Annotated in this window: 52 protein-coding genes, 2 tRNA genes and 1 riboswitch (2 of these 55 cut by a window edge); of the genes, 27 read left to right on the forward strand and 27 right to left on the reverse strand. The window is 71.6% G+C overall.

Annotated features, from left to right (window positions below; all coding sequences use genetic code 11):
- The 3 genes in view from DFH01_RS27200 to DFH01_RS27210 are tightly spaced (at most 37 nt apart) and all read right to left on the reverse strand, a layout consistent with a single transcriptional unit that may run on beyond the window.
- On the reverse strand, nt 1–865 hold the 5' portion of the coding sequence (locus tag DFH01_RS27200) for a vWA domain-containing protein (RefSeq protein ID WP_109873682.1). 362 nt of this gene lie to the left of the window's left edge; 865 of the gene's 1227 nt are visible here — the first part of the coding sequence; its start codon is at nt 863–865; its stop codon lies beyond the left edge, outside the window.
- A 37-nt stretch (nt 866–902) separates the two neighbouring features.
- A complete protein-coding gene (locus tag DFH01_RS27205) occupies nt 903–1796 on the reverse strand; it encodes an AAA family ATPase (protein ID WP_109873683.1) in 894 nt (297 codons plus the stop codon).
- Between the two features lie 5 nt (nt 1797–1801).
- Nucleotides 1802–2491, reverse strand: coding sequence for an SRPBCC family protein (locus DFH01_RS27210; protein WP_109873684.1), 690 nt, complete (start codon nt 2489–2491; stop codon nt 1802–1804).
- Nucleotides 2492–2633: 142 nt separating this feature from the next.
- Between DFH01_RS27210 and DFH01_RS27215 the strand changes: the two genes are divergently transcribed.
- Genes DFH01_RS27215 through DFH01_RS27225 form a run of 3 tightly spaced genes read left to right on the forward strand, consistent with a single transcriptional unit; the run spans nt 2634 to nt 5284 of the window.
- The gene (locus tag DFH01_RS27215; RefSeq protein ID WP_109873685.1) at nt 2634–4049 is read left to right on the forward strand and encodes a sodium:proton antiporter; all 1416 of its coding nucleotides are present in this window, start codon (nt 2634–2636) and stop codon (nt 4047–4049) included.
- 14 nt (nt 4050–4063) lie between these two features.
- Nucleotides 4064–4984, forward strand: coding sequence for a methylisocitrate lyase (gene prpB / locus DFH01_RS27220; protein WP_109873686.1), 921 nt, complete (start codon nt 4064–4066; stop codon nt 4982–4984).
- Between the two features lie 51 nt (nt 4985–5035).
- Entirely contained in the window at nt 5036–5284 is a 249-nt protein-coding gene (locus DFH01_RS27225; protein ID WP_109873687.1) for a CDGSH iron-sulfur domain-containing protein, read from the forward strand.
- A 32-nt stretch (nt 5285–5316) separates the two neighbouring features.
- On the opposite strand, the gene DFH01_RS27230 is transcribed toward DFH01_RS27225, so the two are convergent.
- The 7 genes from DFH01_RS27230 to DFH01_RS27260 all read right to left on the reverse strand — a co-directional run bounded on the left by DFH01_RS27230 (nt 5317) and on the right by DFH01_RS27260 (nt 10436).
- Nucleotides 5317–5667: a hypothetical protein gene (locus tag DFH01_RS27230; RefSeq protein ID WP_146217162.1), complete on the reverse strand. Its 351-nt coding sequence runs from the start codon at nt 5665–5667 to the stop codon at nt 5317–5319.
- 92 nt (nt 5668–5759) lie between these two features.
- Nucleotides 5760–6659, reverse strand: a complete 900-nt coding sequence (locus tag DFH01_RS27235) for an alpha/beta fold hydrolase (protein ID WP_109873689.1) — start codon at nt 6657–6659, stop codon at nt 5760–5762.
- Between the two features lie 24 nt (nt 6660–6683).
- Complete coding sequence (locus tag DFH01_RS27240; RefSeq protein ID WP_109873690.1) at nt 6684–7154, reverse strand: YaiI/YqxD family protein; 471 nt, start codon at nt 7152–7154, stop codon at nt 6684–6686.
- Complete coding sequence (locus DFH01_RS27245) at nt 7154–7930, reverse strand: class I SAM-dependent methyltransferase (protein ID WP_109873691.1); 777 nt, start codon at nt 7928–7930, stop codon at nt 7154–7156. The genes DFH01_RS27240 and DFH01_RS27245 overlap by 1 nt, the downstream gene beginning before the upstream one ends.
- 63 nt (nt 7931–7993) lie before the next feature.
- Nucleotides 7994–8950: an ABC transporter substrate-binding protein gene (locus tag DFH01_RS27250; RefSeq protein WP_109873692.1), complete on the reverse strand. Its 957-nt coding sequence runs from the start codon at nt 8948–8950 to the stop codon at nt 7994–7996.
- The gene (locus DFH01_RS27255) at nt 8947–9696 is read right to left on the reverse strand and encodes an ABC transporter permease (protein WP_109873693.1); all 750 of its coding nucleotides are present in this window, start codon (nt 9694–9696) and stop codon (nt 8947–8949) included. The genes DFH01_RS27250 and DFH01_RS27255 overlap by 4 nt, the downstream gene beginning before the upstream one ends.
- Nucleotides 9693–10436: an ABC transporter ATP-binding protein gene (locus tag DFH01_RS27260; RefSeq protein WP_408609221.1), complete on the reverse strand. Its 744-nt coding sequence runs from the start codon at nt 10434–10436 to the stop codon at nt 9693–9695. Before DFH01_RS27260 ends, DFH01_RS27255 begins: the two co-directional genes overlap by 4 nt.
- Nucleotides 10422–10525: riboswitch (TPP riboswitch) on the reverse strand. (Overlaps the previous gene by 15 nt.)
- A 61-nt stretch (nt 10526–10586) precedes the next feature.
- Here DFH01_RS27260 and DFH01_RS27265 point away from each other — a divergent pair.
- From DFH01_RS27265 to DFH01_RS27275, 3 genes are all read left to right on the forward strand, one after another.
- Nucleotides 10587–11729 carry an acetoin utilization protein AcuC gene (locus tag DFH01_RS27265; protein WP_408609222.1) on the forward strand — a complete coding sequence of 381 codons (1143 nt, stop codon included), beginning with the start codon at nt 10587–10589 and terminating at the stop codon, nt 11727–11729.
- A complete protein-coding gene (locus tag DFH01_RS27270) occupies nt 11726–12220 on the forward strand; it encodes a DUF192 domain-containing protein (RefSeq protein ID WP_109873695.1) in 495 nt (164 codons plus the stop codon). Before DFH01_RS27265 ends, DFH01_RS27270 begins: the two co-directional genes overlap by 4 nt.
- A gap of 43 nt (nt 12221–12263) precedes the next feature.
- Nucleotides 12264–12337: transfer RNA gene (locus DFH01_RS27275), tRNA-Pro, on the forward strand.
- A gap of 45 nt (nt 12338–12382) precedes the next feature.
- Here the strand turns inward: DFH01_RS27275 and DFH01_RS27280 are convergent.
- The 3 genes from DFH01_RS27280 to DFH01_RS27290 form a co-directional block, all read right to left on the reverse strand.
- Nucleotides 12383–14794 (reverse strand): zinc-dependent metalloprotease family protein, encoded by a 2412-nt coding sequence (locus DFH01_RS27280; protein WP_109873696.1) that lies wholly within the window; start codon nt 14792–14794, stop codon nt 12383–12385.
- A gap of 389 nt (nt 14795–15183) precedes the next feature.
- Nucleotides 15184–16893 (reverse strand): hypothetical protein, encoded by a 1710-nt coding sequence (locus tag DFH01_RS27965; RefSeq protein WP_146217163.1) that lies wholly within the window; start codon nt 16891–16893, stop codon nt 15184–15186.
- Between the two features lie 471 nt (nt 16894–17364).
- Nucleotides 17365–18708 (reverse strand): UDP-glucose dehydrogenase family protein, encoded by a 1344-nt coding sequence (locus tag DFH01_RS27290; protein WP_109873697.1) that lies wholly within the window; start codon nt 18706–18708, stop codon nt 17365–17367.
- Nucleotides 18709–19024: 316 nt separating this feature from the next.
- Here DFH01_RS27290 and DFH01_RS27295 point away from each other — a divergent pair, with 316 nt between their 5' ends.
- The 5 genes from DFH01_RS27295 to DFH01_RS27315 are packed head-to-tail and all read left to right on the forward strand — an operon-like array spanning nt 19025 to nt 22931.
- Nucleotides 19025–20005 carry an NAD-dependent epimerase/dehydratase family protein gene (locus tag DFH01_RS27295; RefSeq protein WP_109873698.1) on the forward strand — a complete coding sequence of 327 codons (981 nt, stop codon included), beginning with the start codon at nt 19025–19027 and terminating at the stop codon, nt 20003–20005.
- A 40-nt stretch (nt 20006–20045) separates the two neighbouring features.
- Nucleotides 20046–20876: a 3-deoxy-8-phosphooctulonate synthase gene (gene kdsA / locus DFH01_RS27300; RefSeq protein WP_109873699.1), complete on the forward strand. Its 831-nt coding sequence runs from the start codon at nt 20046–20048 to the stop codon at nt 20874–20876.
- 3 nt (nt 20877–20879) lie between these two features.
- Entirely contained in the window at nt 20880–21617 is a 738-nt protein-coding gene (locus tag DFH01_RS27305) for a 3-deoxy-manno-octulosonate cytidylyltransferase (protein ID WP_109873700.1), read from the forward strand.
- Nucleotides 21614–22588 carry a KpsF/GutQ family sugar-phosphate isomerase gene (locus DFH01_RS27310; RefSeq protein ID WP_109873701.1) on the forward strand — a complete coding sequence of 325 codons (975 nt, stop codon included), beginning with the start codon at nt 21614–21616 and terminating at the stop codon, nt 22586–22588. The genes DFH01_RS27305 and DFH01_RS27310 overlap by 4 nt, the downstream gene beginning before the upstream one ends.
- A 28-nt stretch (nt 22589–22616) precedes the next feature.
- Nucleotides 22617–22931, forward strand: coding sequence for an ETC complex I subunit (locus DFH01_RS27315; protein ID WP_109873702.1), 315 nt, complete (start codon nt 22617–22619; stop codon nt 22929–22931).
- Between the two features lie 6 nt (nt 22932–22937).
- On the opposite strand, the gene DFH01_RS27320 is transcribed toward DFH01_RS27315, so the two are convergent.
- Nucleotides 22938–24602, reverse strand: a complete 1665-nt coding sequence (locus DFH01_RS27320) for a ShlB/FhaC/HecB family hemolysin secretion/activation protein (protein WP_146217164.1) — start codon at nt 24600–24602, stop codon at nt 22938–22940.
- A 226-nt stretch (nt 24603–24828) separates the two neighbouring features.
- Here DFH01_RS27320 and DFH01_RS27325 point away from each other — a divergent pair.
- Nucleotides 24829–24905, forward strand: a tRNA-Arg gene (locus DFH01_RS27325).
- Between the two features lie 17 nt (nt 24906–24922).
- Here the strand turns inward: DFH01_RS27325 and DFH01_RS27330 are convergent.
- Nucleotides 24923–25276, reverse strand: a complete 354-nt coding sequence (locus tag DFH01_RS27330) for a helix-turn-helix domain-containing protein (RefSeq protein ID WP_158287935.1) — start codon at nt 25274–25276, stop codon at nt 24923–24925.
- A 164-nt stretch (nt 25277–25440) separates the two neighbouring features.
- A complete protein-coding gene (locus DFH01_RS27335) occupies nt 25441–26310 on the reverse strand; it encodes an FkbM family methyltransferase (protein ID WP_109873705.1) in 870 nt (289 codons plus the stop codon).
- 61 nt (nt 26311–26371) lie between these two features.
- On the opposite strand from DFH01_RS27335, the gene DFH01_RS27970 reads away from it, so the two are divergent.
- The 7 genes from DFH01_RS27970 (at nt 26372) to DFH01_RS27365 (ending at nt 33108) form a co-directional block, all read left to right on the forward strand.
- Nucleotides 26372–26557: a hypothetical protein gene (locus DFH01_RS27970; RefSeq protein WP_146217165.1), complete on the forward strand. Its 186-nt coding sequence runs from the start codon at nt 26372–26374 to the stop codon at nt 26555–26557.
- A gap of 78 nt (nt 26558–26635) precedes the next feature.
- Nucleotides 26636–27643 (forward strand): cysteine synthase A, encoded by a 1008-nt coding sequence (locus DFH01_RS27340; RefSeq protein ID WP_109873756.1) that lies wholly within the window; start codon nt 26636–26638, stop codon nt 27641–27643.
- Between the two features lie 8 nt (nt 27644–27651).
- Nucleotides 27652–28305, forward strand: a complete 654-nt coding sequence (gene cysE / locus DFH01_RS27345) for a serine O-acetyltransferase (RefSeq protein ID WP_109873706.1) — start codon at nt 27652–27654, stop codon at nt 28303–28305.
- Nucleotides 28306–28363: 58 nt separating this feature from the next.
- Complete coding sequence (locus DFH01_RS27350) at nt 28364–29371, forward strand: succinylglutamate desuccinylase/aspartoacylase family protein (protein ID WP_109873707.1); 1008 nt, start codon at nt 28364–28366, stop codon at nt 29369–29371.
- Nucleotides 29368–30165 (forward strand): enoyl-CoA hydratase/isomerase family protein, encoded by a 798-nt coding sequence (locus tag DFH01_RS27355; protein WP_158287936.1) that lies wholly within the window; start codon nt 29368–29370, stop codon nt 30163–30165. The genes DFH01_RS27350 and DFH01_RS27355 overlap by 4 nt, the downstream gene beginning before the upstream one ends.
- A gap of 40 nt (nt 30166–30205) precedes the next feature.
- Nucleotides 30206–31372, forward strand: coding sequence for an acetyl-CoA acetyltransferase (locus tag DFH01_RS27360; protein WP_109873709.1), 1167 nt, complete (start codon nt 30206–30208; stop codon nt 31370–31372).
- Nucleotides 31373–31899: 527 nt separating this feature from the next.
- Nucleotides 31900–33108, forward strand: coding sequence for a hypothetical protein (locus DFH01_RS27365; RefSeq protein WP_109873710.1), 1209 nt, complete (start codon nt 31900–31902; stop codon nt 33106–33108).
- A gap of 7 nt (nt 33109–33115) precedes the next feature.
- Here DFH01_RS27365 and DFH01_RS27370 read toward each other — a convergent pair whose 3' ends face one another.
- Genes DFH01_RS27370 through DFH01_RS27380 form a run of 3 tightly spaced genes read right to left on the reverse strand, consistent with a single transcriptional unit; the run spans nt 33116 to nt 37603 of the window.
- The gene (locus DFH01_RS27370) at nt 33116–34777 is read right to left on the reverse strand and encodes a DEAD/DEAH box helicase (protein ID WP_109873711.1); all 1662 of its coding nucleotides are present in this window, start codon (nt 34775–34777) and stop codon (nt 33116–33118) included.
- A 1-nt stretch (nt 34778) separates the two neighbouring features.
- Entirely contained in the window at nt 34779–36413 is a 1635-nt protein-coding gene (locus DFH01_RS27375) for an acyl-CoA dehydrogenase family protein (protein WP_109873712.1), read from the reverse strand.
- Complete coding sequence (locus tag DFH01_RS27380; RefSeq protein ID WP_109873757.1) at nt 36410–37603, reverse strand: CoA transferase; 1194 nt, start codon at nt 37601–37603, stop codon at nt 36410–36412. The genes DFH01_RS27375 and DFH01_RS27380 overlap by 4 nt, the downstream gene beginning before the upstream one ends.
- Before the next feature lie 165 nt (nt 37604–37768).
- Between DFH01_RS27380 and DFH01_RS27385 the strand changes: the two genes are divergently transcribed.
- A complete protein-coding gene (locus tag DFH01_RS27385) occupies nt 37769–39094 on the forward strand; it encodes an aspartate aminotransferase family protein (protein WP_109873713.1) in 1326 nt (441 codons plus the stop codon).
- A gap of 15 nt (nt 39095–39109) precedes the next feature.
- Here DFH01_RS27385 and DFH01_RS27390 read toward each other — a convergent pair whose 3' ends face one another.
- Nucleotides 39110–39496 (reverse strand): c-type cytochrome, encoded by a 387-nt coding sequence (locus tag DFH01_RS27390; RefSeq protein WP_109873714.1) that lies wholly within the window; start codon nt 39494–39496, stop codon nt 39110–39112.
- A gap of 117 nt (nt 39497–39613) precedes the next feature.
- Here DFH01_RS27390 and DFH01_RS27395 point away from each other — a divergent pair, with 117 nt between their 5' ends.
- Genes DFH01_RS27395 through DFH01_RS27420 form a run of 6 tightly spaced genes read left to right on the forward strand, consistent with a single transcriptional unit; the run spans nt 39614 to nt 44682 of the window.
- Nucleotides 39614–40387, forward strand: a complete 774-nt coding sequence (locus DFH01_RS27395; protein WP_109873715.1) for an ABC transporter ATP-binding protein — start codon at nt 39614–39616, stop codon at nt 40385–40387.
- Complete coding sequence (locus DFH01_RS27400; protein WP_109873716.1) at nt 40380–41102, forward strand: ABC transporter ATP-binding protein; 723 nt, start codon at nt 40380–40382, stop codon at nt 41100–41102. Before DFH01_RS27395 ends, DFH01_RS27400 begins: the two co-directional genes overlap by 8 nt.
- Before the next feature lie 35 nt (nt 41103–41137).
- Nucleotides 41138–42370: an ABC transporter substrate-binding protein gene (locus tag DFH01_RS27405; protein WP_109873717.1), complete on the forward strand. Its 1233-nt coding sequence runs from the start codon at nt 41138–41140 to the stop codon at nt 42368–42370.
- 34 nt (nt 42371–42404) lie between these two features.
- A complete protein-coding gene (locus DFH01_RS27410; RefSeq protein WP_109873718.1) occupies nt 42405–43277 on the forward strand; it encodes a branched-chain amino acid ABC transporter permease in 873 nt (290 codons plus the stop codon).
- Nucleotides 43277–44191, forward strand: coding sequence for a branched-chain amino acid ABC transporter permease (locus DFH01_RS27415; RefSeq protein ID WP_109873719.1), 915 nt, complete (start codon nt 43277–43279; stop codon nt 44189–44191). Before DFH01_RS27410 ends, DFH01_RS27415 begins: the two co-directional genes overlap by 1 nt.
- Nucleotides 44188–44682, forward strand: coding sequence for a GAF domain-containing protein (locus DFH01_RS27420; RefSeq protein ID WP_109873720.1), 495 nt, complete (start codon nt 44188–44190; stop codon nt 44680–44682). Before DFH01_RS27415 ends, DFH01_RS27420 begins: the two co-directional genes overlap by 4 nt.
- 148 nt (nt 44683–44830) lie before the next feature.
- On the opposite strand, the gene DFH01_RS27425 is transcribed toward DFH01_RS27420, so the two are convergent.
- The 6 genes from DFH01_RS27425 to DFH01_RS27450 are packed head-to-tail and all read right to left on the reverse strand — an operon-like array spanning nt 44831 to nt 50397.
- A complete protein-coding gene (locus tag DFH01_RS27425; protein WP_109873721.1) occupies nt 44831–45478 on the reverse strand; it encodes a glutathione S-transferase family protein in 648 nt (215 codons plus the stop codon).
- A 26-nt stretch (nt 45479–45504) separates the two neighbouring features.
- On the reverse strand, nt 45505–46161 hold the full coding sequence (locus DFH01_RS27430; protein WP_109873722.1) for a glutathione S-transferase family protein: 657 nt from the start codon (nt 46159–46161) through the stop codon (nt 45505–45507).
- Entirely contained in the window at nt 46158–47381 is a 1224-nt protein-coding gene (locus DFH01_RS27435; protein WP_109873723.1) for a M24 family metallopeptidase, read from the reverse strand. The genes DFH01_RS27430 and DFH01_RS27435 overlap by 4 nt, the downstream gene beginning before the upstream one ends.
- A 52-nt stretch (nt 47382–47433) precedes the next feature.
- On the reverse strand, nt 47434–48309 hold the full coding sequence (locus DFH01_RS27440; RefSeq protein ID WP_109873724.1) for a DMT family transporter: 876 nt from the start codon (nt 48307–48309) through the stop codon (nt 47434–47436).
- A 9-nt stretch (nt 48310–48318) separates the two neighbouring features.
- Nucleotides 48319–50133 carry an ABC-F family ATP-binding cassette domain-containing protein gene (locus tag DFH01_RS27445; protein WP_109873725.1) on the reverse strand — a complete coding sequence of 605 codons (1815 nt, stop codon included), beginning with the start codon at nt 50131–50133 and terminating at the stop codon, nt 48319–48321.
- A gap of 60 nt (nt 50134–50193) precedes the next feature.
- A complete protein-coding gene (locus DFH01_RS27450; protein WP_109873726.1) occupies nt 50194–50397 on the reverse strand; it encodes a hypothetical protein in 204 nt (67 codons plus the stop codon).
- Nucleotides 50398–50661: 264 nt separating this feature from the next.
- On the opposite strand from DFH01_RS27450, the gene DFH01_RS27455 reads away from it, so the two are divergent.
- Nucleotides 50662–52407, forward strand: a complete 1746-nt coding sequence (locus tag DFH01_RS27455; protein ID WP_109873727.1) for a metallophosphoesterase family protein — start codon at nt 50662–50664, stop codon at nt 52405–52407.
- Nucleotides 52408–52567: 160 nt separating this feature from the next.
- Here DFH01_RS27455 and DFH01_RS27460 read toward each other — a convergent pair whose 3' ends face one another.
- Nucleotides 52568–55305 carry the 3' portion of a translocation/assembly module TamB domain-containing protein gene (locus DFH01_RS27460; RefSeq protein ID WP_146217167.1) on the reverse strand. The gene runs 1087 nt beyond the window's last position, so only the last 2738 of its 3825 coding nucleotides appear in the window; the start codon falls outside the window, past its right edge; the stop codon is at nt 52568–52570.

Here is a 55305-nt window from a genome sequence, read left to right on the forward strand (position 1 = left end):
CATGCGAGACCATCTCGAAGGCTGCCTCGGGATCACGATGGCGCAGCTGGCGCGTGACATTCGTCAGCCGCGTGCCGAACAGGAAGCTGTGCACGCGGTCGCGGTCGTTCGTCACCGCATGGATGAAGTGCAGCAGGACCTGCGCATAGCGCGACATCGAGCCCGAGATGTCGCAGAGCACCACCAGCGGCGGCGTGCGCGTCACGCGCCGGCGCCGCGCGATGTCCAGGATCTCGCCGCCGGAGCGCAGGCTCTCGCGCACGGTCAGGCGCAGATCGGCATGGGTGCCGCTGCTGGAAGCGCGGAAGCGGCGCGTCGGGCGCGCATCCAGCGGCAGCACCAGCTTGCGGATTTCTTCCTTGGCCGCGGCGATCTCCTCGGCCGACATCGCCTCGAAATCCATCGCCTGCAGCCGCTCCCGGTCGCTGACGGTGAAGGTGACGTCGAGCTGCTCCTCGGGCTTCGGCTCCGGCGGGGGCGGCTGGTCCTTGCGGTCGCCGCGCATGGCTTCGGCCAGGCGGCGGGAGGCGGGCGAGGGCTTCGGCGGTTCCTTGAAGCCGTCGAGCATCGCCATCGCGGCGGCGTGCCTGCCGGCCTCCGGGTCGCGCCAGAACAGGCCGAAGGCGTGGTCGAACAGCAGGAAGTGCTCGTGCCGGTGGACCATGGTGGCGCGCAGCGCGGCCTGCACCTGCGCCTTCTCGCCAAGGTCCACGGCCTCCAGCGCCGCGGCGCCGGCGAGGATCTCGGTGGGGCCGACCGGCAGCCCGGCACGGCGCAGCAGGCGCCCGAAGGCGATCAGGTTCGCGGGCAGAGCGCCCGATGCGCTCGGCGCGGGGATGGTGAGGGCGGCCTTGGGCGGGATCATGGGGAGGGGTGCGCGGCCCTCACGGCGCCCTTCCCCTTCACGCCGCCGCCTGCTTCGCCTCGGCCACCAGCTTCGCCGCCTCGGCGCCGCGGATCTTCGCGATGTCGTCCTGGTATTTCAGCAGCGCGCCGAGCGTCTCGTCCACCAGCGCCGGCTCCAGCTCCCGTGCGTCGAGCGCGGCCAGCGCGCCGGCCCAGTCGATCGTCTCCGCCACGCCGGGCGGCTTGAAGGTGTCGCCCTGGCGCACCGCCTGCACGAAGGCCACCACCTGGGCCGACAGGCGCTCGCCGACGCCGGGCGCGCGCAGCTTCAGGATCGCCCGCTCCCGCGCCGCATCCGGGTAGTCCACCCAGTGATACAGGCAGCGGCGGCGGATCGCGTCATGCACCTCCCGCGTGCGGTTCGAGGTGATCACCACCACCGGCGGCACCGCGGCCCTCACCGTGCCGAACTCCGGTATCGAGATCTGAAAATCCGCCAAAATCTCCAGCAGGAAGGCCTCGAAGGGCTCGTCGGCGCGGTCGAGCTCGTCGATCAGCAGCACCGCCGGCTCGCCCTCCAGCGCATCCAGCAGCGGGCGGGACTGCAGGAAGCGCCGGTCGTAGATGCCGCGTTCCAGCGCCGCGCGATCGGTCGCCTCGCCACTGGCCTCGGCCAGGCGGATCGCCATGAGCTGGCGGGCGTGGTTCCACTCATAGGCGGCCGAGGCCAGGTCCATGCCGTCATAGCACTGCAGCCGGACCAGGCGCCGCGGCAGCTGCGCGGCCAGGACCTTCGCGATCTCGGTCTTGCCCGTGCCGGGCTCGCCCTCGAGGAACAGCGGGCGGCCCATGCGCAGCGCGAGATGCACGGTGGTCGCGAGCTGGCGGTCGGCGACATAGCCGCCGGCTGCCAGAAGCTTCTGGGTCTCCTCGACCGAGGCCGGGACCATGCCGGTCAGCCCGACGCGAAGATCAGCAGCAGCACCACCAGCATCGCGCCCAGGCCGAACCAGACCTGGAACGGCATGCCCAGCACGTTGGAGGTCAGCACGCGCATCGGCAGGCCCGTCTCCCAGGGATGCGGGTTCGGGCGCTGCGCCAGGCCGCCGGGGGACATGCCGTCGGCGCCGTGCTGGGTGATCGGTCCGGGCGCGCCGGGATGGCCGAGATACTCGGTGTCGGTGCCGGCCACCGCCGGAACAGGCGGGGCAACCTGGGCGGCGAAGCGGTCGAAGAACTGGTCGGCCATGGACTTGGCCGTGCTGTCGATCAGGCGGGCGCCGAGCTGGGCCATCTTGCCGCCGACCTGCGCCTTCACGTTGTAGCGCAGCACCGTCTCTTCCGGCCCGACCTCCTCGAGCGCGACATCGGCGCCGCCCTTGGCGAAGCCCATCGCGCCACCCTGGCCCTCGCCGGAGATCGTGTAGGACTCGGGCGGGTTGATGTTGCTGAGCGTCACCTTGCCGCCGAAGCGGGCGGACATCGGGCCGAGCTTCACCGCCACCTTGGCCTGGAACTGGTCGTCGCCGATGCGCTCCACGCTCTCGCAGCCCGGGATCGCGGCCTGCAGGACGGCGGGATCGTTCAGCGCCTCCCACACGCGCTCGCGGGGGGCAGCGATGCGCCGCTCGCCGGTCATCTCCATCGTGTTCGGTCCCTCGATCAGGTCGGCTGGCTAATTACGGGCTGCGGCGCCGCGGGGAAAGGGCAGGGCCCGCGCCATCGTGACCTTCCGGCCCGGACGGGCTAATCCCGAACCCCGACAGGGGTCGGTCGGAGCGGGTTGGATGCGGTTGCGGGGACTGGGCGCAGGGGGCGGGCTGCTGGCCGCCGGTGCGGCGATGCTGCCCGGCAGCGCCGCGGCGGCGGGCGGCATTTCCGGCGCGGAGCTGTCGCTGGCCTGGGCGATCCCCTTCGTTGGCATCCTGCTCTCCATCGCCCTGATGCCGCTCTTCGCCGCGCATCTCTGGCACCACCATTACGGCAAGATCGCCGCAGGATGGGCGGCGCTGCTGCTGGTGCCGCTGGCCTCGGTGCACGGCCTCGGCCCGGCCTGGTACGAGTTCGCCCATGTTATGGTGCTGGAATATGTGCCCTTCATCGCGCTGCTCCTGGCATTGTATACGGCTGGCGGCGGCGTCCTGCTGAAGGGCTCGCTGGTCGGCACGCCCACCACCAACACGGCGCTGCTGGCCGTGGGCACCGTCCTGGCGAGCCTGATGGGCACCACCGGCGCGGCGATGCTGCTGATCCGCCCGGTGCTGCGCGCCAATGCCTTCCGCCGGCAGAAGACGCACACCTTCGTGTTCTTCATCTTCCTGGTCGCCAATATCGGCGGCAGCCTGACGCCCGTGGGCGACCCGCCGCTCTATCTCGGATTCCTGCGCGGCGTGTCCTTCTTCTGGCCGACGACCCATCTGTTCGGCGAATTCCTGACCTGCGCCATCATCCTTCTGGCCGTCTACTGGCTGCTCGACAGCTGGGCGTGGAAACGGGAGCGGCCGGTGGTGCCCGACACCGGGCCGAAGGAGAAGCTCGGCATCGAGGGCTGGCTGAATGTCTGGCTGGTGGTGGCGATCGTCGCGGTGGTGATCGCGATGGGCTATGTCCGGCTCGGCCACGTGTATGTCCTCGGCCAGCGCATGGAAGTCGAGCGCGTCGCCGGCATCCTGCTGTTCCTGGCGATCACGGCCGTCTCGGTGCAGTTCACCTCCCAGGCGCTGCGGGAGGCGAACGGCTTCGCCTGGGGCGCCATCCTGGAAGTGGCCAAGCTCTTCGCGGCGATCTTCGTCTGCATGGCGCCGGTGCTGGCGATCCTGCGCGCGGGGATGGACGGCGCGGCGGCGCCGCTGGTCGCGCTGACCTCGGGCGCCGATGGGCAGCCCATCCCCTGGGTCTATTTCTGGCTGACCGGCGCGCTGAGCTCCTTCCTGGACAACGCGCCCACCTACATCGTCTTCTTCGAGCTGGCCGGCGGCGACCCCGCGAAGCTGATGGCGGAGGGCGCGCTGGTGCTGGCCGCGATCTCCTGCGGGGCGGTGTTCATGGGCGCCAACAGCTACATCGGCAACGCGCCGAACTTCATGGTGAAGGCCATCGTGGAGGAGAACGGCGTGCGGATGCCGAGCTTCTTCGGCTACTGCGCCTGGGCGGCGGTGTTCCTCATCCCGCTCTTCGTGCTGGTGACGTTCCTGTTCTTCTGAGGAAGGCGAACAACATGCCCTATGTGATCGGAGCCGACCTGCCGGATCAGCCCGCCGGCCAGCGCTTCCGCGCCCTGCTGGACCGGCCGCAGATCCTGGAGATGCCGGGCGCGCATCTCGGCATTGCGGCGCTGCTGGCGAAGCGCGCGGGCTTCCCGGCGCTCTACATGTCGGGGGCCGCGATGTCGGCCACGATGGGGCTTCCCGACCTCGGCATGATCACCGTGGACGATGTGTGCTGGTACATCCGCCAGGTCGTGCGCGCCGCGGGGCTGCCGGTGCTGGTGGATGGCGACACCGGCTATGGCGAGGCGCTGAACGTCATGCACATGGTCCGCGCCTTCGAGGAAGCGGGCGCCGGCGCGGTGCATCTGGAGGACCAGCTGCTGCCGAAGAAGTGCGGCCACCTGAACGACAAGAAGCTGGCCGATGCGCACGACATGGCGGCCAAGGTGGCGGCGGCGCGCAAGGCACGGCGGCACCTGTACATCATCGCCCGCACCGACGCGGCGGCGAGCGAGGGGATGGACGGCGCCGTGGCGCGCGCGAAGCTGTATCTCGAGGCCGGCGCCGACGCGATCTTCCCCGAGGCGCTGACCAGCCGCGAGATGTTCGCCGAATTCGCCAGGCGCATGCCGGGCGTGAAGCTGCTGGCCAACATGACCGAATTCGGCCGCACGCCCTTCCTCACCGCGAAGGAGTTCGAGGAACTCGGCTACGCCATGGTGATCTGGCCCGTCAGCCATCTGCGCGTCGCCAACCGCGCAATGGAGGAGCTGTATGCGACGATCCGTGAGACCGGCGGCACGATGGCCGCGCTCGATCGCATGCAGACCCGCGCGCAGCTCTACGAGACGATCGGCTACCACGAATACGAGGCGCTGGATGCGAGCCTTGTGAAGACAGTGGTGCCAGAGGGCATGCCGCAGGGCTGACGAATCCCGTCCGCGGGCGGACGGACGAAGAAGACAAAGAGGACCGGGACGATGTCGGAACAGCAACTCCCTGCCGTTGCGCAGAAGGCGCCCTTTGCCGTCGAGGTGACGGAGGGCAAGACCTATTGGTGGTGCGCCTGCGGCCTGTCGAAGAAGCAGCCCTTCTGCGACGGCAGCCACAAGGGCAGCGGCCTCTCCCCCGTCTCCTGGACGGCGGAGAAGGACGGCAAGGCCTGGTTCTGCGGCTGCAAGCAGACCGGCAAGTCGCCGCTGTGCGACGGGGCGCACAAGGGGCTGTAGCCCCCGCGCGCCCTGTCGCGCCGGCCCGGCCGTCAGCCCGGCGGCCGGTTCGGGCCAGGGCCCGGCCCCGGACCGCGGCCGCCACCCGGACCCATGCCGGGCCCGCGGCCGCGCCGGCGCTCATGCATTGTCAGCACCTCCCCGCGCTGCTGCGCCGTCATGGCGTTCCAGCGCGCCTGCACATCGGCTTCCGGCAGGTCGGGCGTGCCGGCGCGGAACGCCTCGGTCACGCGCTGCTGCGCGCCGGGCGGCAAGGCACTGAAATCGCGGGCCAGCACCTCGTCATGGAACTGCCGCCGCTGCGCCTCCGTCATGCGGGGCTGGGCGAGGGCGGCCATCGGAAGACCGGCGAAAGCAAGGCCGAGCAGGGCGCGTCGTTGCATGGCGAACTCCTCCGGCCACGCGGCCATCGCGCGGCCTGGGATCCGGGTAGCGCGGAGGCCAGCCATGCGCGTTGACGCATATCAAGGGCCGGTCAGCGCGCGAGGAAACCTTCCTCGGCGAGGAAGCCGCCGACCAGCCGCGCGAACTCGCCCGGCGCGTCCTGCGTGAGGCGGTGATTGGCGCCGGCCAGCGTCGCGAAGCGCGCCTGCGGGATGTTCCTGCGCGCGGTGCGCATCGCCTCGGCGTCGATCACGGTGCAATGCTCGCCGTGGAACAGCAGCGTCGGCAGGCGCACGCGGATGCGCGGCCAGAGATCCTCCGTCAGCGCGCGCTGCGTCGCGACGATGGAGGGCGTGTGGTAGCGCCAGCGCAGGCGGCCATCCGCGTCGCGGCGCAGCGCCGTGTCGAGCCACTGCGCCGCGACGGCGTCGGACCATTCGGCGCGGAACGGCGTCTCGGCCAGCGCGTCCTCGCGCGTGGCGAAGCCGCGTTCGTGGCGCTCCACCTGCTGCAGGAACAGGTCGAACACGTCGGCGCGCAGCGACACCGCGGCGTCGCCCGCGGCCAGCGCCACCACGCGGTCCGGCAGGCGCGTGGCGAGCATCAGCGCGAGCGTCGCGCCGGTCGCCTGGCCGATGACCGCAAACTCCTCCCAGCCCAGCGCGTCGCAGAGATCCTCGATGTCATCCAGATGGTCGTCGAGGTCTGCGGCGGCGGGCAGGTCGGCGCTTTCGCCGAGGCCGCGATAATCCGGCACGCAGACCGGGTTGGCGGGATCGAGCGCCGCCAGCACGAAGTCGAAGATTCTGCGCGTCGTGCGATTGGCGGTGAGGAACAGCAGCGGCATTCCCGTGCCGTTCCGCCAGGTGAAGGCGAGGTCGGCGCCGGTGGAGAGCCGGATGCGCCGCATCGCCCAGCTTGCATCGAGCGGGGCGCGGACCGGCAGGCCGTCGAAGGCGCGGCCGGGCAGGGCGTCGGTCTGGCTGTCCATGGCGCGGGCCTCCCGCGCGGCAGGCTACAGGGCGCCGCGCGCCTTGCGCAACGCGGCCTGCGCCATGGCATCGAGCGCATTGAGGAAGCGCGAGCGGTCGGCCTGCGCCATGGGCGGCGGCCCGCCGCCCATGCCCATCTCCCGCAGGTGGCGTGACAGCTCGCGCCCGGCCAGCGCCGAGCCGATGTTGTTCTCCGTCCAGGGGTGGCCCTTGTAGGAGAGGCAGAAGGCGCCCTTGGCGATGCAGCGCGCGGCGAGCGGGATGTCGTTCGTCAGGCAGATGTCGGTCGGCGTCGCCTGGTCGGCGATCCAGTCATCCGCCTTGTCCGCGCCCTCGCTCACCACGACGATGCGCGTGTTGCCGCCGGGCGGGCGCATCGGCCGTGCGCCGTTGGAGACGAAGATCGTCTCGAAGCCGAGGCGCCCGGCGACCCGCAGGATCTCGTCCCGTACGGGGCAGGCATCGGCATCCACGATGAGGCGCGGCGTCGGCATCAGCCCGGCACGCAGCCGCGGATGGCGTTCGCCTTGGCGGAGTGCACCACGGCGCCATCCGCCTCGATCCTGACCCGCGCCTCGACGCGCCGCTTCATGAGCGCGATCCGGTCAGCGGGCAGCGTCGCCATGGTCGGGCGCAGGCTCGTGTTGCAGGCGACGCTGTCCCAGAAATCCGCGACGTCGGCGAAGCGGCGCTGCACGGTGATCTCACATGTCACGAGATCGCATAGACCCGCGCCCGCCCAGATGTCGCGCAGCGCCTCGAGCCGCTCCACCCCGAGGCCCGGCGGCAGGAGCGGCGCGCCGCCGACCGCGCGTACCTCCTCCTGCACCACGCCCCAGGGAAAGCCACCGGTTGCAAAGTCCCAGACATAGGTCGAGACGATCCCGCCAGGGCGCACCACGCGTGCCATCTCCGCCACGGCGCCGGCGGCGTCGGGGACGAAGAAGATGACGAGCGCCATCGTTGCCGCGTCCCTGCTTCGATCTGCGAAGGGCAGCGCCATGGCGTCGCCCTGGTGGAAGCGCGCGCCCGCCGCGCCCGACCGGGCGCGTGCGAAGGCGAGCTGGCCTTCCGACGGATCGATGCCGTCCACCGCGGCCGGTGCGCAGCGCTGCATGATGAGCTCGGTGAACGCGCCGTTGCCGCAGCCGACATCCACCCAGGCGAGGCCCGGCGGCGGCGCGAGCCAGTCGAGGAACACCTCGCCCGCCGGTCGGCTCCAGAGCCCCATCGAGCGCTCATAGGCTGCGCCGTCGTCGAAGCGGATCATCCCGTCCTCCCTCGCCCGGCCAGTGCAGGCTAGAGGGCGACGCGTCCGCCGTCATCCGGCATGTCAGCGTGCCGAAGGCAATTCGACGGCATAACTCTCAACTGCCGGCACGCTGCGGATCAGGCGGCGGTCGGCGAGCAGACGCGCCATCCGCTCGTATCGGTTGCGGTCGAGTGCCGCGGGGTTCAGCGCGAAGCGGGGGAGGGTGCTGGTCCAGGCGCGACGGTTCAGCTCGTTGTCCAGTTCCCGCCGCGGGCCGGCGATGAACAGGCGCCAGCTTTCCTCGGCGTTGTTCACCAGGAAGGTCGTGGCGGCCTCGGTCGCGTCCATGAAGCGGCGCAGCACCGGGTCGCGCGCACGGTCGCGATGCGCGATGTAGATCAGCTCGTCATAGATCGGCAGGCCGTGCTGCTCGGGGAAGAAGGCACGGCCGGGGCGGCCCTCGATGTCGAGCTGGTGCAGCTCGAAGTTGCGGTAGCCCCCGACGATCGCATCCACCTGGCCGGACATGAGCGCGGAGGATAGCGCGAAGTTCACGTTGACCAGCCGCACATCGGAAAGCTTCAGCCCGACGGTCTCCAGCATCGTGCCCACCACCACCTCCTCGAAGCCGGCCACGGAAAAGCCGATGCGCTTGCCGCGCAGGTCGGCCAGCGTGCGGATCGGCCCGTCGCGCAGCACGGTCAGCGTGGTCAGCGGGGTCGCAACCAGCGTGCCGACGCGCATCAGCGGCAGTCCCTGGTCCACCGCAAGATGCAGGTTCATCTGGTAGAAGACGCCGATGTCGCCGCGCTTCGCCCCGATCAGCCGCGGCGGGTCGTTCGGATCGGCCGGCGCGACGATGCGGACATTGAGACCCGCACGCTCGAAGAAGCCGGCCTCCTGCGCGACGATGACCGGCGCGTGGTCGGGGTTCACGAACCAGTCGAGCAGCAGCGTGAGGTCCGTGCGCTGCTGGGCACGTGCGAGTGCGGGAAGCGCGAGCAGCGGCAGCGCGAAGGCGGCGCGGCGGGTGATCATCGTACAGGTTCCGTCAGTTGGTCCGGTTGCCAGGGAATGGCCCGGCGCAGCAGCCGGTCCATGCAGAACCACAGCGCCAGCGCCATCAGCGCCAGCACCAGAAGGGCGGCGAACATCACATCGGTCTGGCTGCGGCCATTGGCGTGCAGCATCATGTAGCCGAGGCCCGCACTCGCCCCGACCCATTCGCCGACGACTGCGCCGATCGGCGCGACGGCCGCGGCGACGCGCAGGCCGGAGGCGAGCGCCGGCAGCGCCGCCGGCACGCGCAGCCGCCACAGCACGGCGGCGGGCGTCGCATCCATCGTCGCGGCCAGGTCGAGCCAGCCTGGCTCGGTGCGGCGCAGCCCGTCATAGAAGGCGGTGGCGACGGGGAAGAAGATGATCAGCGTCGCCATCGCGACCTTGCTCGCCATGCCGAAGCCGAACCAGAGCGTCAGCAGCGGCGCGATGGCGAAGACCGGCACGGCCTGCGAGACCAGCAGCAGCGGCAGCAGCCAGCGCCGCCCGCCGCGCCAGGCGGCGAGCGTGAGCGCCGCGGCGCAGCCGAGCAGCGTGCCGAGGAGAAGCCCGAGCAGGATCTCGGCGCCGGTGACGAGGGCGTTCTGCAGCAGGCTGTCCCAGCGCGCGAGCAGCGCCTCCGCCACGCGCCAGGGCGATGGCAGCAGGAAGGGCGGCACCTGTGTGATCCACACGAAGCCCTGCCAGAGTGCGATCAGGCCGGCGGCGGCGATGATGCCTCTCATGCCGCCTCCGCCAGGCGTTCCAGCAGGGCCGCCTGCGCGTCCAGAAGCGCCGCATCGCGTGCGGGGCGGGGCGGTGCGCCTTCCGGCACCGGCACCTCCACCGGCACGGCCGGGCTGCCCGTCAGCACCAGGATGCGGTCGGCGAGGCGCAGCGCCTCCAGCGGGTCATGCGTGACGAGCAGCACGGTGCGCCCGGCCAGCAGCCGCGCCGCAAGCTCCTGCAGGCGGTGGCGCGTCGGCGCGTCCACGGCGCTGAAGGGCTCGTCCATCAGCACGACGGGCCGATCCTCCATCAGCGTGCGCGCCAGCGCCACGCGCTGGCGCATCCCGCCCGAGAGCTGCGCCGGCGTCTTGCGCGCGTCCGGCGCCGAGAGGCCGACCTGGTCCAGCAGCGCGCGCGCGCGGGCCTCGTCCGGCTTCTCGCCCCGCAGATGCGCGCCCAGCGTCACATTGCCGAGCGCGTCGCGCCACGGCACCAGCAGATCCTGCTGCGCCATCCAGGCGATGCGCCCGGCGAGCGGCGCGCCATCCTCCGCCACCACGGCGCCTTGCATCCTGAGCAGCCCGGCAACCAGGCGCAGCAGCGTGGACTTGCCCGAGCCCGAGGGGCCGAGCAGCGCGGTCACCCGCCCGCCCGGGACCTCCACCCGGCAGGCGCCGAGCACGGGCACGCCCCCGAGATCGAGCCCGGACGGCAGAACGACGGAAAAGCCCGAAGCGGGCGCACGCGAACTGGACACCGTTCCCTTCGCCGGCATGACCCGGATCAGGTTCGTGGGGTCGCGGTCGCCCGCCTCTCAGCCCCCGATGGGCTCCCCCCGATGTGTGAGGGTGTCATGCGGCAGGGCGGCCCGGCTTGCAAGACCGGACCGGCATGGCATGTCGGGGGCGTGACCCGCCCGATCCTCATCGGCTCCGAGATCTACCGGGGCTCCACCTATGGCCCGAAGCACCCGCTGGCGATTCCGCGCGTCTCCACCACGCTCGACCTGATCCGCGCCATGGGCTGGGTGGCCGAGGACCAGTATCGCGACAGCCCGCGGGCCACGCCGGACCAGCTCATGCGCTTCCACACGCCGGACTACGTCGCGGCGCTGATGCGCACCGAAGCCGCGCAGGCGGTGACGGAGGAAGACCGCGCGCGGCATCACATCGGCGCGCATGGCAACCCCGTTTATCGCGAGGTGTTCCGGCGCCCCGCCACCGGCGCCGGCGGCGCGATCCTGGCGGCCGAGCTCACGCGCGATGGCGGCGTGGTGCATGTGCCCGGCGCCGGCACGCATCACGGCATGTCCGACCGCGCCTCCGGCTTCTGCTACCTGAACGACGTGGTGCTGGGCCTGACCGCGTGGCTCGACCAGGGCCTGGAAAGCATCCTCTACCTCGACATCGATGCGCATCACGGCGACGGCGTGGAACTCGCCTTCCACGATGATCCGCGCGTCTTCACCCTCTCGATCCACGAGGCGAACCGCTGGCCGCATACCGGTCGCGCCGAGGACCGCGCCGGCGGCCATGCGCGCAACCTGCCGGTGCCGGACGGCTTCAACGACAGCGAGATGGACTGGCTGCTGCGCCACGCCGTGCTGCCGCTGATCCGCCACCTCCGCCCGCAGGCGATTTTTCTTCAGTGCGGCGCGGATGCGGTGGAGGAGGACCCGCTGTCGCGGCTTTCGCTCTCCAATGCTGCGCATCGCGCGGTGGTCGGGGCCGTGATGCCGCTGGCGCCGCGGCTCATCGTCAGCGGGGGCGGGGGCTACAATCCCTGGTCGGTGGCGCGCTGCTGGGCCGGCGTCTGGGCGACACTCAACCGCCTGCCGATCCCGCCGCGCCTGCCGGCCGCAGCCGAAGCCGTGCTGCGCGGCCTGTCCTGGTCGCGCGCCGCGGGGCGCAACCCGCCGGAGCCCTGGTTCACCACCATCGCCGACGCGCCGCGGCCGGGGCCCGTGCGGGAGGCGATCCGCGCCCTGGCCGCCGTTACCCTTCGTGACCTTCCTGAGCCGGCCGGCGCCGTGCCATCCTCCGCCGCATGACCTTCCGCCGCCCGCTCCTCGCCTCCGTTGCCGCCCTGGTCGCTGCCGCCAACGCTCCCGGGGCCTTCGCCCAGCCCGGCGTGGACCGCCCCCAGCCGCGCCTGCCGACCGAGCGGATGGTGATCGTCACGCGCGACGGCCGCCGGCTGGACTTCACGATCGAGATGGCGCTGACGCCCGACCAGCAGACCATCGGCCTGATGTTCCGCACCGAGGTGAAGCCGGACGAGGGCATGATCTTCGACTGGGGCCAGCCGCGCGAGAGCAGCATGTGGATGCGCAACACGCTGGTGCCGCTCGACATGGTCTTCATCGCCGCCGACGGCCGCATCCACCGCATCGCGGAGCGGACGATCCCGCTCAGCCTGACCCCGGTGGACAGCCGCGGCCCGGTGCGCGCCACGCTTGAGCTGCAGGGGGGCGTCACGGAGAAGCTCGACATCCGCGTCGGCGACCGGGTGCTGCACCGGATGTTCGGCAGCCAGCCCTGACGCTTGCCGCCTTCCGGCGGCTTGCCTAGGTTGCCGCCGGCTTCGGGGTGTGGCGCAGCCTGGTAGCGCGCCTGTTTTGGGTACAGGAGGCCGTGGGTTCGAATCCCGCCGCCCCGATCCGTTCCCCGGCGCGGGGCCCACGCAAAGCGGGCCCCGACCGCGTCAGAAGATCGCGTCGATTCCCGAGACCTGGGCGTCCGAGACCGTCATCAGGTTGATCGTGACGGTGTCGCGGACCGTGTCCCCCGCCATCACCGCATCCACCAGCCGGACCCAGAGCGTGCTGCCGACGCCGGTGGCGATGAACTCGCCCGACCAGCTCAGCGCCGCGTCGGGCGCATCGAGGAAGCGCTGCCAGGTGGCGCCGTCATCGGCCGAATACTCGAAGCGGAAGGCTTCGACGCCGGAGTTCGCCACCACCTGCATCACCTTGTCGCCCGCGGCGAGATCGGTGAACTGCCAGCGGAAGTCGATGCCGGCGCCCGTCGTCGTCACCCCCTCGCGCAGCGTGGTGAAGAAACTGTCCACGGCACGCTGCGCGCTGATGGTCGCGTTGTTGACGTTCGGGGTGGTGATGTAGGTGCCGAAGAAGCGGCCGCCGCTGGTCGCGGAGAGGTCGTTGTCCTCGTTGGTGACCGCGATCGTGACGCTTTGCAGCCCCGCCGCGGCCAGGGTGAGGGTGTAGAGCCCGTCGCCATTCGCGTTGTCGTCGTCAGGCCCGGCGATGCCGAGATTCGCCGTCCAGCCATTCGCCGCATTCAGCAGCAGCGAGGTGGCGGAGAGGCTGCCCTCGGCCGGGTCGAGACCGCTGACCTGGACGGTGATATCGCCGGTGGCATTGGCCGCCTTCACGACGACGGTCTCGGCCGCGCCGCCTTCCTGCGTGACGACGGCGACGCGGCTGACGCTCAGGGTTGGCGTCGTCGTCGTCGAGTCGGATGGCGGCGGCGTGGGGTCGGACGGGGGCGGCGTCGGGTCGGAGGGGGGCGGCGTCGGATCCGACGGCGGCGGCGTGGGATCGGAGGGCGGCGTCGCCAGCGTCTTCGTGTAGGTGCCGGTCACCATGTACTGGCCGAGCGAGCCGTATTCCGTGTAGCCGGTCGGGCTCGTGGCGAGAGGATTGCCGAAGCCCACGCCGTCGATGGCGATGTAGTAGGTGCCCCCCGCGAGCGCGCTGGCGACGAGCTGCGCGCCGAGCGAGGTGGCCTCGTTCACCGTCTGGATCAGCTTCTTCGCCCCGTCATAGAGGCTGAGCGAGACGTCCATCATGCTGAAGGGAGAGGGCGCGTAGGTCGGCGTGCTTGAGCCCGAGACGTGGATCCGCGTCCAGGAGGAGACCGTGAGGTCCAGGCTGCCGCCCGCGGCGACGTCGAAGCGGAACATGTCCACGTCGTTGCGGGAGCCCGAGCCGCTGATCACGCCGAAGGTCTGCACGGTGACGACGCCGCCGGCCTCGGTCCCGGCGAGGGCGCCGGCGGTGGTGAAGCTGTTGCCCCAGTCGTCGGTGCGGTAGGCGACGCCGCTGTTCTGGGTGGTGATGATCGCCAGGTCGTCCTGGAGCGTCGTGGCGTTGGTGTATTCGCCCTTGCTCCACTGCACGATGTTGGCGCTGTAGCCCACGCCCATCACGGGCGCCCAGTCGGTCACGCCGGTGCCGTGGCCGTAGTAGTAGTCCTGGCGCGTGCCGTTCACGACGATGCCGTCATGGCTCAGCCCGAGGGAATGGCCGACCTCATGCGCCGTGGCGTCGGCGATGTTCTTGGTGCTGTCCGCGAGGCGGTTGGCGTAGACGAAGACCGGCGTGTCGCTGCTCCAGTCGAAGCTGCCGGTGTAGCCGATGCCGCCGTAGTTCTTCCCGCCCTCGTCGGTGATGACCGCGCGCACGCCGAAGGCCTGGTCGGTGCTGCCGCTGTAGCGCAGCGCGTCGACGCCCGGATCCTCGGTCGTGACGTTGATGTTGAAGGGGGAGAAATACTCCGCCACGCGCTGCCAGATCCGCTGGATGGCAAGCAACTCGTTGGCGCCGAAGCTCGCGGAGCTGTCGAGCGAGAAGGCCGGCGAATTGATCGAGGTCGTCTTCCAGTAGCTGTTCCAGGACGTGCCCGTCGTCGTGTGGCCGTCGAAGTCGAGATAGACGATGTAGCGGGAGCCCGGATTGCTGTGCAGCTTGAAGGTGTCGCCATAGGCGATGCCGATGCCGCCGTCCGGGATTTCGTTCAGCACGACATTGGCGGCGATGATCGCCGCCTCCGTGCCGGCCAGCCCGGGCGCGCCGATGCCGGGCGGGGCGTCGCCCGGGACTTCCTGGCGCGGATCCTGCGGCTCGAGGCCGAAGATGGACGGCAGGGCGCAGGCGCCGCAGCCACAGGCGGTGCTGTGCGCCGGCGGCTCGGGCTCGGCCTCGTCACAGGTCAGGCTCGTCGTGCCTGGCGTCGCGCCGCGGAAGGCGGTTGGTTCCTCGGTCGATTCGGGCCGGGCTGCAGGTCGATTCGCCACGAATTCGCTCGGCTGACCGGTGGAGCTCTCCTCCACGAGCGCGCGCCACCAATCCTTGTCCGCACCGAGTATTGGCATGCAATCGACCCCCCTGGCCTGATCCAGACATCAAGCGCATGAAGACGCGGGCTGTTAATCTAAATGCAAGTCGCTCCCCCCTGGAGCGACGGGCCCGCATCCCCGGGCCAATTCGCAGTCTTCCTGCGTGGCTGTCCAGACGGAGGGGCAGGAGAAATGTCGATTTTGCTCGAAGAGCGGGCGGTGTTGCTGCCGCGCACCGTCGTGTGAGGTTCGCAATATTCAAAGTTTTCTATTGTATACGATGCGTGTCGCGAACCGAACGATCGCGTAAAGGTTTCTTCCGGCGGGCCGTATAGTGCGCACAGGTTGAATCGGCGGGCAACGAAAAAGGGCGGACGTTGCCGTCCGCCCCCGTCTCGTCGCGCCCCGGTTGTCGGGGAAACGGGTCAGACCGGGTCCGGGGCGAGCCGGAAGTCGAGGTCGACCAGCGCGAAGCTCGCGCCCGCATCCACCGTCTCGATGCCGTCCATGCCGCCGGCCGCCTGGATCTCCATGCGGTTGAAGAAGCCGCCGAAGTTGTCCGAGACCGTGAAGCTGCCGTCCCCGCCGGTGATGTCGTGCTCGATCTCCTCGATCAGCGTCGAGCCCTGGTAGAGCCGGACGATGATGTCCACCGCATCCTCCGGCGTGAAGTCGGCGGCGTTGCCATATGTGATGGTGGCGGAGAGCGCCGCGGAGGCCTTCAGCACGAAGCCGAGCACCTCGCCGCGGTCCACCGCGGCCGGCGCGCCGTCGCTGTAGGTGTCCGTGCCGGTCTCGATGTCGGCGGGGCTGCCATTCGGGCCGCCTGCCGTCACATCGGCCGAGTCGCGCGCGGTGTTGACACCGAGCGCGAAGCGGCCCGCGCCGCCCGCGGTCCAGTTTTCGACCACGTGCTCACCATACTGGTGGCCGGATTCGACCTGCGCATTCGCCCAGCCGAAGGCATACATGTCGAGCCAGTCGGTCGTGGCCGGCGCGCCCTGCACCGGGTTGTCGTCGCCATCATTCGCCGGATCGTCGTAGGCCTCGTAGCCTTCGCGCATCCGCCCGAGATTCTCGGCGTCCGCCGGCTCGGCGCCGTCCATGGCGTTGTTCTCGTTCGCGTCGAGATAGGCGTAGAGGTGCCGCTCGAGCAGGCCGCCCGGGGCGGGGTCGCCATCGGTCGCGCGGAACAGGTCGAGCGAGAGCACGCCGGCGCCCGGCACGATGTCCGGCCCGTCGTCGCCGACGGTCAGCACCAGGTCGTCCACCGACCAGCCGGTCGCGTTGCCGACCACCGAGCCGAAGGTGACCTTGTCGCCGCCATTGGCGAGGAACTCGACGAAGAAGCCGCCCGTGTCGCCGACCTCGCTGCCGTTCACCAGGATCTTGCCGAGCTCGTAGTCGATCTCGACCTTCGTGCCGTGCGCCAGCACGCCGAGGTCGAGCTCGCCGGCCGAGGCGTCCTGCACGAAACCGCCCTGCAGGGCGCCGTTGGTGTCCGCGATCGTCCGCGAGTCGGAATCCAGCACCACATTCGTGGCGCCCGAGCCGAGCACCTTCACGGTGAAGGAGACGAACTTCAGCACCGTCGTGTCGGCGACGTCGAAGGTGATGCTGTCGCCGTCGTTCAGACGCGTCGCGTTGCCGTGCAGGTCCCAGCCGCTGCCGTTGACGAAGCCGAAGCCGATGTCGTTGGAGAAGGTGACCCAGTTGTCCGAGACGTCGCTGGTGAGGCGCGCGCCGTTCAGCTTGCCGTGGCCCGAGATGCTCACCGGGTCGTTGCTGCGGTCGATCGCGCTGGTGTTCGTCAGCCGGGTCCCGCCGCCCATGTCGGCGAGGTTGTGGGCGACGACGCCTTCGCCGACCTGAAGGTCGCCCGTGGTGTTCACCGCGCCGGCCGTCGGCGCATTCACGCCGTCGGTCAGGTCGACGCCGAGGGCCGCCTGCTGCTCGGTGGTGCCGACGAAGGCGAGCAACTGCTGCCATTCGCTGCCGGCGTAATCGTAGGTGCCCCCGAGGACGTCGCGCGTGGCGAAGTCGCTCGAGTCATCCAGCGTGTCGAGTTGCGAAGACCCGCTGGTGAAGTCCACCGCCCGCACGCCGAACCAGATCTGTGTGAGACTGGTGCTCATTGTCGTTCCCCATCCTGGGCCCGGGCGGCGCGGTGATCGTCACGCGATCAAGGCCCCCAGGTCTCAATCAGGGATAGCACGAAAAAATAAGTCAATCGACATTTTTTTACAGTGTACGAATAGGCGGCCGGATCGTGATGATCTGTTTTCGTTTGGTGAGCGAAGCCCATAACCATCGGAAAAACCTCATAAAAATATTCTGTTCCTGTCCAATTGATAACCAAAAAATTGAAGAATTTTAATCTATGGGTTGCCGAGGGCTCCAGCGGGCCGCGCATCAGGCGAGCGCGGATTGCTTTCTGCGACGAAATTCAAAGCGTTATCGTGCGATGATCCGCAACCATCGCGCGTTCGGGCGGCAAGTTGCACAAAGTGCAAGCGCCACCCGCGCCGCGAAGCGGCGGGGCGTGATCAGCCAACCCTGCGATGATCGGTCCGGCGCGGCACCCTCGGCCGCGCCGCTTGTGACGCTCAGCCCACCGGCTTCGACCGGCCCGTCGAGGCCAGGTGCGGCCGGCCGCCCACCCGCACATAGTCGAAGCCGTGCCGCGCCATCTCCTCGGCGCGGTAGACGTTGCGCAGATCCACCACCACCGGCGCCGCCATGCGCTGCTTCAGCCGCGCCAGGTCCAGCGCGCGGAAGGCGTCCCATTCGGTGATCAGCACCAGCGCATCCGCGCCATGCGCGCAGTCATAGGCATCGGTCGCGTAGGCGACGTCGGTCAGTTCCTTCTTCGCCTGCTCCATGCCCACCGGGTCGAAGGCGCGGATGCGGGCGCCGGCGCGCTGCAGGGCGCCGATGATGCTGATCGCCGGCGAATCCCGCATGTCGTCGGTGTTCGGCTTGAAGGTGAGGCCGAGCACCGCGATGGTCTTGCCCTGCACGCTGCCGCCGCAGGCCTTCACCACCTTGCGCGCCATCGCGGTCTTGCGCGCGTCGTTCACCGCGACGACGCTCTCCACGATCCGCATCGCGACGCCGTAGTCCTGCGCGCTGCGCATCAGCGCCTTGGTGTCCTTCGGGAAGCAGGAGCCACCATAGCCCGGGCCGGCGTTCAGGAACTTCGGCCCGATGCGCTTGTCCATGCCGATGCCGCGCGCGACCAGCTGCACATCGGCGCCCACCTCCTCGCAGAGATCGGCGATCTCGTTGATGAAGGTGATCTTGGTGGCGAGGAAGGCGTTCGCGGCGTACTTCGTCAGTTCCGCCGTGCGGCGGTCGGTGAACAGCACCGGCGCGGCGTTCAGCGACAGTGGGCGGTAGAGCTCCGCCATCACCTGCTTCGCGCGCTCGTCATTCGCGCCGACCACAACGCGATCCGGGCGCTTGAAATCCTCGATCGCGGCGCCCTCGCGCAGGAATTCCGGGTTCGACACCACGGAGAACTCGGCCTCCGGCCGCGCCTCCCGGATGATGCCTTCCACCATGTCGCCGGTGCCGACCGGGACGGTGGATTTGTTCACCACCACCGTATAGCCGGCCATGGCGCGGGCGATCTCCCGCGCCGCCTCCTGCACGTAGCGCAGGTCGGCATGTCCGTCGCCGCGGCGCTCCGGCGTGCCGACGGCGATGAACACCGCCTCCGCGGTCGGCACCGCCTCGTTCAGGTCGGTGGTGAAGGAGAGGCGGTTGGCCGCCACGTTGTCCGCCACCAGCCGGTCCAGCCCCGGCTCGTAGATCGGGATGATGCCCTTCTTCAGGTCGGCGATGCGCTGCGCATTGACGTCCACGCAGACCACCTCGTGGCCGAAATCGGCGAAGCAGGCCCCGGAAACCAGCCCGACATAGCCGGACCCGATCATCGCCACGCGCATCGCTCACCCCTTCACCTGTGCGGCCGCAGGGGCCGGGCCGGTCGCCGGCGCCCCCTGCGGGCGGCGCCCCCATATCACGCCCGCGCCGCGCCGGGCATGGCCGCACCGCCGCCGAACGGCCCGGCTGCGCAATTCTTGACAATATCCGGCTGCGAAGCGGTTAACCGGGCGCCGGAGCTTGGCGCCCCGCGCGGCGCACCGCTATACCGCCGCGTCCCGTCGGCACCGTCCCGGCGACGGCGGGCCCGCCAGGAGCCTTTGCGCGCATGTCCGCCACAGCCGGCGCCCGCCCTCTTCCGCGACACGCCGCCTGACCATGGGCCAGGTCCTCGTCACCGGCGCCGCCGGCTTCATCGGCGCGCATCTCTGCCAGGCGCTGCTGGCGCGCGGGGAGCAGGTGATCGGCCTCGACAACCTGAACCCGTACTACGATCCCAAGTTGAAGGAGGCGCGGCTCGCCGCGCTGACCGGCAAGGCCCGGCCGGGGCAGTTCGCCTTCCACAGGCTGGACCTCTCGGACCAGGATTCCGTGCTGGCGCTGATGGCGGCGCATCCGGGGCTGGACCGGGTGGTGCATCTCGGCGCGCAGGCCGGGGTCCGCTGGTCGCTGCAGGCGCCCTTCGCCTACACCGCCGCCAACGTCACCGGCACGCTGGCCATCCTGGAAGGGGTGCGCCGGGCGGAGGGGCGGATCGGCCACACGGTCTATGCCTCCACCAGCTCGGTCTATGGCTCCCGCACGGACGGCGCCTTCCGCGAATCGGACTGCGCGGACCGCCCCGCCTCACTCTACGCCGCGACCAAGCTGGCCGGCGAGCTGATGGCGAAGTCCTACACCGACCTCTATCGCCTGAACCTGACGGGCCTGCGCTTCTTCACCGTCTACGGCCCCTGGGGCCGGCCGGACATGGCCTATTGGCTGTTCACCGAGGCGATGCTGCAGGGCCGGCCGATCCGCCTGTTCAACGAGGGCCGGATGCGGCGCGACTTCACCTATGTGGACGACATCGTCGCCGGCGTGGTCGCCGCGCTGGACAATCCGCCCGCCACGCCTGCCCACCGCCTCTACAACATCGGCAACAGCCATCCGGAAGAGCTGCTGGACATGGTGGCGATGCTGGAAGAGCTACTCGGCGTGACGGCGAAGCGCGAGCTGCTGCCGATGCAGCCGGGCGACGTGCCGGCGACCTTCGCCGATGTCTCCGCCATGCAGCGCGACTTCGGATGGCGCCCGACCACCGACCTGCGCACCGGGCTCGGCCGGTTCGTGGCCTGGTGGCGGGGATACTTCGGCTGACCCTTGCGCGGGCGCCCCGGCGGTGGCAGCCACCCGCCGCATGAGCGCCCCGCACATCGTCGAGATCGGACCCGTCCGGCTCGCGAACAACCTGCCCATCGCCCTGATCGCCGGCCCCTGCCAGATGGAAAGCCGCGCCCACGCGCTGGAGACCGCGCAGGCGCTGAAGGAGATCGCGGCGCGGCGGCAGATCGGCCTGATCTACAAGACGAGCTTCGACAAGGCGAACCGCACCTCCGGCAAGGCCGCGCGCGGCATGGGGCTCACCGCCGCGCTGCCCGTCTTCGCCGAGATCCGCGAAAGCCTCGGCCTGCCCGTGCTGACCGACGTGCACGAGGCCGCGCAATGCGCCCCGGTGGCGGAGGTGGTGGACGTGCTTCAGATCCCCGCCTTCCTCTGCCGCCAGACCGACCTGCTGCTCGCCGCCGCCGCCACCGGTCGGGCGGTGAACGTGAAGAAGGGCCAGTTCCTGGCACCCTGGGACATGACCAATGTCGCGGCCAAGATCACCGAGGCCGGCAATCCCCGCGTGATCCTGACCGAGCGCGGCGTCTCCTTCGGCTACAACACGCTCGTCTCCGACATGCGCGCGCTGCCGATCATGGCGCGCACCGGGCACCCGGTGGTGTTCGACGCGACCCATTCCGTGCAGCAGCCGGGCGGGCAGGGGAGTTCCTCGGGCGGCCAGCGGGAATTCGTCGAGACGCTGGCCCGCGCGGCGGTCGCCGTCGGCGTCGCCGGCCTCTTCATCGAGACGCATCCCGATCCCGACCGCGCGCCTTCGGACGGGCCGAACATGGTGCCGCTGCGCGACTTCGAGGCGCTGGTCGCGCGGCTGCAGGCCTATGACGCGCTGACCAAGTCGTTCTGACGCATGAACCCGATCGTCGTCATCCCCGCGCGCATGGCGGCCACCAGGCTGCCGGACAAGCCCATGGCCGACATCCATGGCGAGCCGATGATCGTGCATGTCTGGCGCCGCGCGCAGGAGGCCGAGATCGGCCAGGTCGTCGTCGCCACCGACAGCGAGGTGATCGCGGACGCCATCGCGCGGCGCGGCGGCCGCGTGCAGATGACGCGTGCCGACCATCCCTCCGGCACGGACCGCGTGCATGAGGCGGTCTCCGTGCTCGACCCGACCGGCGCGCATGATGCGGTGGTGAACGTGCAGGGCGACCTGCCGACCATCGCGCCCGCGACGATCCGCGCCGCGCTGGTGCCGCTGATGGACCCGGCGGTGGATGTCGCGACGCTGGTCGCCGAGATCGTGCGGGAGGAGGAGCGCACGGCGCCGCAGGTGGTGAAGATGGTCGGCAGCGTGCTGGCCCCGGGCCGCTTCCGCTGCCTCTATTTCACCCGCGCCACCGCGCCCTGGGGCGAGGGGCCGCTCTGGCATCATATCGGCCTCTATGCCTGGCGCCGCGCCGCGCTCGCGCGCTTCGTGGCGCTGCCGCCCTCCGGCCTCGAGCAGCGCGAGAAGCTCGAGCAGCTGCGGGCGCTGGAAGCCGGCATGCGGATCGAGGCGATCGCGGTGGATGCGGTCCCACTCGGGGTGGACACGCCGGAGGATTTGGCCCGCGCGCGGGAGATTCTGTCGGGCCGCGCCGGATGAGCGACGCCGCACGCCGCGCCACGCTGCTGCGCACCGTGACGCTGGAAGCCGAGGGTCTCGCCGCGCTGCGCGACGCGCTGGAAGGCCCGCTCGGCGAGCGCGTGCTGCAGGCCGTCGCGATGATCCTCGCCCATCCCGGCCGGGTGATCGTCACGGGCATGGGCAAGTCCGGCCATGTCGGCCGCAAGATCGCGGCGACGCTGGCCTCCACCGGCACGCCGGCGCATTTCGTCCACCCCGCCGAGGCGAGCCATGGCGACCTCGGCATGATCGGGCGCGAGGATGTGGTGCTGGCGCTCTCCTGGTCAGGGGAAGCGCCGGAACTCGCGGACATCATCGCCTATACGCGCCGCTTCGACGTGGAGCTGGTGGCGATCACCTCGCGCGCCGAAAGCGCGCTCGGCAGCGCCGCCGATCTCTGCCTGGCGCTGCCGCGCATGCCGGAGGCCTGCCCGAACGGCCTGGCGCCGACCACCAGCACTGCGATGCAGCTGGCGCTCGGCGATGCGCTGGCCATGTGCCTGCTGGAGGCGCGGGGATTCTCGCCCGCCGATTTCCGCGCGATCCATCCGGGCGGCAAGCTCGGCGCGCGGCTGAAGCGCGCGCGGGACCTGATGCACGGGCCGGAGGAACTGCCGCTGGTCCCGCGCGAGGCGACGCTGGAACAGGCCGTGGTGGAGATGACCTCCCGCCGCTTCGGCGTGACCGGCGTGGTGGATGGCGCGGGCGGGCTGGTCGGCGTGCTGACCGATGGTGATCTGCGGCGCGCCTTCCAGCGCGGGCTGGCCATGTCCGGCCCGGTCGCGGGCGCGATGACGCCGACGCCCCGCACCGCGGCGCCCGAGGACCTTGCGGCCGACCTGCTCGGGCTGATGAACGAGAAGCGGATCACCAGCCTTTTCGTGGTGGAGGCCGGGCGCCCCGTGGGCATCCTGCACCTGCACGACCTGCTGCGCGCGGGGGTTCTGTAGCCCCCGGCGCGGTGGTAGTTTCCGCCGCATGCAGAAGGCCCGCATCTACCGCACGCCGAAATCCGCCATGCAGTCCGGCCGGGCGCGCGCCAGAGACTGGACGCTTCAGTACGAGCCGGGGGAGCCGAAGCGGATCGACCCGCTGATGGGCTGGTCCGGATCGGGCGACACGCGGGCGCAGGTGCGCCTGGCGTTCCGCTCCTGCGAGGACGCGGTCGCCTGGTGCGAGGCCAAGGGCGTTCCCTATGAGGTCGAGGCGCCGCCGCCGGTGCGGGCCGACATCAAGCCCAAGAGCTACGCCGACAATTTCCGGTTCGGCCGCACCGACAACTGGACGCATTGAGCGTCCTCAGAACCGCACCAGCACCCGCAGATACGCCGCGTCCTCGCTCAGCGGCGTCGTGTTCGCCCCATCCGGCTGCCGCGTGATCCGCCGCACACCCTCGATGTCCAGCTGCACCCGCTCGTCGAATTGCAGCCGCACGCCCCCGCCCCAGGAGCCGACGGAGCGGTCCAGCGCGAAGGGGCCGTTGTCCCAGGCGCTGCCCTCGTCGCGGAAGGCGTAGAACTGCGTGCCGAGCCGCAGCCCCGGCAGGTCGAACATGGTCGAAAGCTGCAGCTCCAGGCTGCCCGCCAGCGCCCGGTCCCCCGAGACCTGCCCCGCATAGAAGCCGCGCCCCAGCCGGTTGCCGCCCAGATAGAATTTTTCCGCCGGCGGCAGCACGTCGTCGGACCATTGCGCCGCCGCCACGCCGAAGAGCGAGACGAGCCAGCCCTCGGCCGGCGAGAACAGCGGCTGCAGCCGGCTCGCCTCCGCCACCAGTTTGGAGAAGCCGAAGTCGCTGCCCAGGCGTGCCGTGAGCGCGCCGTCGCCGTCGCTGGCGCCGAGCGTGGTCAGCCCCTGCGAGAACCGCAGCAAGCCTGTCGTCGCCGCCGCGGCCGGGGCGGTGGCGAGCCAGGCATCCTGGAAGGCACCGTCGAGCCCAAAGCGCAGCGCGCGCACCGCATCGCGGCTCTGCCGGCTGCGCGATTCGCCTGGCGCGCTGCGGAACTCGACGGTGCTCTCATAGGCGTCGAGCTGGCCCGATAGGTTCAGGTTCAGCGGCCGGCTGCGGATCACGGGATAGAGCAGCGCCGCGCCGGCCACGCGCGTGTCGCCCGCGTAGCCGATCGCCGCCAGGGCCGAGCCCGGCGCCGCCCGCCCGCCGCCGGCATAGGCGCGCAGCCGCAGGCCGGACCCGCCGATGAAAAACTCCTCCGTCACCTGCAGGAAGCTCTGGCCGTTGCCGTCCGTCTGCAGGATCGCGATCTCGCTGCGCTCGCCGAGACCCGTGACGGAATTGAGCTGCCCGACCAGCAGCCCCTGCCAGGCGCCGGTCAGGTCGTAGCCGCGATTGTCCAGGCTGAAGAAGCCGCCGAAGGGCTGGCGGGCGAGTTGCACCACCAGTTGCAGCGCGCCCGGCTCGCCCGCGATGGGGCGCAGCACGCCGCGCGCCGAGACGCCGGCGATGTCGCCCGCCAGCAGCAGCGCGCGTTCCAGCGCCGCCGCCGGAAGCGGGCGCTGGCCGACAAGCGGATCGAGGAAGCGGCGCGCCTGGCGCGCGGCCGGGCCGATCTCGCCTTCCAGCAGGATCTCGGCGATGGCGCCTTCGATCACCTGGAAGCGCAGCTCGATCTCTCCCCGCGGGGACGCGGCCAGCGTCGCGCGCACGGCGACGTAGGGGAAACCGGCCTCGCGATACGCGCCGAGGATCGCCAGCCGCGCCTGCTCCACCTCGGCCAGCGTGACCTGGCGGTTCTCCAGCGCCGCGAAGCGGGCGCGCAACGCGGCCTCGGCCAGCGCGGTGTTCCCCACGATGGAGACGCGCGCCGGCAGGATCAGCCGCGTCGCGCCCGGCCCGGTGACGGCGCCTGTCTCGGGCGGCAGCAGGGAAGGGCCGAGATCGGGCGGCTGCGGCGGGGCGACGCGCTGGATGATGCCGGGCAGGGGCGGCGGCGTCTGCGCAGGCGCCACCCCCGGCACCGCGACCAGCGCGATGGCGAGACAGCGGCGCAGGCGCCGGATCGTCGCTGGTCGCCGCGGAATCGCGCTCGGCTCCTGCTGGGGGCGGAGCCGGAAACTGCCGGCCGGGGGCCGTCGGCGTCAATCCTGGGTTGGATATATCGGAGAGATTGCGCCCGGAACGCGAGGGCGCGCGAGCCTACCCGCTACGCGCGCCGGATGGTAAGGCCGAGCAGGGGCGCCCGTAGCTCAGCTGGATAGAGCATCGGATTTCTACTCCGTAGGTCGGGGGTTCGAATCCCTCCGGGCGCGCCAAGCCGGCCGCGTCGCCGTCACTGCGAGCTGCTGCGCTGGCCCAGCACCGCGTTCAGACGCTCGATCTCCTCCTTCGGGCGGGAGGCGAAGAGCATTGCGTGCATCCAGGGATTGGTCAGCGCCAGCACGCGCCGGCCGAAGATGCGCGGGTCCACGTCCAGCGCCTCTGCGAACGCCATGTAGCGCTCGGACGGCACGACGTTGCGGCCGACCTCGATCGCGCTGATCGAGGTGTAGTAGGTCATCCCCACCGCCTTCGCGAGCTCGGCCTGCGTCAGGCCGCGCCGCATGCGAAGGTCCCGGATGTAGAGCCCCAGGTCGCGCTTGTAGTCGGCCGAGGTCTCGCCCCGGCCGGCCAGCGGCTTGGTCATTGCAACCATTGTGGTCGAACGGTCCCCGCGAAATCGAGAACAATCTATCCGACCGGGACGTTGCAGTCGTGTTCGGTTTTGTTCGGAATGCAGCGCGCGGCGGCACGGCGAATCGGGAGCAGCGCCACATTCGCGCCGGCTGCGTCAGCTTCCCTCACGCGGAATCAGAAGACGAGCGGCCTGCGGCTGAAGACGAGATCGGCCAGCACCACGTCCGACAGCGTGCCGAGTTCGCGCCGGTGCAGACTGCCCTGGCTGTCCACCTCCAGGCAGTGCACGAAGCCGAGGCCGCCCAGCCACGCCTCATGCTCCGCCACGGGCCCATGGCGTGACATCATGCCGGAGCCCCATTCGGTCACGATCACCGCATCGCGCGAACGCCTGAGCAGCCCTTCCGCACCCCGCAAAGCCGGCGGCTCGGAGCCCTCGCAGTCGAGCCGGAAGAGATCCACTTCAGGAAGATCGGGAAGGCGGTCGTCGATCCGTGCGCCCTCGACGGTCACGTGCTCCGTGAAGTCGGCCGCCGGCACGCCGCGCACGACATAGCCGCTGCCGGCATGCGAGGGATGCGTCGCGAAGCTGAGCGAGCCCGGCGCGTCCATCGCCGCGAGCAGGTGCAGCGTGACACGGTCGTCGTAGCCGTTGACGGCGATGCTGTCGCGGAGCAGCGCGACCATCCGTGGGTTGGCCTCGAAGGCGTGGACCCGGCCGGTCGGCCCGACCGCCTCGGCCATGGAAAGCGTGTGGTAGCCCATGTTCGCGCCGACCTCGACCACGGTCGCGGCAGGCCGCAGCAGCCGACGGACCAGCTTCTCGATGTGGACTTCCCAGATGCCGTCCAGGGCGATGTGGGGCGTGAGCCCGACGTCGCGCGTATCCAGGAAGATCTTGTGTCCGCCGCCAGTCACCGCCAGGGCGCGCTGGTCGCCCAGGTAGCAGCAGGGTGGGCGCGAAGGAGGCAGGTTTTCGGCCAGAGCCGTGCCGCGAAGCGCTTTCAGGCGGCGGGTCAGGCGCGTCTTGATCGCGTTGATCATGCTGGTCCCGGCTCCCTTCAGATGCGGAGCGTAGTGCGCGGCATCCGTCCAGGTCAGCAGGGTGTACGCCGACGTGATCGGCGCGCCGGCGAAGCTGCCGGGACTGGCAGAAAAAAACGTCGCCTCCGGCGGCGTGCTGGCGGAAAACGCTGCTCTCCGGCGGGGCGCAACCGAAGAAGAAGTTCGGCGTCTTCATGCGTGCCGAGCATGCATGATCCTCGCTTTCGCGCGAGCCGCCGTGGCCTGAAGCTGGAAAGTGAAGGGGGGCTCGCCTTATGTCGGACGCGATATGCACCGGCCGAAGGACGCGACGATGGATGCCCCGATGCCCGCGACCTCCGTTGTGGATGGCTTCTGGGGCGCCGTCGGCCGCACGCCGCTGATCAGGCTCAAGCGCGCCTCCGAGGCGACGGGCTGCGAGATCCTGGGCAAGGCCGAGTTCATGAACCCCGGCGGCAGCGTGAAGGACCGCGCGGCGCTCGGCATCCTCCAGGATGCGGTGGAGCGCGGCCTGCTCACCCCCGGCCAGCCCGGCACCATCGTGGAGGGCACGGCGGGCAACACCGGAATCGGCATCGCGCTGGCGGCGAATGCGATGGGCTGGAAGAGCATCATCGTCGTGCCCCACACCCAGGCGAAGGAGAAGCTGGACTATCTCCGCATGATCGGCGCCGACCTGCGGCTGGTGGATCCGAAGCCCTTCGCCGATCCCGGCAACTACGTGCATGTCTCCCGCCGCCTGGCGGAGGAGATGGGCGCCGTCTGGGCCAACCAGTTCGACAACCTCGCCAACGCCGCAGCCCATGCGGCGACGACCGGCCCCGAGATCTGGGAACAGACCGGTGGGCGCGTGGATGCCTTCACCTGCGCCTGCGGCACCGGCGGCACGCTTGCGGGTGTGGCGCGCGCCTTGAAGTCCCGGCGGAAGAACATCCGCATCGTGCTCGCCGATCCCGGCGGCAGCGGCCTCTATTCCTGGGTGAAGACCGGGGAGGTGAAGGGCGAGGGCAACTCCATCACCGAGGGCATCGGCCAGGCGGCGCGGGCGCCGGGCAACCTCGCCAGCGCGCGCGAGTTGATCGACGACGCGGTGCAGGTGCAGGACCCTGAGATGCTGGAGCAGGTCTTCGACCTGCAGATGCACGAAGGCATCTCGGTCGGCGGCAGCGCGGGGCTGAACGTCGCGGCGGCGATCCGCGTGGCCCGCGACCTGGGGCCGGGCCACACCGTGGTGACGATGCTCTGCGACGGCGCGGCACGCTACCAGTCCAAGCTGTTCAACCCGGAATTCCTGCGCGCGCGCGGCCTGCCCACGCCGCCCTGGATGGAGTGATCCTTCCGATGGAACTCCTGGAGCTCGCCCGCAACGTACGCACCCGCGACCCCGCCCGCCCCGGCTGGTTCGAGAGCATCTTCTGCTATGCCGGCGTGCATGCGGTGCTGTGGCATCGTCTCTCGCACTGGCTGTGGCGGCATGGCTTCCGCGGCCTCGGCCGGCTCTCCTCGCACATCGCCCGCATGCTGACCGGCATCGAGATCCATCCCGGCGCCATGATCGGCCGCCGGCTCTTCATCGACCACGGCATGGGCGTGGTGATTGGCGAGACGGCGGAGATCGGTGACGACGTGCTGATCTATCACGGCGTCACGCTCGGCGGGCTTTCGGGCCAGCCCGGGAAGCGGCACCCGACCATCGAGGACCATGTGACCATCGGCGCGGGCGCGCAGGTGCTGGGCCCCATCCGCGTCGGCCGCGGCGCGCGCGTCGGCGCGAATGCGGTGGTGGTGAATGCGGTGCGCGCGGGCTGCACGGTGGTCGGCATCCCCGCCCGCCCGCCCAAGGGCTCGCCCTGCGACGATGGCGGCATCGGCTACGGCCTTGGCGGGCTGAACGAGGACCCGGTGGGCGAGCAGCTCGCCGCGCTGCGGGCCGAGATCGCGAGCCTCCGCAGCGAACTCGATCAGGTGAAGGCCGGCCAGGCGGAGCGCGTCTGACCGGCCGCGTCTTGACCCGGCCGGCGCCCCGCCCGACCCTCGGGCGGGGAGAAACGCCATGCGCAGCACGCTGAGTTGCGAGATCGATCTCGACGCGCCAGGCAAGCGGCACGGCTTCCTGCGCCTGCCGCATTCGACGCATGAAAGCGCCTACGGCTTCATCCCGGTCCCCATCGCGGTGATCGCGAACGGCACGGGGCCTACGGTGCTGCTCGTCGCCGGCAACCATGGCGACGAATACGAAGGCCAGATCGCGCTCGGCCGCCTGATCCGGGAGGTGGAGCCGGCCCAGGTGCAGGGCCGCCTGATCATCCTGCCCGCGCTGAACTTTCCTGCCGCGCGCGCGGGCCGTCGCACCAGCCCCATCGATGGCGGCAACCTCAACCGCCTGTTTCCCGGCGATCCCGATGGCGGCGTGACGGAACAGATCGCGTATCACGTGACGGAGGCGCTGCTGCCTCTCTGCAGCAGCGTCATCGACCTGCATTCCGGCGGCTCATCCCTGATGTACACGCCCTCCGCGCTGATCCGCCGCGGCGACGATGCCGCGCTCTTCGCGCGCGGCGTCGCGGCGCTGAAGGCTTTTGGGGCGCCGCATTCCTACATCGTCATCCCCGGCACCAATGGCGGGCGGACACTCTCCGAGATCTGCTTCCGCCGCGGGATCCTGCATCTCGGCACGGAGCTCGGCGGCGGCGGCCACGCGACGCCGGAGGCTATCCGCGTCGCGGAGCGCGGCATCGCCGGCACGCTGCGCCACCTGGAAGCGGCCGACATCGCCTGGGACGCCGACATGCGGAAGCGCAGCACGCGCATCCTCGATGTCGGCGGCGCCGACTACTATGCCTATGCGCCCGATCCCGGCGTGTTCGAGCCGCTGGCCGAGCTCGGCGCCGAGGTGCGCGCGGGCCAGCCGGCGGGCCTGATCCACCACACCGAAACGCCCTGGCGCGCGCCGTCCCGCATCGCCTTCGAGCGCGACGGCGTGGTGCTGGTGAAGCGCTGGCCCGGCATGACCGCGCGCGGCGACTGCCTGTTCCACCTCGGCACGGATACCGGATTGTGAGCGACGACACCCCACTTCTCGTCCAGCGCGACGGCGCCGTCGTGCGCCTGGTGCTCAACCGCCCGCATCGCCGCAACGCGATGAGCGAGGCACTGGTCGCGCGCATGGACGAGGCGCTGGCCGAGCTGCGCACCGACACCACCGCGCGCGTCGTCGTCATCAGCGGCGCCGGCGGGCATTTCTGCGCCGGCCTCGACCTGACGGAAGTCGGCGCGCCGAAGAGCGCGGAGGAAAAACTCGCGGAACAGCAGGCACGCAACCGCCGCACCGGCGCGCGCTTCCAGGCGATCTCGGACCTGAAGCAGGTGGTGATCGCGGCCGTCGAGGGCAGCGCCTATGCCGGCGGCCTCGGCTTCGTCTGCGCCGCCGACATCGTGCTGGCCTCCGGGACGGCGCGCTTCTCCGCGCCGGAGGTGCGGCGCGGCCTGGTGCCGGCGCAGATCCTGCCCTGGCTCACGCGCCGCATGGGCCGCAGCGCCGCCGCGCGGCTCTGCCTGCAGGGCAACGTGATCGACGCCGAGGAAGCCGCGCGCATCGGCCTGGTGCATGCGACCGCGCCGGATGCCGAGGGGCTGGCCCGCCTGCTCGACCTGACCATCGCCGACGTGCTGGAAGGCGCGCCCGGCGCGCTCGCCGAGACCAAGGGGCTGATCGCCGCCCTCGGCGCCGTGCTGCCGCCCGGCTATGGGGAGGCCGGCGCCGAGGCCTTCGCCCGCCAGGCCGCCGGCCCCGAGGCCGCGGAGGGCATCGCCAGCTTCAAGGAGCGCCGCAAGGCCGTTTGGTCCCGCGGCTGATCCGCCCTATTTCAGCGCCACGCGAGGAAGGACATCCGCCATGACCGCCTGCATCGTCGGCTGGGCCCATACCCCCTTCGGCAAGCTCGAGGACCCGGACATCGAGAGCCTGTTCGGCCGCGTCGCGCTCTCCGCCATCCACGATGCGGGCATCGAGCCGGCCGAGGTGGATGCCGCCTTCGTCGGCGTCTTCAACGGCGGCTTCTCCAAGCAGGATTTCTTCGCCTCGCTGCTGCTGCAGCATGTGCCGGAGCTGCGGTTCAAGCCGACGACGCGCTACGAGAATGCCTGCGCCACCGGCTCCGCCGCCATCCACGGAGCGCTCGATTTCCTCGCCGCCAGGCGCGGCCGCTTCGCGCTGGTCGTCGGCGCCGAGAAGATGACCGCGACGCCGACCGCCGAGGTCGGCGACATCCTGCTCTCCGCCAGCTACCGCAAGACCGAGGGCGACATCCCCGCGGGCTTCGCCGGCGTCTTCGGCCGCATCGCGGAGGCCTATTTCCAGCGCCACGGCGACCAGTCCGACGCGCTGGCCGCCATCGCGTCGAAGAACCACCACAACGGCGTCTCGAACCCCTATGCGCAGATGCGCAAGGATCTGGGCTTCGCCTTCTGCCGCGCCGAGAGCGAGAAGAACCCCTTCGTCGCGCGGCCGCTGAAGCGGACCGACTGCTCGCTCGTCTCCGACGGCGCCGCGGCGCTGATCCTGACGGATGAGGAGACGGCGCGGTCCATGGCCAAGGCCGTGCGCTTCCGCGCCGCGGTGCAGGCGACGGACAGCATGCCGATCGCCGCGCGTGACATCATCCGCTTCGAAGGCGCGCGCGCCGCCTGGGGCCGGGCGCTCGACACCGCCGGCCTGAAGCTCGAGGACCTCTCCTTCGTCGAGACGCATGACTGCTTCACCATCGCCGAGCTCATCGAATACGAGGCAATGGGCCTGGCGCCGGAAGGGCAGGGGGCGCGCGCCGCGCTGGAAGGCTGGACGAAGAAGGATGGCAGGCTGCCGGTGAACCCCTCGGGCGGGCTGAAGTCCAAGGGTCACCCGATCGGCGCGACCGGCGTCTCCATGCACGCCATGGCCGCGATGCAGCTGACCGGCCAGGCCGGGGAGATGCAGCTGCCGAAGGCCGATCGGGCCGGCGTGTTCAACATGGGTGGCGCGGCGGTGGCCAATTACTGCTCGATCCTGGAGCGGGTGGGGTAGGCCGCCGGGCTCTGGCACGCCCCTTGCTAACCTCTCAAACGTCATGCGGCGGGCCTGTCCCGTCCCTGGCAGCTTAGCCTTCCTCAACCTTGCCTCGGGCCGGTCCGAAAGGATCGGCCCTTTTTTTGTGCCGCGTCCCGGCCGGGGGCGCGTGGCATGAAGAAGCCGCGTCACGCCGGCCCTGGCGGCGAGTCGCGGCTCGTCGGCCCTCACCGGCCCGACCGGAAATCGCCCCCCTTGCCGATAGCCTTCTGGCCTGCGCACACCTCTGACCCACGCCCCTATTCGCAAAATGCGAAGCAAAAGAGGATGCAATCCTGATCGGGCTTCGGCAGCCTCATCCCATCCGAGGAAAAAATTCTTGCGTCCGCCGCCGCCCGCTGCTAACCCGGCAGCGCCTCGGGCCGGACTCCGTCCAACGCCGCGCAACTCCGCGCCGATCCCGTGGCCCGATCCCCGACGATCCCCATCCGCTCCCTGGATCACGGCCGCACGCGGCCGTGCCGTCACGCGCCCGGAGACACAAGATGAGCGTCATCGCCCTCCCCGCCCTGCTCGGCGTGCACGCCGCGCTGTCGCCAACCCCGCCCCAGCAGGGTGTGCTGGTGGCGAACGGCGCGATCCACCCGCCCCTCGCCTTGCTCCGCGCCCAGGTGAATTCCCGCGCGACGGGCCTCGGCGCCGACGACACCACCATCCAGCTCTTCGCCGCCGACGTGCCGCGCTTCGTCGGCTCCGCCGCACGGCTGCTGGTGGAAGGCCAGCGCACCAACGACATGCCGTCGCCGCTGGCCTTCGGCGCCGGATCGGGCTGGACGGTGCTGAGCGGCGGCACCGGCAGCGCGCCGGTGGTCACCCCGGACTACGGCGCCATCGCCGCGCCCGACGGCAGCTTCACCGCCACCCGCCTGCAACTCGACAAGGGCGCCGGCACCGCCAGCACCGACCAGTCCGGCCTCACCCGCAACACCACGACCAATGCGGCGCGTTTCGTCTGGGCCCGCACCCTCGCCGGCACGGCGACCGTCCAGATCGGCACCAGCAGCACCTCCGCCGCGCTCCAGACGACGGTGGACACCATCTGGCGGCGGCTGGGCTTCAGCGGCGGCGGCGGCGCCCACCGCATCATGCTCAACGGCGCGGCCGGCAGCAGCGCCAGCGCCGACCTGCTCGTCTGGGGCGCCTCCAACGAGCCGAACGGCACCTTCGCCTCCTCGCTGGTCCTGCCGGCGCCCGGCCTCACCCAGGCCAGCACGCGCGGCGCCGACCTGGTCGCCGCCTCGCTCGCGACGCTCGGCATCGGAGGCAACGGTGCCTGCACCGTGCTGTGGTCCGGGCGGCTGCCGCAGCTTGCCACCGGGTCGGTGCAGACGATCATCCAGATGGACGATGGCACGAACACGCTGCGCTGGGTGCTCGACAACCAGCCGACCGGCAGCAGCATGCGCCTCTACGGCACGGGGACCGCGACCGCCTCCACCGGGCTTGCGACGGCCGGCGCCATGATGCGGATGGGCGTCGCCTTCGACGGCGCGGGCCGCGCCGCGGCCAGCCTGAACGGCGCGACGCCCGGCATCGCCACCGGCGGGCCGGCCGCGGGGCTTACGACGCTGCGGCTCGGCACCAACGCCGCGGGCGGCCTCGGCATGTTCGGCGAGACCGCCTTCCTCCAGGTGCTGCCCGCTGTGCTGGACGATGCGGCGCTGCAGTCGGCCGTCGCCGCGCTGCCGGGCTGAGCCCCGTTCAGCGCCGCTTGGCGGGCGGCGGGCGGCGCTTGAGCGGGCGCGTGCCGGCCGGTTCGGGCGCGGCGCGCATCGGCGCGATGCGGATGTCTTCGTCATCTGCGTCGTGCCGGCGCGCCGCGGCTTCGAACCGCGCCGCCGCCCAGGGCGCGATCTCCACGCGCGTCTCGCGCTCCAGCACCGAGATGCGCCCTACTTCCTGCCGCGTCACATGGCCGCGGCGGCAAAGGAAGGGCAGCAGCCAGCGCGGATCGGCGTTCTGCGCGCGGCCGACGCTGAGCTTGAACCACACGCCCTCGCCCCCGCCCTCGCGCCGGTCGCGCGCGGGCGGGGCGCGCGTGGCGGGCTCGGGCGGCTCGATCTCCTCGGGCGCCGGCAGCGCGGCGCCGAGGGCGCGCAGCAGCGCGGCGGCCACGGCCTCCGCGCCCTTCGCCTCCAGCACGGCGCGGCCGAGCGTCATCGCTTCCGCCTCGTTCGTCGCCGTGCCGGCCGCCTCGATCGCCTGTTCGACCAGGCGCTCGTTGTCGCGGGTGCGGATCTGCTCGGCCGAGGGCGGCGGGCCCCATTCGGCCTGGATGCGCGCGGCCGTCAGCAGGCGGTCCGCTTCGCGCCGCCGGTTCGCCGGCACCAGCAGCACGGCCAGCCCCTTGCGCCCCGCGCGGCCGGTGCGGCCGGAGCGGTGCTGCAGCGTCTCCCGGTCGCGCGGCAGCTCGGCATGCACGACCAGGCCGAGCTCCGGCAGGTCGATGCCGCGCGCGGCGACGTCGGTCGCCACGCAGATCTGCGCGCGGCGGTCGCGCAGCGCCTGCAGCGCGCGGTTCCGCTCCGCCTGGGTCAGCTCACCGGAGAGTGCGACGGCGTTGAAGCCGCGTTCCGTCAGGTTGCCGTGCAGGCGGTTCACCGCGGCGCGCGTGGCGCAGAACACGATGGCGCGCTCGTCGTGCCAGCGCAGCACGTTGACCAGCGCGCGCTCGGATTCCCGCGGCGGCACGATCACCGCCTTGTAGGCGATGTCGCCATGCTGCCCGCCTTCCGCCGTCGCCGCGATGCGCAGCGCGTCGCGCTGGTAGCGCTTGGCGAGCGCGGCGATCTCCTTCGGGATCGTCGCGGAGAACAGCAGCGTGCGGCGGGTGTCCGGCGTGACGTCCAGGATCGCTTCCAGCTCGTCGCGGAAGCCCATGTCGAGCATCTCGTCCGCCTCGTCGAGCACGGCGGCCTTGAGGCCCGTCAGCTCCAGGTTGCCGCGTTCCAGATGGTCGCGCAGCCGGCCCGGCGTGCCGACGACGATATGCGCGCCGAGATCGAGCGCGCGGCGTTCGGCGCGGGGATCGGTGCCGCCGACGCAGGCGACCACGCGCGCGCCGGCTTCCGCGTAGAGCCAGGACAGCTCGGCCTGCACCTGCAGCGCCAATTCGCGCGTCGGCGCGATCACCAGCGCCAGCGGCACGCGCGGCGGCCCGACGCGCTCCGTGCCGCCGAGCAGCTCGGGCGCCAGCGCCAGGCCGAAGGCGACGGTCTTGCCGGAGCCGGTCTGCGCCGAGACGAGCAGGTCGCGCCCCGCCGTCTCCGGCGCCAGCACGGCCTGCTGCACGGCGGTGGGCTCGGCATAGCCGCGCGCGGCGAGCGCGCGGGCGAGGGGGGCGGGAAGGTCGGGGAAGGGCATGCTAGTTCAGCCGGCCCAGGATGCCGCGGGCGATGATGTGCGCCTGGATCTCCGCCGCGCCCTCGAAGATGGAGAGCACGCGCGCATCGCACAGCACGCGGCTGATCGGGTATTCCAGCGCGTAGCCGTTGCCGCCATGGATCTGAAGCGCGGCATCGGCATTGGCGAAGGCGACGCGCGCGGCGAGCAGCTTCGCCATCCCCGCCTCCACGTCGCAGCGCCGTCCGGCATCCTTCTCCTTCGCGGCGAAGTAGGTGAGCTGGCGGGCCAGCATCGTCTCCGCCGCCATCATCGCCAGCTTCCCGTAGACGCGCGGGAATTGCAGGATCGGCTTGCCGAACTGAATGCGCGTGCGCGCGTAGGACAGGCCGAGCGACAGCGCGTTCTGCGCCACGCCAAGCGCGCGCGCCGCCGTCTGGATGCGCGCGCTTTCGAAGGTCTCCATGAGCTGCCGGAAGCCCTGGCCCTCGACGCCGCCGAGCAGGTTGGCGACGGGCACCTCGAAGCCCTCGAAGGAGATCTCGTACTCCCGCATGCCGCGATAGCCGAGCACCTCGATCTCCGACCCCGACATGCCCGGCGCCGGGAAGGGATTGTCTTCCGTTCCGCGCGGCTTCTCGGCGATCAGCATGGAGAGGCCCTTGTGGCCGGGGGCTTCGGGGTTTGTCCGAACCAGCAGCGTCATGATGTCGCTGCGGCTGCCATGCGTGATCCACGTCTTGGCGCCATACACCTTGAACACGTCGCCCTCGCGCACCGCGCGGGTGCGCAGGTTGGCGAGGTCGCTGCCGGTGTTGGGCTCGGTGAAGACCGCCGTCGGCAGGATCTCGCCGCTCGCGATGCCGGGCAGCCAGCGTGCCTTCTGCTCTTCCGTGCCGTTCAGACCGATCAGCTCGCCCGCGATCTCGTTGCGTGTGCCGAGGGAGCCGACGCCGACATAGCCCTCGCTCAGCGCCTCGCTCACCAGGCACATCGCGACCTTGCCGAGGCCGAGGCCGCCATGCGCCTCCGGGATCGTCACGCCGAAGGCGCCGAGCTCGCCCAGCTTCGCGATCGTCTCCAGCGGGATCAGCGCGTTGCGGCTGTGCCAGTCCTGCGCATAGGGCGCGACCTCGGCGGCGGCGAACCGGACGAAGGTTTCGCGCAGCAGCGCCATCTCGGGGTCGTCCAGCCCGATCTCGCCGTAGGTCTCGGCTTCCAGCGCCGCGAGCATCGCGCCGCAGGCCGCCGTCATCCGCCGTGCGTCGAAGGGCGCCAGCGCCGCGCGCAGCGGCGCCACCGCCGCGTCGTCCAGGCCGAGATCGGCGGGGCGCGCCATCTCCACCTGGCTCATCGGGATGCCGCCGGCGATCTGCCCGCCATATTCGGCGAAGCCGAGCGTCAGGATCGCGCGCTCCGTCGCGCCCAGCTTGCCGCCGGCCTCCAGCCTCTCCGCCCAGCGCAACGCCTGGCGCAGCGCCTCGACATAGGTCGCGGTCCAGGCCAGGCCGTGCGCGGCGAACTGCTCCGCCTCCAGCGCGACGGCATCGAGCCGCCCGCCCGGCGCCACCTGCCGCGCGATGGCCCCGCGCGCCGCCTCCAGCAGGGATTCCGCGGCCGCGAGCACGCCGCGGCAGTCGCGCATCAGGTCGCTCATGCGGCGCTCCGCGGCAGGATGCCGGCCTCGCGCAGCGCCGCGATGCGCTCCGCGGGCATCGAGAGGCGCTCGGCCAGCACCGCATCGGTGTCGGCGCCGAGCGGCGAGGCGGGGCGCGGCGGCAGCGCCGGCTGCAGCGGCGCGGAGGCCGCCAGCACGCGGCCGACGCCCGGCTGCTCGATCTCGTGGAACAGCGGGTTGGCGGTGGAGCAGCGCGGATCTTCCCGCACCATCTGCCCGAAATCCTGGTAGGCGCCCCAGAGCACGCCCGAGCCCTCGAAGGCCTTGCGCACCTCGGCCAGCGTGCGCGCCGCGAACCAGGGGGCGAGCACGGCGCAGATCGCGTCGCGCGCCGTGTAGCGACCGCCCTCGTCCTCCATGTCCACGTCCATCACCTGGCCGATCAGCGCCAGCCGCTCGGTCAGCCCCGTCGCCTTGCCGATCGCGCGCCATTGCCGGTTGGAGATCGCCGCCACCATCACCCGCCGCCCGTCCGACGTCTGAAAATCACGGCCGAAGGCGCCGTAGATCGCGTTGCCGAGCGGCGGGCGCACATGCCCGTTCAGCTGCACGTCGGCCACATAGCCGAGATTGGCGACGGTGGCGTAGGCGACATCCGAGAGCGCGAGCGTGATCTCCCCGCCCGCGCCGGTGCGCGCACGCCGCCGCTCGGCGGCGATCAGGCCGGTGGCGAGATAGAGCCCCGCCGCCACGTCCCAGCCAGGCATGACATGGTTCACCGGCCGCTCGTCCTCGCCGGTCGCGATGGGGAAGCCGACGGCCGCGTTCACCGTGTAGTCGATGGCATTGGCGCCGTCATGCGTGCCCGTCACGCGCAGCATGATCAGGTCCGGCCGGCGCTTCGAGAGCTCCGCATAGGACATCCAGCCCTTCTCGGCCGGCAGGTTGGTGATGAGGATGCCGGCCTCGGCGATCAGCGCGGCCGCGATCTCCTGCCCCTCCGGCGTGTTCAGCGCGAGGCTGACGCTGCGCTTGCCCTTGTTCAGCGCGGTCCAGTAGAGGCTGGTGCCGGAGGGCGCGAGCGGCCAGCGGCCGATGTCGATGTTGCCGCCCAGCGGGTCGATGCGGATCACCTCCGCGCCCAGCTGCGCCAGCGTCATCCCGCCGATCGGCGCGGCCACGAAGGCCGAGACCTCCACCACGCGCAGGCCTTCGAGCAGCGGCGTCATCGCGATCCATCCCATTCCGGCTGCCGGGAGGGATAGCGCCTGCGCCGCATCTGGCAACCCGCGGCGGCGCATCGCCGCCCGCCCGCTTGCGCATCGCCTCCCACCCGCTTGCGCGGGGCCGCCGGCTGCGGAAGGGTGGCTGACCGGCGAGGGGAGACCAAAGGCATGCACGGGCGCAACCTCACCCTGGACCACGCCCTGGCCGAGGCGCGGGAGACCTATGCGCGCCGCCGCCCCAAAAGCCGGGCGCGGCACGAGGAGGCCGCCGAGGTCATGCCCGGCGGCAACACGCGCACCGTGCTGTTCCATGGGCCATTCCCCTTCACCGTGATGCAGGGCGAGGGGTGCCGCGTCACCGATGCGGACGGGCTCGCCTATGTGAACATGGCGGGCGAATACACCGCGGGGCTGTTCGGCGCCTCCCACCCCGCGATCCGCGCCGCGGTGATCCGCGCGCTCGACGGCGGCCTGAACCTCACCGCGCATAACGCCTTCGAAGCGCGCTTCGCCCGGCTGGTCTGCGACCGCTTCCCCTCCATCGACCAGGTCCGCTTCACCAATTCGGGGACCGAGGCGAACCTGCTCGCGCTCGCCTGTGCGACCATCGCCACCGGCCGGCGCACCATCCTGGGCTTCGAGGGCGGCTACCACGGCAGCCTGTTCGGCTTCCCGCGCGGCGCGCCGCCGGCGGTGAACGTGCCGCACCGGGCCGTCGTCGCGCCCTACAACGACCTCGACGCCGCCCGCGCCGTCGCGCGGGAGAATGCGTCGGACCTCGCCGCGATCATCCTGGAGCCGATGCTCGGCGGCGGCGGCTGCATCCCGGCCGAGCAGTCCTTCCTCGAAGGCCTGCGCGCCCTGGCGGACGAGACCGGCGCCGTGCTGATCTTCGACGAGGTGATGACCAGCCGCCTCGCCCCCGGGGGCTTGCAGGAAGCCACCGGCGTCACGCCGGACCTGACCACGCTCGGCAAATACGTGGGCGGCGGCATGTCCTTCGGCGCCTTCGGCGGCCGCGCCGACCTCATGGCGATGTTCGATCCGCGCCGCGCCGACGCGGTGCCGCATGCCGGCACCTTCAACAACAACACGCTGACGATGTCGGCCGGCATCGCCGCGCTCGGCGAGATCTACACGCCGGCGGAGGCGGTGGCGCACAATGCCCGCGGCGATGCGCTGCGCGCCGCGCTGAACGCGATCGCGGCGCGCTGCGACGTGCCGGTGCAGGTGACCGGCCGCGGCAGCATGATGGCGTTCCATGTGACGCCGCAGGCGCCGCGCAACGCCGCGGAGGCCGCCGCGACGAACCAGCCCTTGAAGGAGCTGCTGTTCCTCGACCTGCTGGAGCGCGGCTTCTACGTCGCGCGCCGCGGCATGGTCGCGCTCTCTCTCGCGGTCGGGGAGGCGGAGCGTGCCGCCTTCACCGAGGCCGTGGGCGAGGTGCTGGCGCTGCGCGCCCCCCTGCTGCGGGAGGCGCGCAGCGCCGCCTGACTCAGTTCGCCTGACTCAGTTGGACTGCGACTGCAGGTAGGCGATCAGGTCCTTGCGCTGCTGCTCGTTGCGGATCCCGGCGAAGGCCATCGAGCCGCGCGGCACAAGGTCCTTCGGGTTCGTCAGGTAGCGGTCGAGATTCTCGGGCGTCCAGGTCAGGCCGCCCTGGGCCAGTTCCTGCATGTTCGCCGAATAGCGGAAGCCCTGGATGGAGCCGGCCTTGCGGCCGACGACGCCATGCAGGTTCGGGCCGACACCGTTGCGGCCGTTGTTCTCGATGACGTGGCAGGCGCGGCACTGGTTGAACACGCGCTGTCCGGCGGCGGCATCCTGGGCGAAGGCCGCCTGGTTCGCGCCGAGGGTCAGCGCCGCGGTGGCGGCCAGCAGCAGGCGATATGGCATGAAGGCGGTTTCTCCCTGAACACCCAACCCGGCGCTCCGGAATAAGAGGACGCTCCGGGGGCGCGCAAGGGGGGGCGCCCCTTCCTGCCCGCCAGGGGCGCGTGTAGCGTTCGCGTGATGACCGCCCCGTTGCTGGAGGTGCGCGGCCTCGTCCGGCGCTTCGGCGGGGTGGTGGCGCTGGATGGGCTGGACCTCGCGGTCCGGCGCGGCACCGTCACGGCGCTGATCGGCCCGAACGGCGCGGGCAAGTCCACGGCCTTCCAGTGCATCTCCGGGGTCATCCGGCCAGATGGCGGAAACGTCATCTTCGACGGGCAGGACATCACTGGTGCGCGACCGGATCGCGTGACCCGCGCCGGCCTTGTCCGCAGCTTCCAGATCGCGCGCGGCATCCCCCGCCTGACCGTGCTGGAGAACCTGCTGCTCTACGGCCAGCACCAGCCCGGCGAATCGCTCGCCGTTGCGCTGCTCGCGACGCAAGCGATGCGCCGGCGGGAGGAGGAGCTGCGCGCCCGCGCCGAGGCGATCGCCGCGCGGCTCAACCTCTCGCGCGTGCTGGACAACCAGGCGGCCGCGCTCTCCGGCGGCCAGAAGAAGCTGCTCGAGATCGGCCGCGCGCTGATGGCGGAGCCGAAGCTGCTGCTGCTGGACGAGCCCGTGGCCGGCGTGAACCCGACGCTGGCCGCCGAGATCGCGCGCCACATCGCGCATCTGCGAGAGGAAGGCATGACGGTGCTGGTGGTGGAGCACCACATGGATTTCGTCGCCTCGCTCTGCGACCCGGTGATCGTCATGGCCGAGGGGAAGCTTCTGGCGCAGGGCAGCTTCGAGAGCATCGCGAACGATGCGCGCGTGCAGGAAGCCTATATGGGGCGCCGCGTGCATGCCTGACGCCGCCGCGCTGCTGGAGGTCGAGGGCGTCGTCGGCGGCTATGGCGCGGCGGACGAGATCCTGAAGGGCATCACCGTCGCGCTCGCGCCCGCGCGCATGGCCGCGATCGTCGGGCCGAACGGGGCGGGCAAGTCCACGCTGCTGAAGGCCATCGCCGGGATCCTCAAGCCCAAGGCCGGAAGCATCCGCCTGCAGGGCAGGGCGCTGACCGGCCTGCCGCCTCGGTCCATCGCCGCCCAGGGCGTGGCCTTCGTGCCCCAGGAGGCGAACATCTTCGCCAGCCTCACGGTGCGCGAGAACCTGGAGATGGGCGGCTATCTCGAGCCCCGCGCCGTGGTGCGCGAGCGGACGGAGGCGCTGATGCAGCGCTTCCCCGTTCTGGCCGAGAAACGCCGCCGCGCGGCGCGCACCCTCTCGGGCGGGCAGCGGCAGATCCTCGCCATGGCGATGGCGCTGATGGTGCAGCCGAAGCTGCTGCTGCTGGACGAGCCCTCCGCCGGGCTGTCGCCCAAGGCCGCGGAATTCCTGTTCGATTCCATCGCCGCCATCCACGCCGAGGGCACCGCGATCCTGATGGTCGAGCAGAACGCGCTGGAGGCGCTTTCCATCGCCGAGGAGGGGATTGTGCTGGTGGATGGGCGCGTCGCGCGCACCGGCCAGGCCCAGGCGCTGGCCGCCGACCCCGAGGTGCGCCGCCTGTTCCTCGGCGGCTAGAGCGTGGCTACTGTGAACGACAGGGAGATGACAGCATGACCAAGTTCCGCATCGGCCGCCGCGCGGCCCTGCGTCGCGCCGCAGGCGCGCTCTACGCGACGAGCGCCGCCGGCGCCGTCTCGAGCTTCGCCATCGGCGGCAAGGCCTTCTCGCAAGGCGCGCCGATCGTGTTCGGCGCGCTGCCGCCGCTGACCGGCGCCGGCGGTCCCTATGGCCCCGCCATGCTGCGCGCCATCCAGGCGGTGGTGGAGGAAGCCAACGCCGCGGGCGGCATTCGCGGCCGGCAGATCCGCGTGGTGGCGGAGGACGACCAGACCAACCCCGATGCCGGCGTGCGCGGCGCGCGCAAGCTGATCGACGTGGACCGCGTCTCCGCCATGATGGGCACCTGGGCGAGCTCGGTGACGACCGCGGTCGCGCCGCTCTGCTGGGAGAACCGCGTGCCGCTGTTCACGGTCTCGGGCGCGGATTCCATCACGCTGCTGCCGCACCAGGGCTTCATCTTCCGCACCCAGCCCAACAGCAAGCTGCAGATCGAGACCGGCGCCGACTTCCTGCTGCGCCAGGGCGCGCGGCGCATCTTCCACCTGGCGGCGCAGTCGCCCTTCGCGCAGTCCAGCCAGGACGTGCTGGTTGCGAAATTCCGCGCCGCGGGCGGCGAGGTGGTGGGCTACACCGTCTATGAGCGCGAGAAGACCGCCTTCCGCTCCGAGGTGGACGCGATCATGCGCGCGCGCGCCGACACGGTGTTCCTCAACGGCTACCTGCCCGACGTGACGATCCTGCTGCGCGAGCTGTTCCGCGCCGGCTTCGACGGCCGCCGCTTCGCGCCCGCCTATGCGATCAACCAGAACCTGCTCAACAGCCTGCCGCATGAGGTGACGAACGGCGCCATGACCTGGCAGCCGAGCCCCGACGTGGACAGTGGCGCCTTCAAGCGGCTGGAGCGGCTGTTCGGCAACACGGCCGTGGACCCCTATTCGGCGCAGACCAACGACCACGCGGCGCTGGCGATCCTCGCAGCCGCCGCGGCCGGCGATGCCGGCGGCGTCGCGATCCGCGACAACGTCCGCCGCATCAGCCAGGGCGACGGCGAGAAGGTGGACAACGTGACGGACGGGCTGCGCGCGCTCGCGGCCGGCCGGGCGATCAACTACGAAGGCTCCTCCGGCCCCGTGGAGTTCGACGAGCGCGGCGACATCCGCGGCACCAAGTTCCGCTACGAGCGCGCCGCGGGCGGCCGCTTCGAGCTGGTCGAGCTGCGTTGATCCGCGTGTCAGGCGCCGTACCGAGTCCGGCGCGATGATCCAGGACTGGCGCGACATCGCCCAGATCCTGCTGAACGGGCTGATGACGGGCAGCATGCTGATGCTGCCCGCCATCGGCTTCACCACCATCTTCGCCGTGCTGCGCTATCCGAACTTCGCGGTCGCGGCCTATGCCACGGTGGGCGCCTTCGCGGGCTGGGTCGCCAACACGCAATGGGGCCTGCCGGCCGGGCTCGCGCTGGTCGCGGCCTTCCTCGTCGCCGGCGCCGTCGGGCTGCTGGCGGAGGAGGCGGCGCTGAAGCCGCTGCGCCCCTCCGGCCCGCTGACGGTCGCCATCGCCTCGGTCGCGCTGACCCTGCTGATCGAGAACATACTGCGCTTCTTCTTCGGCAACGAGCTGCGCGGCTACGACCTGCCGATCCTGCGCGACTGGCGCTTCGACGGCATCCGCATCGGGCCGCAGCAGGTGCAGAATACGCTCTATGCCTGCGCCGCCGCGGGCGCGCTCTTCGCGGTGCTGGCCTTCACGCGGCTCGGCCGCGCGATGCGCGCGGTGGCGGACAACCCGCAGCTCGCCGACATCAAGGGGGTGGATCCCGACCGCATCGCGCGCGTCGCGGTGTTCATCGGCGCGGGGCTGGCGGGCTTCGGGGGAATGCTGCTCGGCCTCGACACTTCGATCGACCCGCTGACCGGCTTCCGCGTGATCCTCTCGGTCTTCGCGGCCGCCGTGGTGGGCGGGCTCGGCTCGATCCCCGGCGCCGCGCTCGGTGCGCTGGTGGTGGGCATCGGGGAGGAGATGGCCGGCGTGCTGCTGGAGCCCGCCTACCGCACCGTCACCGCCTTCCTCGCCATCCTGCTTGTGCTGTCCATTCGCCCGCAGGGGCTGCTCGGGCGCGCCGCCTGATGGAAGCCTATATCGTCGCGATGCTGGTCTTCGCCGGCTTCTACGCGCTGATGGCGCTGGGGCTGAACGTGATCTGGGGCCTGGCCGGGATGGTCAATCTCGGCCTGGTCGGCTTCTTCGCAGTCGGCGCCTATGCTTCCGCGCTGCTGACCACGAAGCTGCTCTGGCCGATGCCGCTCGGATGGGCCGCGGGGGCCGCGATCGCCGCGGTGGCGGGCGGGATCATGGCGCTGATCGTGGCGCGGCTGCGCGGCGACTACCTGGCGATCGTGACGCTCGGCTTCGCCGAGGTGATCCGCCTCGTCGCCTCCAACGAGATCTGGCTGACCAACGGCACGGACGGCATCAGCGGCATCCCCGGCCCCTGGCGCGGCGATGTCTCGCCGCAGCAGTTCAACCTGATCTTCCTCGCGCTGGTCTGGTGCGCGGTGGGGATCGCCTTCCTGCTGCTTTCCCGCGCCTCCCACTCGCCCTTCGGCCGCGTGCTGCGCGCCGTGCGGGAGGACGAGGATGTCGCCGCGGTGGCGGGCAAGCCGGTGCTGTGGTTCAAGCTGCGCGCCTTCGCGCTGGGCGCGGCGGTGGTCGGCTTCGCCGGCGCGCTCTACGCCCACTACAACGCCTATATCGCGCCGGATGGCTTCGCGCCGCTGCTGACCATCTACATCGTGCTGGCGCTGACTGCGGGCGGCGTCGGCGCGATGCGCGGCGCGGTGGTCGGCGCGCTCTTCGTCGTCCTGCTGCTGGAAAGCACGCGCTTCCTCGCGCAGGAGATCCCGGGCGTCACGCCGGTGCAGAAGGCGGCGCTGCGGGAAAGCATCATCGCCCTGTCCCTGATCCTGCTGCTGCGGTTCCGCCCGCAGGGCCTGATCCCCGAACGCACCCGAACCCATTCTCGCCCTGGGGCAACGCCATGACCGATCCCGTTCCGCACCTGTCCGCCGTCGCCGCCGCCGCGGCGCAGCCCGGCCAGCCGGATCCGCTGTTCCGCGCGCTGGACGCGGCCTTCGCCGCGACGCTCGGCCACCGGCTGTTCACCATCCTGGTGATCCATCCCGGTGTGAAGGAAAGCCAGCGCTACTACACCAACATGCCGGAGGCCTATCCGATCGGCGGCCGCAAGCCGATCACCGACAGCTGGTGGTTCCAGAAGGTGGTGACCGGCGGCCAGCCCTGGATCGGCAAGGACTACGCCGACGTGCAGGCCGCCTTCTACGACCATGAGCTGATCCGCAGCCTGGGCTGCGAGAGCGCGCTCAACATCCCGGTGCGCTGGAACGGCACCACGCTCGGCACGCTGAACCTGCTGGACGCGGCGGGCCACTACGACGAATCGCAACTGCCGCTCGCGCAGGTCTTCGCCGGCCTGGCGGTCACCGGGATGTTGCAGGTGATCGCGAAGCGGTAAGGGAGCACGAACTCTTGCGGCCCGGCGTATTTCGGCCGGGCCGAGGCCGCGAATGCGGCCCGCCGCTTATGCGGCGAAGCCAAGGCCCGGAGGGCCGCCGGCGCTTGAGGTGCCTTTCCGCGTCAGCGGAAAGGCGCGCCAGACAGACTCACGCCGGCTCCTTGTTCCGCTCCTCCATCATGCGCTGGAAGGCCGGGCGGGCCTGGCATGCGGCGAGCCACGTCTTGACGTTCGGCGCCGCCTCGAACAGCTGCGGCGCGGGCTGGGCGTAGCGCATCACCTCGGCCAGGTTGAGGTCCGCCACGGTGAAGCGCCCGCCCACCAGGAAGCCATCCTTCGCCAGCGCCGCGTCCAGCACGGCGAAAGGCGCCTTCAGCGCGGCGACGGCGGCGGCGAGTTTCGCCGCGTCGCGCTCGGCCGGCGGCTTGCCGATGCTGTTGTAGAGCACCTCGATCGTGTGCGGCTCGGCCTCGGTCATCGCCCAGATCGTCCAGGCGGTCATCTGCGCATCCTCGGCCAGGTCCTTCGGCGCCAGCGCGCCGCCGGCCTTCTTCGCCATGTAGAGGTTGATCGCCAGCGATTCCGCCAGGACGAGATCGCCATCCTTCATCGCGGGAATGCGGCCGTTCGGATTGATGCGCAGGAATTCCGGCGAGCGCGTGTTGAGCGCCACGCCCGATCCCTCCGCGCGGCCGGCCTGGATCACCGGCACATGCTCGAAGGGCATGCCGAGCTCATGGGCGAGCCAGACATTGCGCGAGGCGCGGGAGCGCAGCACGCCGTAGATGGTCAGCATTTCTCTTTCCTTCCGTTGAAGGGGTTCTACAGGGCCGGCTCGGCGTCGCGCCGCGCCAGGATGGTGCGATAGGCCGGCCGCGCCTGGCAGGCGGCGAGCCACGCCTTCAGATGCGGCGCGCCCTCGAACGCCTCCGGCGCGGGCTGCGCGTAGCGGACGGTCTCGGCCAGCGCGATGTCGGCCACGGTGAAGCGTCCGCCGACCGGATGGCCCTGCGCCAGCACCTGCTCCAGCACGGCGAAGGGGCGGCGCAGTGCGGCGATGGCATCCACGACCTTCGCCTCGCTGCGCTGATCGGGCGGAAGCTGCACGCGGTTCATCAGGATGGCATGGCTGCGCGGCTCGATCTCGGTGGCGGCGAACAGCGTCCATTGCGCGATCCGCGCCGCCTCCGCGGGATCGGCGGCGCCGATGGGCCCGCCGTGCCGCTGCGCGAGGAACAGGTTGATCGCCAGCGATTCCGCCAGCACCACGCCATCCTCCTCCAGCACCGGGATGGAGCCGGCCGGGTTCAGCGCCAGGAAATCCGCGGAGCGCGTGTTGAACGGCGCATCCGGCGCCGCCGGATCGGCCAGGCGAAACGCCTGCATCACCGGCACCAGCCGATACGCCAGCCCCATCTCCTCCAGCGCCCAGATGCAGCGCAGCGCGCGGGAGCGATGCACGCCATACAGCGTGATCACGCGCGCCCCTCCAGTCCGAAGGGATCGTCCACGGAGCGTGCGGGCGGCGTCAGCCAGTCGGCGCCGCGTTCGGTGATGACGATGTGGTCCTCCAGCCGGATGCCGAACTCGCCATAGATCGCGATGGTCGGCTCGATGCTGCCGGTGTTGCCGACGGCGAGCGGCTGCTGGTTGCCGCCGACGAAATAGGGCGCCTCGTGCACGTCCATCCCGATGCCGTGGCCGGTGCGGTGCGGCAGGCCGGGCACCTTGTAGCCCGGCCCCATGCCGGCCTTCACCACCTCGCCCCGGCAGGCATCATCGATGGCGGCGCAGGGCGCGCCGGGCTTCGCGGCGGCGAAGCCGGCGGCCTGGGCGCGCTTCGCCAGGTTCCAGATCTCGCGCTGGCGCGGCGTCGGCGTGCCGAAGACGTAGCTGCGCGTGATGTCCGAGACATAGCCATGCAGCGGCGCGCCGACATCGATCAGCACCACGTCGCCCTCGGCCAGCGTCTGCGGATAGGGCACGCCATGCGGATAGGCGGTGGGCTCGCCGAACAGCACGATGGAGAAGGCGGGGCCGCTATCGAAGCCTGCGCGGCGATGCGCGGCGGCGAGGAACTCCCCGACCTCCGTCGTCGTCACCCCGGGCTGCAGGGCGCGCGCGGCGGCAGCGTGGATCTGCAGCGTCATGCCCATCGCCTGGCGCAGGATCGCGACCTCCTGCTCCGTCTTGCGTTCGCGCAGGTGGCTGGTGACGGGGCCGGAGGCGACGAAGCGGTGGTTCGGCAGCGCGCCGCGCATGCCCTCCGCCACGAAGACGCGGGCCATGTCGTCCAGCGCGACGGTGCCGCCGGCGACATCGGCCTCGCGCAGCATCTCGGTGAAGAGCGCGTAGGGATCTTCGTCCTCCTCCCAGCCGCGCACATCGCCGGGCAGCAGCAGCATGGTGCGCAGCCGCTCCACCTCGAAGGCGGGGCAGAGATAGGAGAGGGGGCCCTGCGCCGGTAGGATGGCGCCGACCGGGCGCTCGCTCTGGCCATGCTTCAGGCCGGTCAGCCAAGCGAGGTTCGTGGTGCCGTCCAGCCAGAGCGCGGCGATGCCGAGTTCGCGCATGCGTGCCTGCGCCCGCTCCACGCGGCGCGCATGCTCCTCCACGCCGATCGGCGGCACGGCGTCCCGCTGGTTGCGGATGCCCGCGAGTTCCGTGGCGAAGTCAGACCCGCCCACGCCCACCGTCATGCCTGCGATCCCTCTCCCCGGTCCCCTTCCATGCCACGTTCCGCGCCCGGCGTCAGCGGCGCCGCCCCTCGCTGAGCGCAAGGTAGATGCCCGCCGAGACCACGATGGCCGCGCCGGCCCAGGTGACCGTGTCCGGCCAGAGGCCGGTGACGATCACGCCCATGATCGTGGCGCCGATGATCTGCCAGTAGTGGAAGGGCGAGATCACCGCGGCCGGCGCATAGCTCATCGCCCGCGCGACGCAGTAATGCCCCGCCGCGCCGAAGGCGCCGACCGAGAGCATGGCGATCGCATCGCCCAGGCTCTGGGGCGTCACCCAGAAGAAGGGCGCGGCGAGGGAGAGCACCACCGCGCCGAGCAGCGCGCTGTAGAGCGCCGAGGTGTCCGCCCGGTCATGCGGCGCCACCATGCGCGTCAGCACCTGGTAGAAGGCGAAGGCGCAGGCACTGCCCAGCACCAGCAGCGAGGCCCACTGGAATTCCGGGCTGCCCGGGCGGATCACCACCAGCACGCCCGAGAAGGCGACGAGCACGGCGATCATGCGGCCGAGCCGCGGCCGCTCGCCCAGGATCGGCCAGGCCAGCAGCGCGACGATGAAGGGCGAGATGAAGCCGATCGCCGTCGCCTTCACCAGCGGGATGGACGCCAGCGCGGTGAAGTGGAAGCCGGTGGAGATCAGCTGCATCAGCGATCTGCCGAGCTGCGCCGCCGGCCGCCGCGTGGCGAAGACGCGCAAGCCGGCGGACGGCAGCATGATCGCCAGCATCACCACCAGATGCCCGGTGATGCGCGCCCAGACGATCTGCTCCGACGGGTAGCGCGGCGACAGCCACTGCACGAGGCCGGTCATCACCGGCAGCAGCGACGCCGCAAGCACCATGAAGCCGATGCCGAGCAGGACGCGCGGCTCGCGCGGCGTTGCGCTCATGCGCGAAGCCTAGCCTTCCAGTTCCTCGCGCAACAGTTCCAGGCGCAGCCATTCCTCCTCGGCGGCCTCGCGCTCCGCCTGCTTCTTGCCGAGCAGGCTGCTGCGCGCGGCGAAGCCGGCGGCGTCGCGGGCATAGAGCCCGGGATCGGCAAGCTGCGCCTGCAGGGCGGCGATCTCGCGTTCCAGCTGGGCGATGCGCGCTGGCAGCGTCTCCAGCGCATGCCGATCCTTGAAGGATATCTTTTGTTTCGTTGCGGGGCGTGCCGCTTCTTCGGTGGCGCGGGTCTCCGACTCCCGGCGCGGGACGTCCGAGACCTTGGCCTGCACGCCGCGGCCGCGCTGCGCGACCATGTCGGCATAGCCGCCCGCATAATCCTGCCAGCGCCCATCGCCCTCCCAGGCGATGACGTTGGTCGCGACACGATCAAGAAAATCGCGGTCGTGGCTGACGACGATGACCGTGCCCTGGTAATCTGACAGCAGCTCCTGCAACAGGTCGAGCGTCTCGAGGTCGAGGTCGTTGGTCGGCTCGTCCAGCACCAGCAGGTTGGAAGGCTGTGCCAGCGCGCGCGCCAGCATGAGCCTGCCGCGTTCCCCGCCCGAGAGCATGCCAACCGGCGTCCGGGCCTGCTCGGCAACGAACAGGAACTCCTTCATGTAGCCGACGACGTGCTTCGCCTCGCCGCCGACGCGGATCTGGTCGCCGCGGCCGCCGGTCAGCGCATCGGCAAGTGTCATGTCGGGATCGAGGCCGGCGCGCATCTGGTCCAGCGTGACCATCTGGAGATTGGTGCCGAGCCGCACCTCGCCCTCGTCGGGCGGCAGCGCGCCGGTCAGCATGCGCAGCAGCGTCGTCTTGCCCGCGCCGTTCGGCCCGACGATGCCGACGCGGTCGCCCCGCAGGATGCGCGTGGAGAATTTTTCAACCACTGGCGGCGCATCGCCGAAACGCTTGGAGATGTTGTCCGCGGCGATCACCAGCGTGCCGGAGCCGTCCGCCTCCGTCGCGGCCATGCGCACCGTGCCGACGGCGGCGACGCGTTCCTTGCGCCGCTTGCGCAGCTCCTGCAGGCCGGCCAGGCGCTTCACGTTGCGCTTGCGCCGAGCGGTCACGCCGTAGCGCAGCCAATGCTCCTCCCGCACGATCTTTCGGGCCAGCTTGTGGGCCTCTGCTTCTTCTTCTTCCAGCACGCGGTCGCGCCACGCCTCGAAGCCGGAAAAGCCCTCCTCCAGGCGTCGCGTCGTGCCGCGGTCCAGCCAGACCATCGCGCGCGAGAGGCGTTCCAGGAACCGGCGGTCATGGCTGATCAGCACCAGCGCGCCGCGCAGCTGCAGAAGCTCGGATTCAAGCCATTCGATCGCGGGCAGGTCGAGATGGTTGGTCGGCTCGTCCAGCAGCAGGATGTCCGGCCGCGGCGCCAGCACGCGGGCCAGCGCCGCCCGCCGCGCCTCGCCGCCGGAAAGTCGCGCCGGCGCTTCCTCCCCGGTCAGGCCGAGGCCCTCCAGCAAAACCCGCGCGCGATGCGGATCGTCGCCGGGCGCTAGGCCGGCCTCCACATAGGCGCCGGTCGTCGCGAAGCCGGCCAGGTCGGGCTCCTGCGGCAGGTAGCGCAGCGTGGCGCCGGGCTGCAGGAAGCGCGTGCCGCCATCGGCCTCGATCATGCCGGCGGCGACCTTCAGCAGCGTGGACTTGCCCGACCCGTTGCGCCCGACGAGCGCCACGCGCTCCCCGGCGCCCACCATCAGCTCCGCCCCGTCCAGCAGCCAGGAGGAACCGAGGCGCAGGCGGATGTCACGCAGATGGAGCAGCGGCGGCGGGGGCATCCGCCGGGGAATGGAGAGGCGCGGCCCCCGCGTCAACCGGCGGGGCCGCGCTGCCGGGTCTCAGGCCCGCAACGCCTCCGCCCCGCCGGCGTCGCGGCGCAGCTTCTCGAGCTTGCGGTCCGGGTCGCGGCCGGCCCTCAGGCAGTCTTCCGCCGTCGCGCCCCGGATCGGCTGCTGGTTCCGGCGCAGCGCCTCGATCCCCGCGCGCGGGGCGCGGCGGCGGCTGGCCTTGCCGACGCACCGTTCCATGTCCCGTCCGTCCATGCCATGTCTCCTCTCGTTGTGCGGCCGCGGCGCGGCCTTTCTTCTTCAATGGGAAGGCGGGGCGCGTGCCGCAACTCAACCGCGCTTGATTGCGCCACCGTGCCGTGCACAGCTTCCGGCCCTGGCCAAGGATGCGGGAAATGACGCGCGCGCCCGACCCCGCGATGACCGACGGCGCCGGGGGACGACGACCGCCCGCGCGTCACCGTGTCCTGCACGCGGCGCGGGCATGATTCGTCCTGCCCCCAACGGCATCGCGCGCCGATGACCTTCTCGGATCCGCGCGATGGCGACCTGGAGGATGACGCATCCTCCACGGTCAGCAAGACGCTGCTCGGCCATGCGGCCTCGATGCTGGTGGAGATCAGCCTGCCCAAGCTGGCGCTGGCCTTCGCGGCACTGGTCGTGCTGCCGGCGATCACGGTCGGCGCCGCGCCGATCGCGCTCGCCTGGTATGCCCGCACCGTGGCCGACAAGATCGCGGTCGGCTTCCATCTCTCCTTTGGGCTTCTCGTGCTCGCCGTGGCTCTCTTCGTCGCCTGGCGCTGGGGCCTGCGCATTGCGCGCTTCGTGGAGCAGAGCTTCTGGGGGCTCGGCGCGACGCTGGTGCAGCCGCTCTACACCGGCATCCGCGAGTTGATCGGCCGCGCGATCGAGGCGCTGGCGCCGACGCGGCGCTATGCCTTCGCGCGCACGCTGGCTGGCCTGCTGGCGGGGCTGCTGATCGCGTTGGTGGCGGGCGTCATCGCCTGGGGCCTCGGGCCGCTGCCACGCTTCGCCGTGCCGCTCTCCGCCACGCAGGACCTCTGGCCGGCGGCCGAAGCGGCGCTGCGCAACGCGGCCTGGGCGGTGGCCGTCTATCTCATCGTCGCCGCGCCGGCCTGGTCGCTCGCCGAGGCCTGGGCGGGGACGCCGCGCGACCTGCCGAAGTCGTTCGCGGACGGCGAGGCACGCTGGCGTGTCGCGCATCTCTCCGACATCCATCTGGTCGGCACGCGCTTCGGCTTCCGCCTGGAATGCGGCCGCGACGGGCCGCGCGGCAATGGCCGCTTCCTGCGCGCGCTGGAATTGCTGGAGGATGAGCACGCGGCGCGGCCGCTCGACTGGGTGCTGATCACCGGCGACATCACCGATGCCGCGCGCAACGAGGAATTCATCGCCTTCGAGGAGGCGATGGCGGTGCATCCGGCGCTGCGCGCGCGCACGCTGATCATCCCGGGCAACCACGACGTCAACATCGTGGACCGCGCCAATCCCGCGCGGCTCGAACTGCCGATCGCGCCCGGCGGCAAGCTGCGGCGGCTGCGCATGCTGGCGGCGATGGCGCGGCTGCAGGGCGGGCGCGTGCATGTGGTGGACCGCAAGTCGCGCCGGCTCGGCCCGACGCTGGATGCGTTCCTGGCGGCCGAGGGACGGGCCGAGGCGCTGGCGCGCTTCATGGATCGCGGCAGGCTGCACGACGGTCGCCTCGCGCGCACGGTCTGGGACGAGAGCTTCCCGCTCGTCGCGCCGCCCGATGCGCCGGACGGGCTCGGCGTGCTGCTGCTCGATTCCAACGGGCGGACGCACTTCTCCTTCACCAATGCGCTCGGCATCGTGGATGCCGCGCAGATGCATGCGGCGGAGGCGGCGATGCGCCAGTATCCCGCGGCGCGCTGGCTGGTCTGCCTGCATCATCACCTGGTGGAGTATCCGCGCCCTGGCGCGAAGCTCGCGGACCGCATCGGGACGGCGCTGGTGAACGGGCATTGGGTGGTGTGGCGGCTGCGGCGCGATGCGCGGCGGATCGTCGCGCTGCACGGGCACCGGCACTACGACTGGATGGGGCAGTGCGGCGGGGTGCGCATCCTCTCCGCGCCCTCGCCGGTGATGGGGGCGATGGATTTCGCGGAACGCTGGTTCTGGCTGCACGGCTTCGCGCCGGGGGAGGGCGGCGCGCTGGAGATGCTGGCGCCGCGACGCGTGGTGGTGCCGGGGGAGGGCGCTCGCCCCGGTTCTGACGCCGGCTGACGGTTGCGCCCCCACCCCGACCCTCCCCCGCTACGCAGGGGAGGGAGCTGCCTGCGCTGACGATCCCTCTCCCGCTGTGCGGGGGAGGGTGCCCTCGCGCAGCGACGGCGGGTGGGGGCGCGACCGGCAGTACAGAACGGCTGAGCGCCAGCGCACCCCCCTACCGCCCCCACTCCCATTCGTAGCTGAGGCCCACGCGGTTCCCCGCCTCTCTGTCGCCGGTCTCGGCCTCCAGCCGCAGCCGCGGGCCGAGATCCACGCGCACGCCGACGCGGCTCGATCCCGGCTCGGTGCCCTGCTTCACGCCGACATAGACGCCCTCCGCCACGTAGCGCCCGGCTTCCAGCGTCGCGCCCGCGCGGTCCTCGGCGGATGTGGTGCGGGAGGCGCGCTCGCTCTCGCTGCCGACGGCAAGCCGGTCGAGCCCCAGGTTGCGCCGGATGCGCTCCAGGAAGCCGCTCGCCGCATCGCCGCCCGGCAGCCCGGCCGCACCCGCCAGCACCGAGGCGATCTGCGCGATCTCGAAGGGCGAGAGCTGGCGCAGCGGGCGGTCGAAGAGCAGCCGCGCCAGCACCTCGTCCTGCGGCAGCTCCGGCGTGGAGGAGAAGACGATCTGCGGCTGCGTCGGCGACCCCGTCACCTCGACGCGCGCGTTGACGCCGCCCACCTGGCTGGTGGCGCGCAGGTCGAGCTCCGGCAGCAGGCCGCCGCGCCAATCCAGGCGCCCGCGGTCGAAGGCGATGCGCCGGCCGATGACGGTGATGTCGCCGCGGCGCATCTCCAGGTCGCCGGTGATGTCCGGCGCGGCGATGGTGCCGCCGACCGCGAGCTCGCCGCCAAGCTCGGCATCCAGGCCGCGGCCGCGCACATAGACGTTGCGCGGCGCATTCACGGCGATGGCGAGGTTGATCACCGGCCCGGCGGCGGGCTCGGCCGCATCGGCAGGCGCCGGCACTCGCCGGGCGGGGCGCGGCGCGCGGCCTGGCGGCGTGCCGATCTCCCGCACCGGCTCCAGCACGCGGACGCCGGCGGGCAGGCTTTCGGGGATGCGGATCTCGGCGCGGCGGATGCGCACCGGCCCGCCCAGCGTGGCGCTGCCGGCGAGCTGGCCGACGAGGCGCAGTTCGGCGTCGAGCGTCGCGCGGATCAGGTCGCTGGCGATGGGCTGGGCGTTGGCGGCGACAAGCTGCAGATCCACCGGCATGCCCGCCTCCAGCGGCGCAATGGTCCCGTTCAGCGCCAGCGTGCCCTGGTTCCCGGCGCGGCCGGTCAGGTCGGCGCGCAGCCGCTGGCCGTCGGGGCGCAGCACGCCGGCAAGCTGGCTGATGTTCACGCCGGTGACGGGGTTCCGGTAGGAGCCGTTCGCAAGCCGCGCCTCGCCGCCCAGCACCGGCGCGTTCAGCGTGCCACTGGCGCGCAGCGCTAAGGTGAGGCGCCCCGTCACCCGGTCGGCGCCGGCGGCGAGGAAGGGGCTGGTCAGGGCGGCCAGGTCCACATTGCCGTTCAGCGTCGCCTCGAAGGGCGCGGCCGCGCCCGGCCCCTGCGGGAAGCGCGCGGTGGCGGCAAGCCGCTGCTGCGGCCCGACGCGCAGATCGGCATCGGCCGTGAGCAGCCCCGCGCCGGTGCGCTGAAGGTCGAGCCGCAGCTCCGCCGGCGGCAGCGCGCGCGCCGCTTCCGGCCCGGCGCGCAGCCCGCGGCCGCGCAGGCTCGCGGTGATCTCGGGCGAGGCGACGGGGCCGGTGATGCGCGCCTCGCCGGTCAGGGTGCCGACCGGGTTCACCGCGGGGACCAGCGGCGCGAAGGCGCCGAGGTTGAGGCTCGCCAGCGTCGCGCGGATATCGGCGCGCTCGGGGCCCCATGTGCCTTCCGCGCGCAGCGTGCCGTCGCGCGGCAGGGCGAGGCGCGTCTCCGCGATCTCCACCGCGCCGTCCGGGCGCAGCGTGACGCGCGTGGGCGCCGCAAGCCGGATCGTCTCGCCCTGCGTCGTGGCGCGCAGCGCGGCCAGCTCGACGCGCCGCGCGCCGTCCTGCAGCGCCAGCACGCGCCCGCGCGCCTCCGCCTGCACCTCGTTCGCGGTGCCGGCGAGCGCAACGTCCAGCGCATCGAGCGGGCCTTCCACCTTCGCGGAGACGTCGCGCGCCGTCACGCCGAAGCCGGCGAAGCGCGGCGCCGAAAGCTCCGCAGTGACGCGCTGCGTGCCGTTCTCGACGCTGCCGCGCGCCTGAAGGGTCAGCGCGCCCTCGATCTGCTGGCCAAGCAGGCGGCCGAGCGGGGCAAGCTGCTCCGCCTCCAGCCGCGCCTCGCCTTCGGCCAGCAGCGCCGTCGGCTGCACGCGGCCGGAGGCCGCCAGGCGCGCGGGGCCGAGCCGCGCCTCGGCCGATTGCAGGCGCAGCCAGCCCGCATCCTCGGGCGTGCCGCGCAGCGAGAGCGCGACGGGAAGCTCCTGCAGCGTGGCGGCGAGGCGCGCATCGACATCCGGCCGCGTCGCCGGGTTGGCGATGCGCGCATCGAGCGACAGCGCCTCCAGCACGCGCCCCGCCGCTTCCAGCCGGTCGGACCGCGCGGTGACGGTGAGCGTGGGATCGGCCACCGGCCCGGTCGCCGTGCCCTGCAGGCTGAGCGCGCCGGTGAGGCCGGGAACGGCCGCTTCAGGCGCCGAGACATTCGCGGCGAAGGTGAGGTCCAGCGTCTCGCCCACGCGCCCCTCCGCCGTCGCCTCCAGCGCTTGGCCCGTCAGGGAGAAGGCCTCGATCCGGTCGGGCGCGGCGGCGCGCAGCGTCACGCGCGGCGCGGCGCCGAGCAGTGCCTGCAACGGCTCGATCGCGCTGGTGAAGCCCTCGGGCGCCGCGGTGAGCGCGACGAGCGGCGCATCCAGCGGCCCGCTGACCTGCCCCTCCG

Origin of the sequence: Falsiroseomonas bella, assembly GCF_003173615.1 — a bacterium.
GTDB lineage: Bacteria > Pseudomonadota > Alphaproteobacteria > Acetobacterales > Acetobacteraceae > Falsiroseomonas > Falsiroseomonas bella.

Excerpts from the sequence above, each read along its gene's own strand:
- DFH01_RS27205 (WP_109873683.1), bottom strand. The coding sequence starts at position 1,796 with ATGGTCCCGGCCTCGGTCGAGGAGACCCAGAAGCTTCTGGCAGCCGGC.
- DFH01_RS27210 (WP_109873684.1), bottom strand. The coding sequence starts at position 2,491 with ATGGAGATGACCGGCGAGCGGCGCATCGCTGCCCCCCGCGAGCGCGTG.
- DFH01_RS27215 (WP_109873685.1), top strand. The coding sequence starts at position 2,634 with ATGCGGTTGCGGGGACTGGGCGCAGGGGGCGGGCTGCTGGCCGCCGGT.
- prpB (WP_109873686.1), top strand. The coding sequence starts at position 4,064 with ATGCCCTATGTGATCGGAGCCGACCTGCCGGATCAGCCCGCCGGCCAG.
- DFH01_RS27225 (WP_109873687.1), top strand. The coding sequence starts at position 5,036 with ATGTCGGAACAGCAACTCCCTGCCGTTGCGCAGAAGGCGCCCTTTGCC.
- DFH01_RS27230 (WP_146217162.1), bottom strand. The coding sequence starts at position 5,667 with ATGCAACGACGCGCCCTGCTCGGCCTTGCTTTCGCCGGTCTTCCGATG.
- DFH01_RS27235 (WP_109873689.1), bottom strand. The coding sequence starts at position 6,659 with ATGGACAGCCAGACCGACGCCCTGCCCGGCCGCGCCTTCGACGGCCTG.
- DFH01_RS27240 (WP_109873690.1), bottom strand. The coding sequence starts at position 7,154 with ATGCCGACGCCGCGCCTCATCGTGGATGCCGATGCCTGCCCCGTACGG.
- DFH01_RS27245 (WP_109873691.1), bottom strand. The coding sequence starts at position 7,930 with ATGATCCGCTTCGACGACGGCGCAGCCTATGAGCGCTCGATGGGGCTC.
- DFH01_RS27250 (WP_109873692.1), bottom strand. The coding sequence starts at position 8,950 with ATGATCACCCGCCGCGCCGCCTTCGCGCTGCCGCTGCTCGCGCTTCCC.
- DFH01_RS27255 (WP_109873693.1), bottom strand. The coding sequence starts at position 9,696 with ATGAGAGGCATCATCGCCGCCGCCGGCCTGATCGCACTCTGGCAGGGC.
- DFH01_RS27270 (WP_109873695.1), top strand. The coding sequence starts at position 11,726 with ATGACCTTCCGCCGCCCGCTCCTCGCCTCCGTTGCCGCCCTGGTCGCT.
- DFH01_RS27280 (WP_109873696.1), bottom strand. The coding sequence starts at position 14,794 with ATGCCAATACTCGGTGCGGACAAGGATTGGTGGCGCGCGCTCGTGGAG.
- DFH01_RS27965 (WP_146217163.1), bottom strand. The coding sequence starts at position 16,893 with ATGAGCACCAGTCTCACACAGATCTGGTTCGGCGTGCGGGCGGTGGAC.
- DFH01_RS27290 (WP_109873697.1), bottom strand. The coding sequence starts at position 18,708 with ATGCGCGTGGCGATGATCGGGTCCGGCTATGTCGGGCTGGTTTCCGGG.
- DFH01_RS27295 (WP_109873698.1), top strand. The coding sequence starts at position 19,025 with ATGGGCCAGGTCCTCGTCACCGGCGCCGCCGGCTTCATCGGCGCGCAT.
- kdsA (WP_109873699.1), top strand. The coding sequence starts at position 20,046 with ATGAGCGCCCCGCACATCGTCGAGATCGGACCCGTCCGGCTCGCGAAC.
- DFH01_RS27305 (WP_109873700.1), top strand. The coding sequence starts at position 20,880 with ATGAACCCGATCGTCGTCATCCCCGCGCGCATGGCGGCCACCAGGCTG.
- DFH01_RS27310 (WP_109873701.1), top strand. The coding sequence starts at position 21,614 with ATGAGCGACGCCGCACGCCGCGCCACGCTGCTGCGCACCGTGACGCTG.
- DFH01_RS27315 (WP_109873702.1), top strand. The coding sequence starts at position 22,617 with ATGCAGAAGGCCCGCATCTACCGCACGCCGAAATCCGCCATGCAGTCC.
- DFH01_RS27330 (WP_158287935.1), bottom strand. The coding sequence starts at position 25,276 with ATGACCAAGCCGCTGGCCGGCCGGGGCGAGACCTCGGCCGACTACAAG.
- DFH01_RS27335 (WP_109873705.1), bottom strand. The coding sequence starts at position 26,310 with ATGATCAACGCGATCAAGACGCGCCTGACCCGCCGCCTGAAAGCGCTT.
- DFH01_RS27340 (WP_109873756.1), top strand. The coding sequence starts at position 26,636 with ATGCCCGCGACCTCCGTTGTGGATGGCTTCTGGGGCGCCGTCGGCCGC.
- cysE (WP_109873706.1), top strand. The coding sequence starts at position 27,652 with ATGGAACTCCTGGAGCTCGCCCGCAACGTACGCACCCGCGACCCCGCC.
- DFH01_RS27350 (WP_109873707.1), top strand. The coding sequence starts at position 28,364 with ATGCGCAGCACGCTGAGTTGCGAGATCGATCTCGACGCGCCAGGCAAG.
- DFH01_RS27360 (WP_109873709.1), top strand. The coding sequence starts at position 30,206 with ATGACCGCCTGCATCGTCGGCTGGGCCCATACCCCCTTCGGCAAGCTC.
- DFH01_RS27365 (WP_109873710.1), top strand. The coding sequence starts at position 31,900 with ATGAGCGTCATCGCCCTCCCCGCCCTGCTCGGCGTGCACGCCGCGCTG.
- DFH01_RS27370 (WP_109873711.1), bottom strand. The coding sequence starts at position 34,777 with ATGCCCTTCCCCGACCTTCCCGCCCCCCTCGCCCGCGCGCTCGCCGCG.
- DFH01_RS27375 (WP_109873712.1), bottom strand. The coding sequence starts at position 36,413 with ATGAGCGACCTGATGCGCGACTGCCGCGGCGTGCTCGCGGCCGCGGAA.
- DFH01_RS27380 (WP_109873757.1), bottom strand. The coding sequence starts at position 37,603 with ATGACGCCGCTGCTCGAAGGCCTGCGCGTGGTGGAGGTCTCGGCCTTC.
- DFH01_RS27385 (WP_109873713.1), top strand. The coding sequence starts at position 37,769 with ATGCACGGGCGCAACCTCACCCTGGACCACGCCCTGGCCGAGGCGCGG.
- DFH01_RS27390 (WP_109873714.1), bottom strand. The coding sequence starts at position 39,496 with ATGCCATATCGCCTGCTGCTGGCCGCCACCGCGGCGCTGACCCTCGGC.
- DFH01_RS27395 (WP_109873715.1), top strand. The coding sequence starts at position 39,614 with ATGACCGCCCCGTTGCTGGAGGTGCGCGGCCTCGTCCGGCGCTTCGGC.
- DFH01_RS27400 (WP_109873716.1), top strand. The coding sequence starts at position 40,380 with ATGCCTGACGCCGCCGCGCTGCTGGAGGTCGAGGGCGTCGTCGGCGGC.
- DFH01_RS27405 (WP_109873717.1), top strand. The coding sequence starts at position 41,138 with ATGACCAAGTTCCGCATCGGCCGCCGCGCGGCCCTGCGTCGCGCCGCA.
- DFH01_RS27410 (WP_109873718.1), top strand. The coding sequence starts at position 42,405 with ATGATCCAGGACTGGCGCGACATCGCCCAGATCCTGCTGAACGGGCTG.
- DFH01_RS27415 (WP_109873719.1), top strand. The coding sequence starts at position 43,277 with ATGGAAGCCTATATCGTCGCGATGCTGGTCTTCGCCGGCTTCTACGCG.
- DFH01_RS27420 (WP_109873720.1), top strand. The coding sequence starts at position 44,188 with ATGACCGATCCCGTTCCGCACCTGTCCGCCGTCGCCGCCGCCGCGGCG.
- DFH01_RS27425 (WP_109873721.1), bottom strand. The coding sequence starts at position 45,478 with ATGCTGACCATCTACGGCGTGCTGCGCTCCCGCGCCTCGCGCAATGTC.
- DFH01_RS27435 (WP_109873723.1), bottom strand. The coding sequence starts at position 47,381 with ATGACGGTGGGCGTGGGCGGGTCTGACTTCGCCACGGAACTCGCGGGC.
- DFH01_RS27440 (WP_109873724.1), bottom strand. The coding sequence starts at position 48,309 with ATGAGCGCAACGCCGCGCGAGCCGCGCGTCCTGCTCGGCATCGGCTTC.
- DFH01_RS27445 (WP_109873725.1), bottom strand. The coding sequence starts at position 50,133 with ATGCCCCCGCCGCCGCTGCTCCATCTGCGTGACATCCGCCTGCGCCTC.
- DFH01_RS27450 (WP_109873726.1), bottom strand. The coding sequence starts at position 50,397 with ATGGACGGACGGGACATGGAACGGTGCGTCGGCAAGGCCAGCCGCCGC.
- DFH01_RS27455 (WP_109873727.1), top strand. The coding sequence starts at position 50,662 with ATGACCTTCTCGGATCCGCGCGATGGCGACCTGGAGGATGACGCATCC.